60 protein-coding genes, 1 tRNA gene, 1 pseudogene and 1 riboswitch (2 of these 63 only partly in view) are annotated in these 55,620 nt (G+C 43.4%); of the genes and pseudogenes, 27 read left to right on the forward strand and 35 right to left on the reverse strand.

Annotated elements, in window-relative coordinates:
• Positions 1–359 carry the 5' portion of a DMT family transporter gene (locus LG330_RS13095; RefSeq protein ID WP_404404496.1) on the reverse strand. Its footprint begins 526 nt before the window's first position, so 359 of the gene's 885 nt are visible here — the first part of the coding sequence; its start codon is at positions 357–359; its stop codon lies off the left edge, out of view.
• Between the two features lie 96 nt (positions 360–455).
• Here LG330_RS13095 and LG330_RS13100 point away from each other — a divergent pair, with 96 nt between their 5' ends.
• A complete protein-coding gene (locus LG330_RS13100; RefSeq protein WP_404404498.1) occupies positions 456–1,142 on the forward strand; it encodes an MgtC/SapB family protein in 687 nt (228 codons plus the stop codon).
• Between the two features lie 65 nt (positions 1,143–1,207).
• Here the strand turns inward: LG330_RS13100 and LG330_RS13105 are convergent.
• Positions 1,208–1,278: transfer RNA gene (locus LG330_RS13105), tRNA-Ala, on the reverse strand.
• Between the two features lie 100 nt (positions 1,279–1,378).
• Here LG330_RS13105 and LG330_RS13110 point away from each other — a divergent pair.
• Positions 1,379–2,119 carry an ion channel gene (locus LG330_RS13110; RefSeq protein WP_404404500.1) on the forward strand — a complete coding sequence of 247 codons (741 nt, stop codon included), beginning with the start codon at positions 1,379–1,381 and terminating at the stop codon, positions 2,117–2,119.
• On the opposite strand, the gene LG330_RS13115 is transcribed toward LG330_RS13110, so the two are convergent.
• From LG330_RS13115 to LG330_RS13125, 3 genes are all read right to left on the reverse strand, one after another.
• Positions 2,112–2,513, reverse strand: a complete 402-nt coding sequence (locus LG330_RS13115) for a YugN family protein (protein WP_404404502.1) — start codon at positions 2,511–2,513, stop codon at positions 2,112–2,114. The two genes, LG330_RS13110 and LG330_RS13115, sit on opposite strands and share 8 nt — an antisense overlap.
• 84 nt (positions 2,514–2,597) lie before the next feature.
• A complete protein-coding gene (locus LG330_RS13120; RefSeq protein WP_404404504.1) occupies positions 2,598–3,947 on the reverse strand; it encodes a glucose-6-phosphate isomerase in 1,350 nt (449 codons plus the stop codon).
• Positions 3,948–4,524: 577 nt separating this feature from the next.
• Entirely contained in the window at positions 4,525–5,688 is a 1,164-nt protein-coding gene (locus tag LG330_RS13125; RefSeq protein WP_404404506.1) for an iron-containing alcohol dehydrogenase, read from the reverse strand.
• A gap of 139 nt (positions 5,689–5,827) precedes the next feature.
• Between LG330_RS13125 and LG330_RS13130 the strand changes: the two genes are divergently transcribed.
• Entirely contained in the window at positions 5,828–6,061 is a 234-nt protein-coding gene (locus tag LG330_RS13130; protein ID WP_404404508.1) for a DUF378 domain-containing protein, read from the forward strand.
• An 83-nt stretch (positions 6,062–6,144) separates the two neighbouring features.
• On the opposite strand, the gene LG330_RS13135 is transcribed toward LG330_RS13130, so the two are convergent.
• From LG330_RS13135 to pruA, 3 genes are all read right to left on the reverse strand, one after another.
• Positions 6,145–7,389: a Glu/Leu/Phe/Val dehydrogenase gene (locus tag LG330_RS13135; protein ID WP_404404510.1), complete on the reverse strand. Its 1,245-nt coding sequence runs from the start codon at positions 7,387–7,389 to the stop codon at positions 6,145–6,147.
• A gap of 92 nt (positions 7,390–7,481) precedes the next feature.
• Positions 7,482–8,672 (reverse strand): ornithine--oxo-acid transaminase, encoded by a 1,191-nt coding sequence (locus LG330_RS13140; RefSeq protein ID WP_404404512.1) that lies wholly within the window; start codon positions 8,670–8,672, stop codon positions 7,482–7,484.
• A gap of 104 nt (positions 8,673–8,776) precedes the next feature.
• Positions 8,777–10,324: an L-glutamate gamma-semialdehyde dehydrogenase gene (gene pruA, locus LG330_RS13145; RefSeq protein ID WP_404409601.1), complete on the reverse strand. Its 1,548-nt coding sequence runs from the start codon at positions 10,322–10,324 to the stop codon at positions 8,777–8,779.
• 176 nt (positions 10,325–10,500) lie between these two features.
• On the opposite strand from pruA, the gene LG330_RS13150 reads away from it, so the two are divergent.
• The gene (locus LG330_RS13150; protein ID WP_404404514.1) at positions 10,501–11,823 is read left to right on the forward strand and encodes a helix-turn-helix domain-containing protein; all 1,323 of its coding nucleotides are present in this window, start codon (positions 10,501–10,503) and stop codon (positions 11,821–11,823) included.
• Positions 11,824–12,126: 303 nt separating this feature from the next.
• On the opposite strand, the gene yugI is transcribed toward LG330_RS13150, so the two are convergent.
• From yugI to LG330_RS13165, 3 genes are all read right to left on the reverse strand, one after another.
• The gene (gene yugI, locus LG330_RS13155; RefSeq protein WP_404404516.1) at positions 12,127–12,507 is read right to left on the reverse strand and encodes a S1 domain-containing post-transcriptional regulator GSP13; all 381 of its coding nucleotides are present in this window, start codon (positions 12,505–12,507) and stop codon (positions 12,127–12,129) included.
• A 77-nt stretch (positions 12,508–12,584) separates the two neighbouring features.
• Positions 12,585–14,522, reverse strand: coding sequence for a hypothetical protein (locus tag LG330_RS13160; protein WP_404404518.1), 1,938 nt, complete (start codon positions 14,520–14,522; stop codon positions 12,585–12,587).
• Positions 14,509–16,635 carry a hypothetical protein gene (locus LG330_RS13165; RefSeq protein ID WP_404404520.1) on the reverse strand — a complete coding sequence of 709 codons (2,127 nt, stop codon included), beginning with the start codon at positions 16,633–16,635 and terminating at the stop codon, positions 14,509–14,511. Before LG330_RS13165 ends, LG330_RS13160 begins: the two co-directional genes overlap by 14 nt.
• A gap of 156 nt (positions 16,636–16,791) precedes the next feature.
• On the opposite strand from LG330_RS13165, the gene LG330_RS13170 reads away from it, so the two are divergent.
• On the forward strand, positions 16,792–18,141 hold the full coding sequence (locus LG330_RS13170) for a sodium-dependent transporter (RefSeq protein ID WP_404409603.1): 1,350 nt from the start codon (positions 16,792–16,794) through the stop codon (positions 18,139–18,141).
• 217 nt (positions 18,142–18,358) lie between these two features.
• On the opposite strand, the gene LG330_RS13175 is transcribed toward LG330_RS13170, so the two are convergent.
• Positions 18,359–18,622 carry a DUF1871 family protein gene (locus tag LG330_RS13175; RefSeq protein ID WP_404404523.1) on the reverse strand — a complete coding sequence of 88 codons (264 nt, stop codon included), beginning with the start codon at positions 18,620–18,622 and terminating at the stop codon, positions 18,359–18,361.
• 68 nt (positions 18,623–18,690) lie between these two features.
• On the opposite strand from LG330_RS13175, the gene LG330_RS13180 reads away from it, so the two are divergent.
• Positions 18,691–19,854: a MalY/PatB family protein gene (locus LG330_RS13180; protein ID WP_404404525.1), complete on the forward strand. Its 1,164-nt coding sequence runs from the start codon at positions 18,691–18,693 to the stop codon at positions 19,852–19,854.
• Between the two features lie 243 nt (positions 19,855–20,097).
• On the opposite strand, the gene LG330_RS13185 is transcribed toward LG330_RS13180, so the two are convergent.
• Both LG330_RS13185 and LG330_RS13190 read right to left on the reverse strand, forming a co-directional pair.
• Positions 20,098–20,304, reverse strand: coding sequence for a hypothetical protein (locus LG330_RS13185; protein ID WP_404404527.1), 207 nt, complete (start codon positions 20,302–20,304; stop codon positions 20,098–20,100).
• A gap of 80 nt (positions 20,305–20,384) precedes the next feature.
• On the reverse strand, positions 20,385–21,089 hold the full coding sequence (locus LG330_RS13190) for a peptidylprolyl isomerase (protein ID WP_404404529.1): 705 nt from the start codon (positions 21,087–21,089) through the stop codon (positions 20,385–20,387).
• An 88-nt stretch (positions 21,090–21,177) separates the two neighbouring features.
• Here LG330_RS13190 and LG330_RS13195 point away from each other — a divergent pair, with 88 nt between their 5' ends.
• On the forward strand, positions 21,178–21,558 hold the full coding sequence (locus LG330_RS13195) for a kinase-associated lipoprotein B (RefSeq protein WP_404404531.1): 381 nt from the start codon (positions 21,178–21,180) through the stop codon (positions 21,556–21,558).
• Positions 21,559–21,590: 32 nt separating this feature from the next.
• On the opposite strand, the gene kapD is transcribed toward LG330_RS13195, so the two are convergent.
• Entirely contained in the window at positions 21,591–22,202 is a 612-nt protein-coding gene (gene kapD, locus LG330_RS13200) for a 3'-5' exonuclease KapD (protein ID WP_404404533.1), read from the reverse strand.
• Between the two features lie 197 nt (positions 22,203–22,399).
• Here kapD and LG330_RS13205 point away from each other — a divergent pair, with 197 nt between their 5' ends.
• Both LG330_RS13205 and LG330_RS13210 read left to right on the forward strand, forming a co-directional pair.
• The gene (locus LG330_RS13205) at positions 22,400–23,599 is read left to right on the forward strand and encodes an MFS transporter (RefSeq protein ID WP_404409605.1); all 1,200 of its coding nucleotides are present in this window, start codon (positions 22,400–22,402) and stop codon (positions 23,597–23,599) included.
• 21 nt (positions 23,600–23,620) lie between these two features.
• Positions 23,621–25,471, forward strand: coding sequence for a transglycosylase domain-containing protein (locus LG330_RS13210; protein ID WP_404404535.1), 1,851 nt, complete (start codon positions 23,621–23,623; stop codon positions 25,469–25,471).
• 242 nt (positions 25,472–25,713) lie between these two features.
• On the opposite strand, the gene LG330_RS13215 is transcribed toward LG330_RS13210, so the two are convergent.
• Entirely contained in the window at positions 25,714–26,289 is a 576-nt protein-coding gene (locus LG330_RS13215; RefSeq protein ID WP_404404537.1) for a DUF5366 family protein, read from the reverse strand.
• A 319-nt stretch (positions 26,290–26,608) separates the two neighbouring features.
• Between LG330_RS13215 and LG330_RS13220 the strand changes: the two genes are divergently transcribed.
• From LG330_RS13220 to mnhG, 7 genes are read left to right on the forward strand one after another with little or no spacing between them, the layout of a single operon-like run.
• The gene (locus LG330_RS13220) at positions 26,609–29,011 is read left to right on the forward strand and encodes a Na+/H+ antiporter subunit A (protein WP_404404539.1); all 2,403 of its coding nucleotides are present in this window, start codon (positions 26,609–26,611) and stop codon (positions 29,009–29,011) included.
• Positions 29,011–29,439 (forward strand): Na(+)/H(+) antiporter subunit B, encoded by a 429-nt coding sequence (locus tag LG330_RS13225; RefSeq protein WP_404409607.1) that lies wholly within the window; start codon positions 29,011–29,013, stop codon positions 29,437–29,439. Before LG330_RS13220 ends, LG330_RS13225 begins: the two co-directional genes overlap by 1 nt.
• Positions 29,439–29,780, forward strand: a complete 342-nt coding sequence (locus tag LG330_RS13230) for a Na(+)/H(+) antiporter subunit C (protein ID WP_404404541.1) — start codon at positions 29,439–29,441, stop codon at positions 29,778–29,780. Before LG330_RS13225 ends, LG330_RS13230 begins: the two co-directional genes overlap by 1 nt.
• Positions 29,773–31,254 carry a Na+/H+ antiporter subunit D gene (locus LG330_RS13235; RefSeq protein WP_404404543.1) on the forward strand — a complete coding sequence of 494 codons (1,482 nt, stop codon included), beginning with the start codon at positions 29,773–29,775 and terminating at the stop codon, positions 31,252–31,254. The genes LG330_RS13230 and LG330_RS13235 overlap by 8 nt, the downstream gene beginning before the upstream one ends.
• Before the next feature lie 6 nt (positions 31,255–31,260).
• A complete protein-coding gene (locus tag LG330_RS13240) occupies positions 31,261–31,737 on the forward strand; it encodes a Na+/H+ antiporter subunit E (protein WP_404404545.1) in 477 nt (158 codons plus the stop codon).
• Positions 31,737–32,021 carry a Na(+)/H(+) antiporter subunit F1 gene (locus LG330_RS13245; protein ID WP_404404547.1) on the forward strand — a complete coding sequence of 95 codons (285 nt, stop codon included), beginning with the start codon at positions 31,737–31,739 and terminating at the stop codon, positions 32,019–32,021. The genes LG330_RS13240 and LG330_RS13245 overlap by 1 nt, the downstream gene beginning before the upstream one ends.
• Positions 32,005–32,376 (forward strand): monovalent cation/H(+) antiporter subunit G, encoded by a 372-nt coding sequence (gene mnhG / locus LG330_RS13250; RefSeq protein WP_404404549.1) that lies wholly within the window; start codon positions 32,005–32,007, stop codon positions 32,374–32,376. Before LG330_RS13245 ends, mnhG begins: the two co-directional genes overlap by 17 nt.
• Here mnhG and LG330_RS13255 read toward each other — a convergent pair.
• From LG330_RS13255 to LG330_RS13270, 4 genes are all read right to left on the reverse strand, one after another.
• Positions 32,373–32,756, reverse strand: coding sequence for a hypothetical protein (locus tag LG330_RS13255; protein WP_404404551.1), 384 nt, complete (start codon positions 32,754–32,756; stop codon positions 32,373–32,375). The genes mnhG and LG330_RS13255 overlap by 4 nt on opposite strands.
• 60 nt (positions 32,757–32,816) lie before the next feature.
• Positions 32,817–33,206: a hotdog fold thioesterase gene (locus LG330_RS13260; RefSeq protein WP_404404553.1), complete on the reverse strand. Its 390-nt coding sequence runs from the start codon at positions 33,204–33,206 to the stop codon at positions 32,817–32,819.
• Between the two features lie 275 nt (positions 33,207–33,481).
• Positions 33,482–34,801 carry a Na+/H+ antiporter family protein gene (locus LG330_RS13265; RefSeq protein WP_404404555.1) on the reverse strand — a complete coding sequence of 440 codons (1,320 nt, stop codon included), beginning with the start codon at positions 34,799–34,801 and terminating at the stop codon, positions 33,482–33,484.
• 416 nt (positions 34,802–35,217) lie between these two features.
• Positions 35,218–36,732, reverse strand: coding sequence for a leucyl aminopeptidase (locus LG330_RS13270; RefSeq protein WP_404404557.1), 1,515 nt, complete (start codon positions 36,730–36,732; stop codon positions 35,218–35,220).
• A 129-nt stretch (positions 36,733–36,861) separates the two neighbouring features.
• Here LG330_RS13270 and LG330_RS13275 point away from each other — a divergent pair, with 129 nt between their 5' ends.
• Positions 36,862–37,341, forward strand: coding sequence for a divergent PAP2 family protein (locus LG330_RS13275; protein ID WP_404404559.1), 480 nt, complete (start codon positions 36,862–36,864; stop codon positions 37,339–37,341).
• A gap of 14 nt (positions 37,342–37,355) precedes the next feature.
• On the forward strand, positions 37,356–38,165 hold the full coding sequence (locus LG330_RS13280) for a cobalamin-binding protein (protein WP_404404561.1): 810 nt from the start codon (positions 37,356–37,358) through the stop codon (positions 38,163–38,165).
• A gap of 36 nt (positions 38,166–38,201) precedes the next feature.
• On the opposite strand, the gene LG330_RS13285 is transcribed toward LG330_RS13280, so the two are convergent.
• The 5 genes from LG330_RS13285 to LG330_RS13305 all read right to left on the reverse strand — a co-directional run bounded on the left by LG330_RS13285 (position 38,202) and on the right by LG330_RS13305 (position 41,721).
• The gene (locus LG330_RS13285; protein WP_404404563.1) at positions 38,202–38,840 is read right to left on the reverse strand and encodes a 3D domain-containing protein; all 639 of its coding nucleotides are present in this window, start codon (positions 38,838–38,840) and stop codon (positions 38,202–38,204) included.
• A gap of 121 nt (positions 38,841–38,961) precedes the next feature.
• Positions 38,962–39,252 carry a YuiB family protein gene (locus LG330_RS13290; RefSeq protein WP_236953624.1) on the reverse strand — a complete coding sequence of 97 codons (291 nt, stop codon included), beginning with the start codon at positions 39,250–39,252 and terminating at the stop codon, positions 38,962–38,964.
• 345 nt (positions 39,253–39,597) lie between these two features.
• Entirely contained in the window at positions 39,598–39,705 is a 108-nt protein-coding gene (locus LG330_RS13295; protein ID WP_162182134.1) for a YuiA family protein, read from the reverse strand.
• Positions 39,706–39,970: 265 nt separating this feature from the next.
• The gene (locus tag LG330_RS13300) at positions 39,971–40,453 is read right to left on the reverse strand and encodes an NUDIX domain-containing protein (protein ID WP_404404565.1); all 483 of its coding nucleotides are present in this window, start codon (positions 40,451–40,453) and stop codon (positions 39,971–39,973) included.
• A gap of 53 nt (positions 40,454–40,506) precedes the next feature.
• On the reverse strand, positions 40,507–41,721 hold the full coding sequence (locus LG330_RS13305; RefSeq protein WP_404404567.1) for an NAD(P)/FAD-dependent oxidoreductase: 1,215 nt from the start codon (positions 41,719–41,721) through the stop codon (positions 40,507–40,509).
• A 299-nt stretch (positions 41,722–42,020) separates the two neighbouring features.
• Between LG330_RS13305 and LG330_RS13310 the strand changes: the two genes are divergently transcribed.
• Together LG330_RS13310 and LG330_RS13315 are read left to right on the forward strand one after the other, a co-directional pair.
• A complete protein-coding gene (locus LG330_RS13310) occupies positions 42,021–43,016 on the forward strand; it encodes an NAD(P)/FAD-dependent oxidoreductase (protein ID WP_404404569.1) in 996 nt (331 codons plus the stop codon).
• Positions 43,017–43,083: 67 nt separating this feature from the next.
• A complete protein-coding gene (locus LG330_RS13315; protein WP_404404571.1) occupies positions 43,084–43,731 on the forward strand; it encodes an SDR family oxidoreductase in 648 nt (215 codons plus the stop codon).
• A 35-nt stretch (positions 43,732–43,766) separates the two neighbouring features.
• Here LG330_RS13315 and LG330_RS13320 read toward each other — a convergent pair whose 3' ends face one another.
• On the reverse strand, positions 43,767–44,129 hold the full coding sequence (locus LG330_RS13320; RefSeq protein WP_039810705.1) for an iron-sulfur cluster assembly accessory protein: 363 nt from the start codon (positions 44,127–44,129) through the stop codon (positions 43,767–43,769).
• Positions 44,130–44,353: 224 nt separating this feature from the next.
• Between LG330_RS13320 and LG330_RS13325 the strand changes: the two genes are divergently transcribed.
• Entirely contained in the window at positions 44,354–45,043 is a 690-nt protein-coding gene (locus tag LG330_RS13325) for a DUF2225 domain-containing protein (protein ID WP_404404573.1), read from the forward strand.
• A gap of 24 nt (positions 45,044–45,067) precedes the next feature.
• Here the strand turns inward: LG330_RS13325 and LG330_RS13330 are convergent, their stop codons facing one another.
• Positions 45,068–45,304 carry a YuzB family protein gene (locus LG330_RS13330; RefSeq protein ID WP_404404575.1) on the reverse strand — a complete coding sequence of 79 codons (237 nt, stop codon included), beginning with the start codon at positions 45,302–45,304 and terminating at the stop codon, positions 45,068–45,070.
• Positions 45,305–45,538: 234 nt separating this feature from the next.
• Between LG330_RS13330 and LG330_RS13335 the strand changes: the two genes are divergently transcribed.
• Both LG330_RS13335 and LG330_RS13340 read left to right on the forward strand, forming a co-directional pair.
• On the forward strand, positions 45,539–46,606 hold the full coding sequence (locus tag LG330_RS13335; protein WP_404404577.1) for an NAD(P)/FAD-dependent oxidoreductase: 1,068 nt from the start codon (positions 45,539–45,541) through the stop codon (positions 46,604–46,606).
• A gap of 117 nt (positions 46,607–46,723) precedes the next feature.
• On the forward strand, positions 46,724–46,879 hold the full coding sequence (locus LG330_RS13340) for a hypothetical protein (protein WP_404404579.1): 156 nt from the start codon (positions 46,724–46,726) through the stop codon (positions 46,877–46,879).
• On the opposite strand, the gene LG330_RS13345 is transcribed toward LG330_RS13340, so the two are convergent.
• Complete coding sequence (locus tag LG330_RS13345; protein WP_404404581.1) at positions 46,864–47,193, reverse strand: YuzD family protein; 330 nt, start codon at positions 47,191–47,193, stop codon at positions 46,864–46,866. The two genes, LG330_RS13340 and LG330_RS13345, sit on opposite strands and share 16 nt — an antisense overlap.
• Positions 47,194–47,608: 415 nt before the next feature.
• On the opposite strand from LG330_RS13345, the pseudogene LG330_RS13350 reads away from it, so the two are divergent.
• Positions 47,609–47,901 (forward strand): annotated as a pseudogene (locus tag LG330_RS13350) (NifU family protein).
• Positions 47,902–47,970: 69 nt separating this feature from the next.
• Here LG330_RS13350 and LG330_RS13355 read toward each other — a convergent pair.
• The 3 genes from LG330_RS13355 to LG330_RS13365 all read right to left on the reverse strand — a co-directional run bounded on the left by LG330_RS13355 (position 47,971) and on the right by LG330_RS13365 (position 50,333).
• Positions 47,971–48,933, reverse strand: a complete 963-nt coding sequence (locus LG330_RS13355; RefSeq protein ID WP_404404583.1) for a 2-hydroxyacid dehydrogenase — start codon at positions 48,931–48,933, stop codon at positions 47,971–47,973.
• A 176-nt stretch (positions 48,934–49,109) separates the two neighbouring features.
• Positions 49,110–49,874, reverse strand: coding sequence for a TIGR01457 family HAD-type hydrolase (locus LG330_RS13360; protein ID WP_404404585.1), 765 nt, complete (start codon positions 49,872–49,874; stop codon positions 49,110–49,112).
• Positions 49,875–49,895: 21 nt separating this feature from the next.
• Positions 49,896–50,333: a DUF86 domain-containing protein gene (locus LG330_RS13365; RefSeq protein ID WP_404404587.1), complete on the reverse strand. Its 438-nt coding sequence runs from the start codon at positions 50,331–50,333 to the stop codon at positions 49,896–49,898.
• Positions 50,334–50,445: 112 nt separating this feature from the next.
• Here LG330_RS13365 and LG330_RS13370 point away from each other — a divergent pair, with 112 nt between their 5' ends.
• Positions 50,446–50,715 (forward strand): DUF3055 domain-containing protein, encoded by a 270-nt coding sequence (locus tag LG330_RS13370; RefSeq protein ID WP_404404589.1) that lies wholly within the window; start codon positions 50,446–50,448, stop codon positions 50,713–50,715.
• A gap of 48 nt (positions 50,716–50,763) precedes the next feature.
• Positions 50,764–50,991 (forward strand): cytosolic protein, encoded by a 228-nt coding sequence (locus LG330_RS13375; RefSeq protein ID WP_404404591.1) that lies wholly within the window; start codon positions 50,764–50,766, stop codon positions 50,989–50,991.
• A 258-nt stretch (positions 50,992–51,249) separates the two neighbouring features.
• Here LG330_RS13375 and LG330_RS13380 read toward each other — a convergent pair whose 3' ends face one another.
• Positions 51,250–51,534 (reverse strand): YutD family protein, encoded by a 285-nt coding sequence (locus tag LG330_RS13380; protein WP_404404593.1) that lies wholly within the window; start codon positions 51,532–51,534, stop codon positions 51,250–51,252.
• Between the two features lie 115 nt (positions 51,535–51,649).
• On the opposite strand from LG330_RS13380, the gene LG330_RS13385 reads away from it, so the two are divergent.
• Positions 51,650–51,811: a hypothetical protein gene (locus tag LG330_RS13385; protein ID WP_404404595.1), complete on the forward strand. Its 162-nt coding sequence runs from the start codon at positions 51,650–51,652 to the stop codon at positions 51,809–51,811.
• Between the two features lie 18 nt (positions 51,812–51,829).
• Here the strand turns inward: LG330_RS13385 and LG330_RS13390 are convergent, their stop codons facing one another.
• The 3 genes from LG330_RS13390 to LG330_RS13400 form a co-directional block, all read right to left on the reverse strand.
• The gene (locus LG330_RS13390; RefSeq protein WP_404404597.1) at positions 51,830–51,940 is read right to left on the reverse strand and encodes a methionine/alanine import family NSS transporter small subunit; all 111 of its coding nucleotides are present in this window, start codon (positions 51,938–51,940) and stop codon (positions 51,830–51,832) included.
• A 14-nt stretch (positions 51,941–51,954) separates the two neighbouring features.
• On the reverse strand, positions 51,955–53,478 hold the full coding sequence (locus LG330_RS13395) for a sodium-dependent transporter (protein ID WP_404404599.1): 1,524 nt from the start codon (positions 53,476–53,478) through the stop codon (positions 51,955–51,957).
• A gap of 300 nt (positions 53,479–53,778) precedes the next feature.
• Positions 53,779–55,398, reverse strand: coding sequence for a Na+/H+ antiporter NhaC family protein (locus LG330_RS13400; RefSeq protein ID WP_404404601.1), 1,620 nt, complete (start codon positions 55,396–55,398; stop codon positions 53,779–53,781).
• 120 nt (positions 55,399–55,518) lie between these two features.
• Positions 55,519–55,620, reverse strand: a riboswitch (Lysine riboswitch); it runs 83 nt beyond the window's last position.

The raw sequence follows: 55,620 nt of genomic DNA on the forward strand, positions 1-55,620 counted from the left end.
ATTTTCTCGTTAAATAAAAAGTATGCGCCTGCAAAAGCAAATAATGGCTGCATCGTGACCAAAACTGTTGAACTTGCAACAGAAGTATACTGAAGTGATTCAAACCATAATATAAAATGGAAAGCTAAAAGTGCACCAGCTGCAGAAGTAATCAGCCAGTCTTTTCTCTTTAACATTTTTAATTCCTTCAAATGACCTTTTAAAAAGAATGGTAACAAAATGAGTGCACTAAAGAACATTCTGTAAAAAGCGATAACGCCCGGCTCACCTGATGAGAGCTTTACGAGAATCGCTGAAAATGAAACTGTTATCACACCAACCACGATTGCCAGTGGTGCTAGCTTCTCTCCAAATTGCATAGTTTAATCACCTCTGCCGCTGTATAATAAAATTAAGCACTGCCATATCCTTACTTTGATCGATTGATTCAATTAATTCAAGGGGGTGTGCTACAAATGATTAATGAAGAACTTTTAATAAAACTGGGGATCACTGCTGTTCTCGGTCTCGTAATCGGTATAGAGCGTGAACTGAAAAAGAAGCCTGTTGGCCTTAAAACGAGCTTAGTGATATCGATCGCAAGCTGCTTATTAACAATTGTATCAATTGAGTCCGCTTATTCATTTAGTGGAGATAATGAAGTAAATATCACGATGGACCCCCTCAGACTTGCAGCTCAAATTGTATCTGGAATCGGATTTCTTGGTGCAGGCGTTATTTTACACAGAGGGAATGATACCATATCCGGTCTGACGACTGCAGCAATTATCTGGGGAGCTGCCGGTGTGGGAATTGCTGTGGGTGCAGGATTTTATATCGAAGCGACGATGGGTGTCATTTTAATTATTGTCAGCGTGGAGCTTCTACCTTTCATATTAAAATGGACAGGACCTTCTCATTTCAGACAAAAGGAGATCTATATTAAGGTAATCCTGGCCACGCCAGCTACCGGTAAAAAACTGCTTGATGACCTGAAGGCTGAAGGTGTGATCATTGAGCAGATGAGATTGAAGGATACAAAAGAAAAGCTTCATATGGTAGAGCTGACAGCCTCCATTCCAATCAAACAAAGTGTAACTGACTTATACAGTTTGTTATCAGTGATGGAGAGTGTTGAAGGTGTGGAGATTGAATCAAGGTAATTGAATAGGTACGCAAACACATTTAAAAACCCTTGAAGCAATATTGCCTCAAGGGTTTTCTTTTATGGAGCTAAGGGGAATCGAACCCCTGACTCCGCACTGCCAGTGCGACGTATTCCCGCTATACTATAGCCCCGCGCAAAAACTATTATACCTCTAATTCACATTTGCGCAATAGATGTCAGAATATTTTTTCTTGCATAAAGGCAATAATGAGTTTGAGGTGAATAAGAATGATGTTTCAGCAATTAAGCAGGCTGCCGAAATGGATGTTTATAGCTTTAGCTGTAGTTGCGTTAATTTTTTGTGGTGGAATTTTGGCTTTCTTAATAGAGCCCGATACTTTTCAAACAGTGGGCGATGGCTGGTGGTGGGCACTCGTGACGATCTCAACACTTGGGTATGGAGATCTTGTTCCTGTAACGACTGAAGGAAGACTGCTCGCAGCCTGTCTGCTGGTAATTGGTGCCGGATTACTTTCGAGTTACTTTTTTATGTTTGCAGCTTTTGTTCTCCAATCTCATCAATCCTTTAGGGAAGGTGCAGCGACCATTTCAAAAAAGAATCATGTGATTGTTGTTGGGTGGAATGCGAGAGCAAGCTATATTCTTTCCCGCATAAATGATGACGCAATTATTATTGATCACACATTGACGACTCATCCACTGTATGACCAGAGGCGGGTTGATTTTATCAAAGGAGTTGCCTATCAGTCATCTGTGTTGCATAAGGCCTGTGTTGAAACAGCAAAAGAGCTGATTATTACAGCTGATCAACATCTTAATGAAGAAGCTGCTGATACCCATACGGTTTTAACGATCCTGACAGCAAAACAGATGAACCCTTCTATCCATTGTGTAGCAGAACTGATCTCAACTCAGTTAAAAGAACAGGCAATATCAGCCGGGGCTGATGCAATTATCCAGACAAAGCGGGTGATTGGAGAAGCACTTCTCAGTAAACACCGGACTAACTGAGAAGTCTCTCCGCTCTATCAAGCGCAGCCTGTCCCTGATCAATTTGTTCAGAAGAAACCTCAGCGTCCTTATCTTCAGGGGATTGAAATTGGTTGAATGCAGCTGATACTGCACCCGAGGAAGAATCCTGGTCCCGGTCCGGATCGTATTGATGACATAATAAGAAAGGCTGCAGCATTCTCACTGTACTATCATTCTTATCAAGTTCTCCCCCTTCTGCTTCAAAAGGCAGTCTGAGATAAAGGTATTCTCCTTCCTGACTCAGGAGCAAATCGAAATATCCATGATCATATTCCCAGCCACCACCTATTACATAGCCCTCTTTTTTCAAACGATCCTCAAGCAGTACAAGCGGAAACTCTTTTCCTTCTAAAGATGATTGAAACGTATACATCTCCCACACTCCTTTTAGCGTAGGATATCCACCGAGAAGAGTTTGTATGCAAAAGGCTGCCCATAGCAGGCAGCCTTTCAACGATTATTTTAAACGCTTCTCAAGCTCAGCTTTCTTTTCTTCAAAGCCGGGCTTTCCAAGTAATGCGAACATATTTACTTTGTATGCTTCAACACCAGGCTGGTCAAATGGATTTACGCCGAGGAGGTAGCCGCTCACTGCGCATGCCTTCTCGAAGAAGTACACCATATAACCGAATGTGTAAGCATCCATTGCAGGAATTTCAAGAATTAGGTTTGGTACACCACCGTCAGTGTGCGCGAGCAGTGTGCCTTCAAATGCTTTGTTATTAACAAAGTCTACTGTTTCTCCAGCCAGGTAGTTCAGTCCGTCAAGATCGCTTTCTGCTTCTTCGATCGTCAGTTCGTGACGCGGGTTTTTCACCTTCACGACTGTTTCAAAGATATCGCGGCGACCTTCCTGAACATACTGACCCAGTGAGTGAAGATCTGTAGAGAAGTTTGCTGATGCAGGGAAAATACCTTTTAAATCCTTGCCTTCACTTTCACCAAACAGCTGCTTCCACCATTCATTGAAATACTGAAGACCCGGCTCATAGTTGATCAGCATCTCAACTGTTTTTCCTTTGTTATAAAGGATGTTGCGGATTGCTGCATACTGATAAGCGCCGTTCTCTGAAAGCTCAGAAGAACTGTATGCTTCACGCGCATCAGCAGCACCTTTCATCATTGCTTCGATATCGATACCTGCTGCAGCGATTGGCAGAAGTCCAACTGCTGTCAGCACAGAGTAACGGCCTCCAACATCGTCAGGTACAACGAACGTTTCGAAGCCTTCTTCTGATGCAAGTGTTTTTAAAGCACCTTTTTCTTTATCAGTAGTTGCATAAATACGTGATTTTGCTTCTTCTTTACCATACTTTTCTTCAAGCATCTTTCTAAAGATACGGAAAGCAATCGCAGGTTCTGTTGTTGTGCCAGACTTGGAAATGACGTTGATTGAGAAATCTTTCCCTTCAAGCAGATCCATCAGGTCTCTCATATATGTAGAGCTGATGTTGTTGCCGACGAATAGAATCTGTGGTGATTTTCTCTGATCTTTAGATAATGCATTGTAAAAGCTGTGGTTCAGCATTTCAAGCGCAGCACGTGCACCCAGATATGAACCGCCGATTCCAATGACTAATAACACGTCAGAATCTTTACGGATCTTTTCTGCTGACTGCTGAATACGTGAGAATTCTTCTTTATCGTAGTTAACCGGAAGATCTACCCATCCTAAAAAGTCGCTTCCTGCACCTGTTCCTTCGTGAAGTGCATCATGAGCCTGTGAAACTGCACCCTGAAGATACGTCAGTTCATGTTCACCAAAAAATTCAAGTGCATTTGAATAATCAAAACGAATTGATGTCATATCGTTTTATCCTCCTTAGTTTTCTCTTTCTTCACTTTATATGATGTCTATTAGAGAATCAAGAAAGGTCCTGATTGTAAACGGATTCATTTAGAAAAAAGTTATTTTTACTTTTAAAATTTGGAACGTGACAGTAGAACGGCTGATTTCCGCTTCAGGCGGAGGCTTTCCGGGCGGCGGGCGCCAAGCCTCCTCAGACTTCGCCTTCCGGGGTCTCGGCTACCCCGCTTTATCGCCCCGGAGTCCCCGCCTTCCGCTCCAATCAACCTGAGTTTATATTTATAAAAAACGAGTAACATGCATTTTAAAACAAAATGATATTCATCAAAATTAAAAAAGATGGAATATTGACACACCTATTCGATAAATTTAACAATATTTTGTTCTATATCTAAGTGCAGCGAAGCGTAAGGCGGCGACTCCGGGACGATTAGTTGGAAGCTGAGACCCCGCAAGCCGCAGGCTGAGGAGGCTCAGCAACAACCGTCCGGAAAGCGTCCGCCTGAAGCGCAGCGAAACGAGTAAAGGGATGAGACAAATTATGTCCCATCCCTTTATTAAATACGTTCATCATCATTTACAGTGACGCAGTCAGAATCTTCACGACATCGTCTTTATTTAACTTCTTAAAGTTACCGAACTCACCGTTGATCATTGCTTTATCTGCCATGAGGTCAACTTTTTCATCAGTGATGTCGTAGTCGGCAAGTGTTGATGGTGCGCCGATTTCTGTCCAGAATTCGCGCAGACGCTGAATGCCTTCTTCACCGATTTCACGGTCAGATTTACCTTCAGGGTCTACATCAAATACGCGGACTGCCATTTGTGCAAAGCGCGCTTCGTTGACTTCAAGGTTGTGCTTCATCCAGTTCGGGAACAGGATAGCAAGTCCGCCGGCATGTGGAATATCGTATACAGCAGATACTGCGTGTTCGATATTGTGGGATGCCCAGTCGCCTCTGTAACCCATTTGAAGCATTCCGTTCAGTGCAAGTGTTCCACTGTAGAGAATTGTTTCACGCAATTCATAGTTTTCAAGGTCAGTGACAAGCTTTGGTGCTGTTTCAATTACAGTACGAAGTACACTTTCAATCAAGCGGTCCTGCACCGGTGTATTTGATACATTGTGATAGTACTGCTCAAATAAGTGACTCATCATATCAACAATACCGTAAATCGTCTGATCTTTTGGTACTGTAAATGTATTTTGCGGGTCAAGAATTGAGAACTGCGGAAATGTTGCAGGGCTCCCCCAGCCGTACTTTTCCTGCGTTTCTTCGTTTGTAATAACAGATCCTGCATTCATCTCAGAGCCTGTCGCTGCAAGTGTCAGTACTGTACCAAATGGGAGTGCTTCGCTTGCGAATGCTTTCTTTGTCACAAGATCCCATGCAGCGCCGTCATACTTGGCACCGGCTGCGATCAGCTTCGTGCAGTCAATGACACTTCCGCCGCCAACAGCAAGGATGAAGTCTATATTTTCTTTCTTTGCAATGTCAATTCCCTTTTCAGCAGTAGTTAGACGCGGGTTAGGCTCAACACCTGAAAGCTCAAAAACTTCAGCATCGATTTCTTTCAACAGGCCTTTAATCTGATCGTAGAGGCCATTCTTTTTTATACTGCCCCCGCCATATACCATTAATACTTTATTTCCGTATTTTGGAACTTCTTCTTTTAATTGTTCTACCTGGTCTTTTCCGAAAATCAATTTCACTGGATTATAAAAAGTAAATGTATCCATTAAAAAGCCTCCTCTTGGTATGCTGTCCACTATTCATTATCTTTGATGAATGGATTGAATGCAATTGAGATGCTTAGGTGGAATAGAGAGGTGCCGGATCGCAAATAATAAAACGATTCCACAGTAAAGGAGGGATATCATGCATACGGTCCAGAGAATCGCATTAGTGCTAACAGTCATTGGCGCACTGAACTGGGGATTGGTCGGATTTTTTGAATTTGATGCAGTAGCCGCACTATTTGGAGGAGTTGAATCATCAGGCGCACGTCTGGTTTATGGATTGGTCGGGATCGCAGGGTTGATTAACCTGGGATTATTATTTAAATCATGGGAGCCTGAGACAATCGAAGAAAGAGATCCTGCGACGGTTTAAAATGTCTTCATAAAATGGAATCATTCCATGACATACACAAAGGGTTGCCCTCATAGAAGGCAACCCTTTGTAAAATCACGATGTTATACCCAGCCTCTGAAACGGCTTGCTTCTGCAGATTTACGCACGCCGACCATGTAAGCTGCAAGACGCATATTTACACGTCTGCTCTGTGATAAGTCGTATACCTGATTAAATGCATCAACAAGCTTCTTTTCGAGCTTTTCATTCACTTCATCCTCTGTCCAGTAGTACCCCTGGTTGTTTTGTACCCACTCAAAGTAAGATACTGTCACACCACCGGCACTTGCCAGAACGTCCGGCACAAGCAAAACGCCGCGTTCATTCAGTCGATTTGTTGCTTCAAGTGTTGTCGGACCGTTAGCCGCTTCAACAACAATAGAAGCTTTAATGTTATCTACATTTTTAGCAGTAATCTGGTTGGAAACAGCAGCTGGAACGAGAATGTCGCACTCGATCTCAAGCAGCTCTTCATTTGATAGTGTATTTTCAAATAGCGTCGTTACGGTACCAAAGCTGTCTCTGCGGTCAAGAAGATAATCAATATCAAGCCCGTCCGGATCATGGATCGCACCATGCGCATCAGAGATCGCAATCACTTTTGCGCCAGCATCGTGCATGAATTTAGCAAGGAAGCTTCCCGCATTACCAAATCCCTGAATAACGACACGTGCGCCTTTAATATCAATGCCGCGTTTTTTCGCAGCCTGGTCAATACAAATTGTTACCCCTTGTGCAGTTGCTTTTTCACGTCCCTGCGAACCACCAAGTACGATTGGCTTCCCAGTGATAAAACCAGGGTTGTTGAATTCATCAATTCGGCTATACTCATCCATCATCCACGCCATAATCTGAGAGTTTGTATACACATCAGGTGCGGGAATATCCTTAGTAGGTCCCACGATCTGACTGATGGCACGTACATATGCACGGCTCAATCTTTCAAGCTCTCCCATTGACATTGTTCTAGGATCACAAATGATTCCGCCTTTTCCTCCGCCGTATGGAAGATCTACAATTCCACATTTCAGCGTCATCCACATCGAAAGTGCCTTTACTTCTTCTTCATCCACATCCGGGTGGAAGCGAACGCCGCCTTTTGTCGGACCAACAGAATCGTTGTGCTGTGCGCGGTATCCTGTGAATACGCGCGTGCTGCCATCATCCATGCGGACAGGCATACGCACAGTCAGAAGGCGCATTGGTTCTTTCATCAGTTCAAAAACTGCATCATCGTACCCCATTTTTGTCAGTGCTTCGTGAATAACCTCTTGTGTAGACGTAAAGAGATTCAAATTTTCTGCCATGATTATTGTTCGCCTCTTTTATTTCAATAGTATGAATCGGCATTATTGTAACACAACCAGCGTATGAAGACGACGGTTTTGTTAACAAAACTTTAAGAAAGAACACGTGTGATTTTTTCGATTGCCCAGTCCAGTTCCTCTTTGGAAATCACGAGTGGTGGTGCGAAACGGATCACTGTTTCATGCGTTTCTTTACAAAGCAGTCCTTCATGCTTCAGGTCTTCACAATACTTTCTCGCCGGCTCTGTCAGTTCCATTCCGATGAACAGTCCGCTCCCGCGGATTTCCTTAATGATCGGGTTATCGATTTTCTTTAAAGCATCCATAAAGTATTGACCCATTTCAAGTGACCGCTCTGCAAGCTTTTCTTCTTTCAGCACTTCAAGAGATGCGATTGAGACCGCACAAGCCATCGGATTGCCTCCGAATGTTGAGCCGTGTGAACCTGGGTTGAATACGCCAAGCACATCCTTATCAGCAACGACGCAGGAAATCGGGAACACGCCACCGCCTAGTGCTTTACCTAAAATGTACATATCAGGATTTACATTTTCCCATTCACACGCAAACATTTTACCTGAGCGGCAAAGTCCGGCCTGAATTTCGTCAGCGATAAACAGGACATTGTGCTTTTCACACAGTTCCTTAGCAGCCTTCAAAAATCCTTTAGGCGGGAACACGATACCAGCTTCTCCCTGGATCGGTTCAATCAGAAATGCAGCTGTGTTTTTCGTAATTGCCTGCTCAAGCGCTTCAAGGTCACCATATGGAATCAGCTTGATGCCTGGCAGCATTGGTCCGAATCCGCGCTGGTATTCTTCTTCAGACGAAAGAGAAACAGCCGTCATGGTACGCCCGTGGAAATTCCCGTGACATGCAATGATCTCAGCCTGATCCTTTTCAACACCTTTTACTTCATAAGCCCAGCGGCGTGCTGTTTTCACTGCTGTTTCCACTGCTTCAGCTCCCGTGTTCATAGGAAGTGCCATTTCCTTGCCTGACAATTCACAGATTAATTCATACCACGGTGCCAGCTGATCGTTGTGGAAAGCACGTGAAGTAAGCGTGACACGATCTGCCTGATCCTTAAGTGCCTGGATGATTTTCGGGTGACGGTGCCCCTGGTTCACCGCAGAGTATGCACTTAGCATATCCATATATTTATTGCCCTCAGGGTCTTTTACCCATACCCCTTCTGCTTCTGAAATGACGATTGGCAGTGGATGATAGTTGTTCGCACCGTAGCGCTCTGTTTTTTCGATAATTGATGTAGAGTTAACCATTTTAAATTCCTCCTAATAAAAAAGGCAGGTAGAGAATGGCAAATACTGCCCTCATTACAGACGCATCTGTTCAATCTCTTACCTGCCGGCTTAGTGTGTAAAGCTTAAAGCATTTCTGAAGTTGTTTTGGCCTGCATGTGAAGAGTCAGGTAATCCGGTCCGCCAGCTTTTGAATCTGTACCGGACATGTCGAATCCGCCAAACGGCTGGTATCCTACGATCGCGCCAGTACAGCCGCGGTTGAAGTAAAGGTTACCAACATGGAAATCTTCACGTGCCTGCTCCTGGTGCATGCGGTTATTTGTAATCACAGCACCTGTCAGACCGTATTCAGTGTCGTTCGCAATATCAATTGCTTCATCAAACGTTTTAGCTTTTGTCATCGCAACAACCGGTCCGAATATTTCTTCCTGCATGATACGCGCTTTCGGATCAACGTCAGCGAATACCGTTGGCTTAATGAAGAAGCCTTTGCTGCTGTCGCCTTCGCCACCTGCAACAAGACGGCCTTCTTCCTTACCAATATCAATATACCCCATAATCTTATCAAATGCAGCCTGATCAATGACAGGTCCCATGAAAGTATCTGGAGATTTTGTTTCACCAAGTGATAGTTCTTTCGTTAATTCAACAACGCGGTCAAGCACCTGATCATAGACATCTTCAAGGACTACTGCTCTTGAACATGCAGAACATTTCTGACCACTGAAGCCGAATGCTGACTTGACAATGGACTGTGCAGCCAGTTCAAGGTCCGCTTCACTGTCAACAACAATTGTATCTTTACCGCCCATTTCTACGATGACACGCTTCAGCCAAACCTGGCCATCCTGCACTTTTGCAGCTCTTTCATAAATGCGTGTACCTACGTCACGTGATCCAGTGAAAGAGATGAAACGTGTTCTCGGGTGGTCTACAAGGTAGTCGCCCACTTCTTTACCGCTGCCCGGGATATAGTTAACGACCCCTTTAGGCATACCTGCTTCTTCAAGCACTTCTACGAATTTCGCTGCGACAACAGGTGTTGTTGATGCAGGCTTCAGAAGAACAGTGTTCCCTGTTACCATTGCTGCAACTGCAGTTCCTGCCATAATGGCAAATGCGAAGTTCCATGGTGAAATGACTACGCCCACACCAAGTGGAATGTAGTGATACTGATTGAATTCACCAGGACGGCTTTCTACTTTCTTACCTTCTTTCATCGCGCGCATTTCGCGGCCATAATACTCCATGAAATCTATTGCTTCAGCTGTATCAGCGTCAGCTTCATTCCAAGGTTTACCAGCTTCCTTTACAAGCAGTGCAGAGAACTCATGCTTGCGGCGTCTTACGATCGCTGCTGCGCGGAAAAGAATATCAGCACGCACTTCAGGCTTCACTTTTCTCCACGTTTTGAACGCTTCATCTGCAGCCTGCATCGCTTTTTCTGCAAGCTCCTGGTTCGCTTTAGATACACGGCCTACAACTTCATCCTTCTTTGCAGGGTTATAAGATACAATTTTGTCTTCTGTCACAACACGCTGCCCATCAATGATCAGCGGATAATCCTGCCCTAAATATCCTTCAACGGTCTTCATACCGTCTTCGAATGCTTTTTTGTTTTCTTTTACTGAAAAGTCAGTAAACGGCTCATGCTTGTAAGGAATCATAATAAACCTCCTAATTGATTAAGTATTTGGGTCTAACGCAAAAAATATTTGCAGTTAGAAAACCCTTACATATATAATAATGCAAAAGATGATTGCATTTTTCAAGTATTTTCTCTTTTCAAATAATTAAAAAGCCAATCCATGTTGCAGAGCTGCATCATGAAAGGAGCGAAAAGACCTTGCACTCAATTCAGCATTCAGCTTTTATTTCATCCATGATTGATGTAATTGATCGCGGTATCCACGTTGTGGATGCGAACGGCAGAACTATTTTTTATAATCAGAAAATGCGCGAAATGGAAGGCACAGGTGACATTGACTTGCTTGATAAACGTCTGCTCGACGTCTTTCAGTTTCATCCTGATGAGCAAAGTACCCTACTCCAGGCGCTGACATTAAAAGAACCGATCCTAAATATCCAGCAGTCTTATTTCAATGTGAAAGGGCATGAAATCACTGCGATTAATGATACGTATCCAATCATTATAGATGGCGCTGTTCTCGGCGCAATCGAAATTGCGAGAGAAGTAACAGCTGTCGAGCACGAGATTACTCCGCATAAAAAACTCTCATCATTTGATCACTGGGCAGGCACTTCCCCTCTTATTCAACAAATGATCGCTGAAGGCAAACGCGCTGCAGAGAGCGATGACTTTTTACTTTTATGCGGTGAAGCAGGGACAGGAAAAGAACTGCTTGCACAAAGTATTCATTTAGAGCGGGGACTGCATGAGAGCAGCTTTATCGGGATTGACTTCAGAAGTTCTTCTGAAGAAAGAAGCGAGCGGTTTATTGAAGAGCTTAAAAGCAACAGTAAAAAAACATTTTTTATGGGGCATGCAGAATATTTACCGCTTCACCTTCAAAAAAGCCTTGCTGAAAGATTACTCGTTGAAAAGCGCAAGCCACGTGAGGAACGGGAACATGTGATTCTGACGCTCAGTGAGGATCCGATCGATGCCATTCAGTCAGGAAAGTTATTAAAAGAACTTTATTATGTCATCAGCGAACGGACTGTTTTTGTCCCGGCTTTACGGGAGCGGAAGGAAGATATCAGCGAGCTCGTTCAATATTTTATTGAACAGTTCAATATCCGTTTTCAAACGGCGGTTTCAGGAACCGCAGGTGAAGTGCTGAAGCTTTTTAGAGAGTATGACTGGCCCGGAAATGTCAGAGAGCTTGAGCATGTGATGGAAGCGTCGATGCTTGCGCTCGGGACCGAAAATCAGGTTTCTTACTCCCACCTCCCCCACTATTTCAGGCTGAAATTCGATGATCCGGCAAGCAGTATGCCTGCACTGGATGGATCAGCTTTTATGGTGAAGGAAGGAAAAGCTTCGCAGACACTCGACAGCTTTTTACATGAGGCGGAATCCTATTATATTCAGAAGTCGCTTCAGTACCATGAGTTTAATATTACGAAAACTGCAGATGCGCTCGGAATGAGCAGGCAGAATCTGCAGTACCGGATGAAGAAGCATGGGCTGAAGGTGAAGGGGTAGGTTGGAAAATTTCGGATCAACGATAGGGTTAAGAGTGATCTGCGGACGTGCCGAATCTTTGCTAAAGGTGATTGAATAAATTGATTGCTGATCGAATAATCTGCATTGCTGATAGATTTCATGACGCCCGCAGTGCCGGACGTCGAAAACAGATAAAAGGTGATTGAAATAACTTTCAAAGGTTAAGCAATTATAGAAAAGGTGATTGAATTATCGCCATCTCCACGCACAAGAACCACCTGCGATCCATACAATTAAAAAAGACTCACGCGGCAACCCCGCATGAGTCTTTTTAACATTCTATTATCGCTTCATGTCAGACTGATCAATCCACTCCTGAAGCTTGTCCTTCAGGCTGTTGAAACCTGTAGTGTCTTCAGTGTGAGATACAGACTTAGAAGGCTGAGCACGGCGCTCTTTGCGCTGTGGCTTTTCAGGTGCTTCTTCAGTCGCACGGATTGAAAGGCTGTATTTACCAGCATTTTCATCAACAGAAAGAACTTTTACGTTAACTTCCTGACCTACTGTAAGGTGGTCGTTAATATCGTTAACGAAACCGTGTGTTACTTCTGAAATGTGTACTAGACCTTGTGTATTTTCATCAAGTGCAACGAACGCACCGTATGGCTGAATTCCTGTAACTTTACCTTTTAGTTCTTGACCTGCTTCGAATTTTGTAGACATAGAAATCTCTCCTATAAACGGTTATTTTTTTATCGTTTTCACGCAATTATTGATTATATCACAAGTCGAATACAAAATCAAAACCACGTTAAATGGTCAGGGTCAAATTCAGCCTTCCACACACCGTTAATTTCCTGCATCACAATCTGGCGTTCTGTGAAATTGTCACCGGATAGTGTGACGATCGCTTTTCCATTTTCATAACTTGTCTGTATGCTTGTAATGTCATTTGCCTGCATCGTAATACCGCTCCACGTTCCTTCATCTGCGTTTTCAAATGTTTCAGGAACGGTCATCATCGCTGCGACCTCCTGATTGTAAAGGACGAGGGAATTAATATAAAGCTGCACAGCTTCTCTCGGAAGGAAAAAGCTGATGTCCTGATCTTCTCCAAATGCATTCAGCATGTTATATCTTTCCCGGAGTGTGTCGTTTAGGGGGAAATAGGTGTCTGCTTTTCTGATCCGGTATGAGACAGGAACAATTGTATATTGATCCCTTACTGCCGTAACTTCATCAGAAATCATAAAATCATTTTGATCAAAAGCCTCATACACACTTGCAACGTAGCGGGCTACAGTATAGTTTTCCTGATTTTCAAATGTGATCATCTGCTGCCAGACATCCTTTACTTCTGATCTCAGCTGACCGGATTCATCTGTAATATCTCTCAAAAAATATTGAAACAGCTGCGTGTGATGAAACAGCAGCTCACTTGATAATGTTTCAGTTCCTGCCGACCGCGCCAGCAGCCTTTCTGTCTGGAGTAGCTTATCTGCAACCTGTGCATACGTATAAGCCGTCTCATTATCTTCAACATAGGGTTGCGCCTTCTGCTCCTGGATCATATCAAGGTATTCATCTGTCAGCAGCCCGTTCATTACACGTTTGATTGCTTCTTCCCCGTAATTCACGTCAAAAGACTGCTGATCAGACAGAACAGTGACTTCGAATCCATTCTGGTTGATTTTATCTATCAGCGTCTGTGCCTCAGTTGAAAATTTAAAATCTGAAAGCTTTGTATCCAGGTCACTCAACTCATCTTCATAGGCTGACAATGCATTTTCATAAAGCTCAATCAACCCTTCAGCATCATAGGTAAATCTTGATAACAGGCAGTCATTTACTTCAAGGATGCCATACGATGTATTGGCTGAAACCCAGGAAGCCGCATCATCCAGCCGACTGATCGGTGTCATCATCCGAGAGGAAATAAGCTGTTCTGTTCTTCTAATTTCACTGAGTGCTGAAGTCCTTTCTTCTTCTGATTCAGCATAGTCTATATATTCCTGAATACTATTTACCTGACCTAACACATTACTGACAAATTCAAGCTGCCACACAGCTTCTGTACTCAGTCCAAGCTCCTCTGAAAGCGACTGCACTTCATCATCAACTGTCTGATTCAGCGCCTCAATCTCTTCTTCGAGCAGCCCTTCAGTCTCCTCCGGTGCAAAAGTCGTCTCTCCTACTTGCTGGTCCGGATTTTGAAAAAGCAACACGCCTGATACTAATACAAAAATCCCTGTTGTAACTAAAAGCCATTTATTAACAGGCGTTCGTTTCGGATCAGGCTCATCTTTCGTTTCCGGCTCAGGTTTTGAAACCGGTAAGACCTCAGGAGGACGTTTCTTCACTTCACCTACCATGATTTGAACCATCCGTTTCAGCTGAGCAGTGGTGAGCTCATAGCCAACCTGCTCTTCCATATTAATCCGGAGCTTTTCCAGCGCCAATTCAGAACTCGAATACTCCGCACTGAAATAAGGAAGAAGTAAAGCTGCCCGGTCGTCAAAATCCAGCTTCTTTACTTCACCCAAGAGCTCTTCATCTTCTTCGTGCTGAAAATATTCACTGTGAGCTGCCGTTTCAGCGTCGCCTGCTTTTCCAATTAAAAAGCTCAGCCGGTCTTCTTCACTCACTAATAGTGCTGCCTGAATGAGATCAGCTCTCTTTTCTTTTGTAATCCCTGCCGCAAATAAAAAATCATTGAATTCCTTTTCAGTCCTGAGCATCTCCCTCATCCTTCTTGTCAATCATATTAAACATTCCGTCACTCGTATATTTCACTTTATATATTTCATCTTCGACAATCATGCTGACATCAATCTGATAGCCATGCATCTGGATGCTGAAGTTGGCTTCTGATACCTCATTGTTTTGGGTTCCACCCGTATAAGACAAGTTGTTAACTGGTTCAAACTCAAAAGTATGTTCACTAATAATTTCTTTAAAACGGGCATTTTCAGGAAGGTCCTCCCCTCCCATTAACGAATAGGCAATCTCGTAATCACCCTGTTGAAGTGCATTGAAATAAAACAGGATTAAGTGCTTCGGGTGCAGAATTTTAAGTGCTTCGACATCCCCTTCAGACACGTACGTGTCGTAAATATCCTTCAGGTAACCTTCAAGCGGCATTTCAACTGCGCTAAAAATCCCTGAATCATGCACCGCTCCCTGCATTTGATAAAACGGTGAAAAATCAATTTCTGACCAGCCATCTGGCATGACAAATCCATATTGTTCACCTATCGTATAGTGAAACGCTGTCATTTCCCGGAGATAAGAATTTTCAAATGTACGATCCTCAAGGATATTTTCCCAGGCTGTCAGCTGATCTTCATTTAACTCAACGTTCATTCTGTTACCGCCTATGTCTGCGCCTCCAATCAGCCTTTTAACTAATTCACTATATTGAAAGCCCAGCCTGTCAGGCAGTCCCTGATACAAATGACCGTTTTCTTCGTCAGATCTGATTTCTTCGCCAAGCTCATAAAGCTCTTTCATCTGCTCCTCGAGATTAAGTGCTTCAGCTGCGTAAAATTCATAATCAGGATCTGTTTGAATTGTATTGTGCTGAAACAGACTTTCGTAAGATAAAGGCATATTTTTCAGGAACTCCTGATGGACAGGATGTATAAATGCCGTTTTTTCTTCAAACACATCTCCACCCATCGTCACTGTAAATTCTGCATTTTCAGCATCATAGTCATAGGTAAATCCATTTGCTTTGATTTTTTCTCTTAACACACGTTCCTTTTCTGGCAGTTCATCATCCTTGTAATAGGATCTGTTCCACGGTGCGATCGAATCGATATTTTCATTAAGCTTTTGTTCGTAAACACTGATCAGGTTCTGCCCTGTATCCATAAACATATCAACTGCCAGATCTGACCGCATGATTTCATGATTCATTTCATACTCTTTTGCCAACTCATAGCCTGCCTCGAGCATCTCCATCGGCGGAAGCATCGTAGTCTCAATTTCCTGTGTCAGCATCGTGAGCATCCGTTCATGATCACTGTGGGTATTTTCATAAAATCCCTTATTGACATCTCTTAGGTATTGCAGCTGACTCTCTATGTTCTGAACAACCATCAGCCTATTCACTTCATCCTCACTAAGTCCCAGCGATTCCGAAAGCTCAATTTTGCGTGTGTTAATCAGTTCATCAAGCTCAGCTAATTTACTCTCTTCATATACAAGCTCTTCATCCTGTTCCTCAGCACTCCCGGAGACTTCTTCTGCAACTTCAGGAATCGGATCATTCAGTAAAAAGATGACGCCTGCTGCAGCTGCGAGAATTCCACCTGCTGCAAAGGCAGGCCATTTGGAGCTTTTCTTCCGCTGTTCAGTTATTTCATCTACATGTTCTACTGGTTCTGGCAATTGCTCAAGGTCGGGTTCCTGTTTTTTATAGGCTTCATCCAATAGCCTTAAAAATTGGCTGATTCGCCCTCTGTCCGTCTGCCAACTTTCAGCCAGTGTATTGATAGCAGCCTGTTCGTGTTTTAAAAATTCCTGATATGAAAGAGAGGTGATGTACTCTGTTTCACTCTCTGAAATTGTATGGTAATGAAATAAAGAAAGACTTGATTTTTGAGTAAATGGAAGTGTTTGTATCGCTTCATGGAGTTCCTGATCATCAGCGTGGGGTGAAACTTTCTCGATTTCATCATGTTCTGATGATCGTGCGAAATGGACTGCTGCTTTTAAAACTGCAGTTCTTGAGTCAAATTGGTCCTGATTTAATGTAGCGAGGTAGGTCTGACGGTGTTCAGACGTGACGCCTAGCTGAAGTAACAGCTGATCGGCTTCAATCAGCCACTGTTTCTTTAACTGATCCATCTTTATCCCCCTGTTCTTCCTACTATTATACAGAAAATTCCGGGACGTTTTAGGTGTTTGAAGGAATTTACAGAACATTTTAAATCATATTTTTGAAAAAAGTCTTTTCAGCTCTTGTATACTTGTAGTAGCATATACAAATCAATGAAAGAAGAGGTGGAACTGATGAAGTCACAGCAATGGTCGTCAAAGATCGGTTTTATACTGGCTGCTGCCGGTTCAGCAATTGGTCTGGGTGCGATCTGGAAGTTTCCGTATATGGCGGGATCAAATGGCGGGAGTATTTTTCTGCTGTTTTTTATATTATTTACAGTATTAATTGCAGGGCCGATCCTGCTGGCTGAATTTGTGATCGGGAGACGCGGGAAGTCTGATGCAATCTCCACTTACAGAAAGCTTGCTCCTTCAAGCGCATGGCCGTTTGTCGGATATTTAGGTACAGTAGTCGCAATTATTATCCTTTCATTTTACAGCGTTGCGGGTGGATGGATACTTTCGTATCTGTTCCGAAGTGTAACCGGAAGTCTGATGGGGCTTTCTCAGGAGGAGTACGGCGGATTATTTGAAACAATTATCTCCAATCCGGTTGAAGTGCTGCTCGCTCAGGCAATCTTTATGATCATGACAATCGCAGTCGTGCAGACCGGGATTCAAAATGGGATTGAACGCGCAAGTAAAATCATGATGCCTGCATTATTAATTATGTTTATTATTCTTGCGATCAGATCACTGACGCTTGATGGTGCTTCTGAAGGACTGGCTTACTTATTCATTCCTGACTGGAGCTATATGACGAGTGAAACGATGCTCCTTGCACTCGGGCAATCATTTTTCGCACTGAGTGTCGGGGTTTCTGTTATGGTTACTTACGCTTCTTATCTGAAGGATGATGAAAATCTCGGGAGATCAATGGGGTCAGTTGCGATTTTAAATATCGTCATTTCACTTCTTGCTGGTATCGTGATCTTCCCTGCAGTATTCGCTTTCGGTTTTGAGCCTGGTGAAGGTCCTGGACTTGTGTTTGTTGTACTGCCGGCAGTCTTTAATGAATTGGCATTCGGCGGACTGTTTATGTTCGTGTTCCTGGTCCTGCTGCTGTTTGCGACATTAACATCAGCATTCTCGATTCTCGAAATCGTTACAGCCTCCCTTTCAAGAGGCCGTCCTGAAAAACGTAAAAAGTACGCCTGGATCTCAGGTACGCTGATTTTCATTGTCGGACTTCCAAGTGCATTATCATTCGGTGTTCTGACGGATGTGACGATTAACGGGCTGTTGATATTTGATTTTGCAGACTATGTAGCCAACAACTTCGGGCTGCCACTCGGTGCATTATTAATCAGCTTGTTTGTCGGTTTCAGACTGAAAAAAGAAGATGTATTTGCAGAACTTGAAAAGGGTGCAAACGGTCATGCGAAATGGATGCATGTCTGGTACTTCCTTATTAAAATCCTTGCACCACTCGCGATTATCGCAATCTTTTTGCAGTCGCTTGAGATTATTTAACAGGTAATAGAAGTTGTGAAGAGACAAGCTAAACAATCTGTTGATTAAACTATAAGTGTAGCGGAGCGTAAGGCGGCGACTCCGGGACGATTAGCGGGATAGCTGAGACCCTCTTGGCGGAGCCGAAGGGGCTCAGCGACCGCCGTCCGGAAAGCGTTCGCCTGAAGCGCAGCGAAACGACGAAGAGGATGAGACATTTATTTGTCCCATCCTCTTTTTATGCTTCACCCGTATTCATTTTCACTGCAAGCAGCTTGTATGAAACTTTCGTGCACTCCTGAAGCGGAATCCACTTTTCAAAAGTACGCTCATAAATGGCCTGTATCTTTTTCGCAAGGTCACTCGGATGATGAAGTTCATGCACAGCATCCATTACTTCTGCAATTTCCACATCATAGCCTTCTTCCCCCACTTCAAAAGGGTCCCACTCCTGCAGGATCATGACCAGCTTTAAATTCATTTCACTCAATTCTAAATTCATATGCCCCACCTAATTATTATGAAAAATGCTTAATCTATCATACCATAGAATAGAGATATAGAAAGGATGTGTTTCTGTTGAATATTTTTGATACTGAATTAAAACGAAAAGGAACGTATTCTGTTAAGTGGGATATGATGAAGGATGTATTCGGGACAGATGATCTGCTGCCAATGTGGGTAGCTGATATGGATTTTCTGCCACCAGATGCAGTCGTAAAAGCAATGAAAAAGCGAATGGAAGAACCGCCATTCGGCTATACATTTGTACCGCCTGAAACAGCAAGAATCATTTCAAAGTGGCTTGAGAAACGACATGCCTGGAAGACAAGCGCTGCCTGGTATATGTATTCACCCGGCGTTGTTCCTTCGATCGCAACCGCAGTCAGAGCGCTGACTGAAAAAGGTGATCAGGTGCTGACCATGACACCTGCCTATCCGCCATTTTTCAGCATGGTTGAACAGAATGAACGGGAGCTCGTACTGACGCAGCTGGTTGAGAAAAATACCCGCTATGAAATTGACTGGGATGACCTGGCACGTAAGCTGAAAGACGTCAAAATGTTTTTGCTGTGCAGTCCGCATAATCCGTCAGGCAGAATCTGGACTGAAGAGGAATTGAAGAAAATCTCTGATATGTGCAAGCAGGAAAATGTTTATCTTGTTTCTGATGAAATTCACTCAGATCTCGTGTACCGCCACGCAAAGCATGTACCTGCAGCACTTGCAGCTGAGGACGACGCACACATCATCACATTCGTCGCACCGTCAAAAACATTTAACCTGGCAGGCATGCAGGCTTCTGCCGTGATTGCTTCTGATGAGGAAGTCCGTAAAAAAATGCAGGAGGACCAGGGTAAACAGGGATTCTTTACGCTTTCCACATTTGGCATAACTGCAATGGAATCGGCATACTCTGAAGGCGAAGAATGGCTCGAACAGCTCATTGATTATCTCGAAGGAAACCTTGAAATTGTGAGAAAAGGTATTCAGGAAATTGACGGCCTGTATCTGATGGAGCCTGACAGTACTTACTTGTTATGGATTGATGCACGTGAAAAAGGGTTGAGTGAGGATGAAATGAAAGAATTACTTTACCAGAAAGCAAAGCTCGGCGTTGATACGGGTGAAAAATACGGCAAAGGCGGAGAAGGCTTTATCCGTATGAATATTGCTTCGCCACGCGCGATGGTGGAGGAAGGTATGGAGAGATTGAAGAAGGCTTTTGAATAAGCTTTGGGCTGAGAACGAATGTGTCGAAGTAGGTATTTTTTCAACTGAGGTAGATGGATGTGCTGTTTGAGTACTGTATTCGCGGGTTTGAGTGCGCGATACAACCGGGTTGACTACTCTATCACCGCATTTGAGTGCACTATACTCCATCTCGACTGACATAAACGCAGCTTCGATTACTCTTTTATAAACAAAAAAGGCTGGATCTCAACATCACATTCTTGAGATCCGGCCTTTTTATATTTAAGAATGAGTATCCTTACGATTCATCATTTTTTCTTCAAGCTTTCTCGCTTCATCTGCCTGACGTTTTGATACGCGCACAATCCACTTATACGTCACGTATGTCAAGATTACGAATAACAGCAGCCATAACCCAGCCGGCAGGTATTCGGATTTATCCTCAGGGAAGTATAGGAAAAGCTGTAAGACAAACCATTCAGCAACCATTGGCCGCCCTCCTCACATCTGTCTGATACACTCATTATAACAGCCGATAAATCAGACTTCACGTGAACAATTCGTGTACGCTACTCTTCAATTGTAATGGATTCAATCACAATGTCTTCTTCAGGGGCCTCATTGACTGTTTCAGTTGCAGCAATCTGATCCACAACGTCCATTCCTTCAATCACCTGTCCGAACACTGTGTGACGGTTATCAAGCCATGGTGTACCGCCGCGTTCTGCGTATATATCAATGATCTCCTGCGGGAATTCAGCCTCTTCCATCTGACCGATCATATCTTCAGCAACAGTGTCTGCCTGTACGATGAAAAATTGGCTGCCGTTTGTATTCGGTCCTGAGTTGGCCATCGACAGTGCACCTTTCATGTTGATCAGTGACTCATCAAACTCATCTTCAAATGGCTCTCCGTAAATGCTCTCTCCGCCTGCACCAGTTCCATCAGGGTCTCCCCCCTGAATCATAAAGTCCTGGATCACACGGTGAAAAGTCAGTCCATCATAATAGCCGTTTTCAGCATGTGTCATAAAGTTTTCTACTGCTTTTGGCGCCTGATCAGGGAACAGCTTCAGTGTAATGGTTCCTTCTGACGTCTCCATCGTTGCTACCGGCTCATTTTCAGCAGGTTCAGGATTTGTCTGAGGATATCCTTCTACAACTGCATATTCCGGTTCAGTGCTTTCAGTTTCAGTCGCGCTTTCTTGTTCTTCCCCGCCGCATGCTGACAGAATAAATAATAAAGATATTGGTAATAGTGCTTTTATTTTCATGATTATCGCCTCCATTTAATACTTTAGACGAACGAAAAGAAAAAATCATCATTTTAAGGTAAACTTATGTTAAAGGAGTGGAGATTTTATGAACCTGGTTAAAGCATTTTATAAAACCGGTGCTTATATTGGTGAGGTTGACCAAGTACATAATGAGCATCAGGTGATCCGGATTAAAAGTGTGATCAAGCATCCTGAGCAGGGAGATCTGCATAATCCCAAACAGGTGGATGTAGCTTTTTTTCATGAGCGTAAGGCGCTTGCCTTCAATGAGCGGGCAAATATCCCATCATCTATGATAAAACCATTTGACGGGGAGCTGACAGACTACAATGAAAGTCTGATCCAGTCAGTCATAAGCCTTGAGGAAAAGCTGGAGGCTGAAGATTCTCCTTATCACAATAAAAGCCTTGAAGCGCTGCAGGGTGTTAAGCGTGAATATGAATTGATGTATAATCTGAAATTCTGACAATAAAAAAGAACCCATGCACGGGTTCTTTTTTATTGGGCGAGAAACTGCCTCAGCGCAGAAAAATCCACACGGTCTCCAATGGTTGTTGATTCTGACCGGTTCAGATATTTTTTGTCTTTTTCTACAAGCTGGTAAATATGATAGGTGGTCATGGCGTCATCAAGGGCTTTATGATGCTTTCCGGTCCCATCTTTGCCATATTCCTGAACTGCCTTCCACAATCCGGTTTGATTCCGGTCACCAAAAAATCGTTTATATTCCATAGACAGGTCTACAAATTCTCCTGTGAAAGGAAAATGCAGCTTGGCAATCTGACAGTTCTGTTTTAATACTTTCATATCCATGTTGCCCCATGTAACGACTTTGCATGGACCTGCCTGATTGTATTCAGCCAGTTTTTCCACGAGACTGTGAAGTGTGATCCCTTGATCCACTTGCTGCTGGCTGATATTTAAAAAGTTTTTGCACCTGCGGGATAGCCGCTTAAAAACACGGGGTTTCACATAGCTTGAAAACTGTTCCTGCTTCCCACCCTGCACTGCCAGCAGACCGACTTCAATAATTTCAGGAAAAAAACCTTTATGTCCTCTTCCCTCCGGCATGGAGAATTCAAAATCAATAAAAATGGTTACTTCATTCATACTACCCCCCCTTATGCTGTGGAATGATCCACAAAAATGTTGGGTTTATTATACCACGGGACAGATAAATGTTTATATAAATGTCTGAATTTTCATACGACAATTTCCGTGATGCTTTGTTGCACGATGTATTCAAAGGTGTATAATTACTACGGTACACGAAATAACGAATGAAATGAATACAAGAGGTGTTTGCAATTACTTTTGAAAAGAAGAATTTGACGATTATGTGGGTAGCGAACTTTTTAGTCGCTGCCAGTGCTACAATGATTTTACCGTTTTTATCTCTCTATATAGAAACAATGGGAAATTTCTCTCCTGAATATGTTCAGAAGTGGTCCGGTCTGGTTTTCGGGATTACTTTTCTGACCGCATTTTTCGTATCGCCAATCTGGGGCAGATTTGGTGACCGCTTCGGATACAAACCTATTTTGATGATCACAGGTTACGGGATTGCCTTCAGTATTTTTATGATGGGCTTTATTGATTCAGTCCTCGGTTTGTTCATTTTAAGAATGTTTATGGGTGTTGTAACCGGCTTTATTCCGACCTCTCTTGCTTTAATTTCCTCACAGACACCAAAGCATATTGCAGGCAGAACGCTTGGCACCCTTCAGATGGGTACAGTGACCGGTGGATTATTCGGACCGATCCTTGGAGGATTAATGGCTGATGCTTTCGGATTCAGCTATACCTTTATCATTAATGCCATTGTGATTTCAATTGCTGCCACTGTTGTGCTGTTTGGGATTACAGAAAAGAAGAAATCTGCCGATAAAAAGAATGAGAAAACTTATACGAGAAAAGAAGTTTTTAAACATATTATAACTCAGCGCATGCTTTTGACAGTGATGGTGCTGTCATTTCTTGTTCAGATGGCAAACTTCAGCATTCAGCCGCTGCTTGCACTATATGTAGACGGGCTGACGAGTGCTGCAAATATTGCTTTTCTCTCAGGACTCGCCTTTTCTGCCACAGGATTTGGGAACCTGATTGCAACAAGGGGCTGGGGAAGGCTTGGTGATGCGATCGGGTACACGAAAGTACTGACGATTCTGCTCGTCCTGTCTGCCGCATTTATTATTCCTCAGGCACTCGTCACAGAGCTGTGGCAGCTGATTATTCTAAGATTTTTATTCGGGATTGCAATTGGCGGCATCATTCCGAGTGTGACCGCATTTATCAGGCACGCCGCTCCTGTATCCATGCAGGGTGAGGTGCTTGGTTACAATCAGAGTTTCAGATTCCTGGGTAACGTTGCCGGTCCTGCATTTGGGGGATTACTATCCGGTTATATCGGAATCTCATCTGTATTTTATGTGACAGGATTTTTATTCTTGAGTGCATTCGGTCTGCTTTGGTGGAGCAGACAGCAGGTAACAATTGAAGATCATTAAGTTGAAATGGAGAATTGCTCTATGCGCATGACAATAGGTTTTACGGGTGTATTATTACTGGTCCCGCTATGCATCTTTCTATGGGTTGAAATGGATAAAGAAATGAAAACGCAGGCTGCTTTTCAGCAGGCGGTATCTGAAAAAGTTGACGTGGATCAGATTCAATCTAATGAGACAAGCTTCCTTCTCGATAAAGATGGAAACCGTTTTGCTCAAGGCAGTTCAGGCGTGAGGCTTTATGCCACGGATGAAGAAATTCCACAGTTTTTAAAGGATGTAACTGTGTATTCAGAAGATCAGAATTTTTATGATCATATTGGCTTTGATGCAGGAGCAATTATCCGGGCTGTTGTAAAAAACCTGGTCTTTACCCATATTCAGCAGGGCGGAAGTACGATCACACAGCAGCTTGCGAGAAATCTATATTTAACACAGGATAAAACCTACAATCGTAAAATGACTGAACTGTTTTATGCAAATGAACTGGAGAAGAAGCTGTCTAAAGATGAAATTCTATCAGCCTATTTAAATATCATTTATTACAGTAACGGGGTTTATGGAATTAAGGGTGCATCGATGTACTATTTTGATAAAGACCTGCATGAGCTGTCAAAAGCTGAAATGGCTTTTTTAGCAGCAATTCCTAATAATCCTTCAAAATATGATCCAATCAACAATTTCGATCAGGCAAAGGTACGTCAGGAAAGATTGCTCGATGTTATGGTGCTTGAAGAGATGATGGACAGGGAAGAAGCTGAAGCACTGAAAGCAGAACCTATCACCCTTCAGCAATATGAAAACACGGATCTTTATCCTGATTATGCAGTCTATGTAGAATATGAATTAAAGCAGCTGATCGCTGAACAGGAAGGCTTTAAAGATCGCCTGAATCGCGCAGAAAAGTCTTCTGTCAGAGAACAGATCAGCCAAGAGCTTAGCCAGCGGACAAATGAGGTACTCGGTTCAGGTATTATGATTCACACCGCACTCGATCCGGCTCTTCAGCAGAAAACGGTCGCTGCTGTTAATGAAAACCTTCCATATAAAGGTGTAGAAGGAGCCGCTGTTCTGATCAATAATGTTTCCCGGGAAATAGTAGGGATCGCCGGCGGTAAAAACTATCAGAAGTATAATTTCAACCGTGCGTACCAGGCCGTTCGCCAGCCTGGTTCAGCCATTAAGCCGCTCATTGTCTACGGGCCCTATATCGATACATTCCAGCCATTTTTAAGTCAGATGGTAAATGCCAACAGCTTTTGTATCGATAATTACTGCCCTGAGAATTATGGCGGAGTTGAGTATGGGGATGTATCCTTATCCAGAGCATTTCTTTTATCTCTTAATACACCAGCAGCCAGATTAATGAATGAAACAGGGATTGATTTGTCATTCAATTATTTAAATGCATTCGATTTTGATTCAGTCCAGCCCGGTGACCGGACACTCGCAGCTGCATCCGGCGGCTTCACTTACGGCATGTCACCGCTTGAACTGACAGACGCCTATACGAGTTTCATAGACGGAAGCTATACACCTGCTCATGCCATACGCATGGTAACAGATACTGCCGGGAACGTACTCTATGAATGGGAAGATAAAAAGATCCCGGTTTGGTCCGCTCAGACTACCTCTAAAATGAGGGAACTGCTGAACACTGCAGCGGTATCCGGGACAGGAAGCCCGGCCTACCTGAATAAGCCGTATATCGGGATTAAAACTGGAACAACAAATGAATGGGCTGACTACTGGACAGTCGGCTTAACAGACCAGTATACAGGGGGCGTATGGGTTGGATATGACCTGCCTGAAAACATGAGAAGCATAGAAACTGACCGACCTGCTCATATGATCTGGAAAGATATGATCAGGTAAATCGTTTCTTCAATTAAAAAAGAACAATGGTGTATTTTATACGCACCATTGTTCTTTTTGTTATTAAAGTTATGTTATAGATGATGATTGTTTCTGCACAGCTGGTGATTCTCGCTGCAAGGGGCGGCTCGCAGGAATGGACGTATGAGGCCATGGCGAAGCCTGCTGGCTCACCGCCCGGCCGCGGAAAGCATCCCCCCTCTCGCTACAATCATCAGCCAACTTTAACACAGCTATTTCACTTAAGCAGGCAGCTGCTCCAAAATCGGAAGGCTTGCAAGCAGTCCATTATATAGTCTGATTACAACATACAACACAGCCGAAATCATCGCAGACCAAACCGTAATCTCAAACAAAATCACTCCGACAGTTCCACCTGCAGACAGCGTCGTACTTACTTTCATCACAAAATAAATAAAGTAAATAAACGATGTCACAGCAAATATAATCAGCAGTCCCCTGATAGAAGAAAGACTCATAATCGTTACAAGTGAGCCGAAGAAATAAATGAGCGATCCCGAGCGTACACGGGTCAATGCCTCTCCCTCTTTATCTCTTGAGAAAAAGAGCAGTGCCACTTCATTCACAGTTTCAGCAATCAACTTTAACGCTGCAAAAATCATAAAGCAAACTATCATGAGTACAATCAAAATAAAGATTTTTAATTCGAGATCAGACAAAAACTCTCTCATTCCTGCGTAAATGCCAATTCCCCTGAATAATTCAGTCAGCACTCCTGTTCCATATACTGAAAACGATAAGCTGAACATTAAAATTGAAAATAAAGGAATATACCCTGTTAAATATGTATTCTTCATCTATGACGCTCCCGGTAATTCATCTACTCACATGATAATCGTTTCTGCCGTTTTTTAAAAGGAAATTCCAAAAGATTCTAGCATTCGCCGTCATTTTTCGACACGAAGATGTAAAAATTTTATGTCCTCTGATCTATTTCTTCCTATATATAAGCACAGAATAAAGCCTGTTATACAAGTGATTCCATTATGCATATACACATCTTTTACGTTATACTTACTTTTATACGAGATATAAAAGATCACATCACTAAGGACTTCCGTGTAAGACGAGAGTCCTTATTTAAATGTGTGACAGAATTTTAAGGAGGGATCTTCATTGTCGCTGCTTCACTTAGCCATCTTACTGCCATTTATTGCGGCGGTATTTGTCCCTTTTTTATTTAAGGGCTTCCGTTCGATTCATACGGGATGGTTCGTCTTGCTCGTTCCGCTGGCACTGTTTATTTATTTTATCCAGTACATGCCGGTAACAAGCAGCGGACAGACAGTTTCACAAACATTTGAATGGATTCCGTCACTGGGCATTAATTTCACTGCCTATGTTGATGGACTCGGGCTGTTATTTGCCCTTCTGATTACAGGTATTGGATCACTTGTCGTGCTTTATTCGATCTATTATCTGGCTAAAGAAAAAGAAGCACTTCATAACTTTTATGTTTACTTACTGATGTTTATGGGTGCAATGCTTGGAGTCGTGCTTTCAGATAACATGATTGTGTTATATATGTTCTGGGAGTTTACTTCGATTTCATCATTCCTGTTAATTGGTTACTGGTATGACAAAGAGCGCTCACGTTATGGTGCTCAAAAATCAATGCTGATCACCGTATTCGGTGGTTTATCAATGCTTGGCGGTATTGTACTCCTGTACATTATGGGTGGTACCTTCAGTATTCGCGAACTGATCGGAATGTCAGGAGATCTGATGGCAGAGCCATTATTCCTGTTTGCGATGATTCTGATCTTACTTGGTGCATTCACGAAATCTGCACAGTTTCCTTTCCACGTCTGGCTTCCGGATGCAATGGAAGCTCCGACGCCGGTATCAGCTTACCTTCACTCAGCAACAATGGTAAAAGCAGGTATCTATCTTGTGGCCCGTATGAGTCCTGTGTTTGCTGAATCAGGTGTCTGGTTATGGCTCGTTGCAGGCTTTGGTATCTTCACTTTATTCTGGGGATCCTTTAATGCAGTAAAACAGACTGACCTGAAGGGAATACTCGCCTTTTCAACGATCAGTCAGCTCGGTCTGATTATGTCATTACTCGGACTTGGTGCAGCTGCACTGCATTTTGACACACTTGATGAAAATATGTATATGACAGCAACAATTGCAGCAGTCTTCCATCTGATTAACCACGCAACCTTTAAGGGAGCGCTGTTTATGATGGCCGGTATCGTGGATCATGAAACCGGGACACGGGATATCAGGAAGCTTGGCGGCCTTGTTAATCTGATGCCGATTACATTTACGATTGCCATTATCGGTTCATTTTCAATGGCAGGTCTGCCACCTTTTAACGGATTCCTGAGTAAGGAAATGTTCCTGACAGGTATGATTTCTGTATTTGAGCTGGATCTGTTCAATTTAAATACTTGGGGTATTTTATTCCCTGTCATTGCATGGATCGCAAGTGTATTCACATTTATCTACAGTATTATGCTTGTTTTTAAAACGTTCCTTGGGAAGCCTCAGTTTGACAAGCTTCCGAAAAAGCCGCATGAAGCACCTATCGGGATGTTAATCTCCCCTCTTGTGCTTGTTACACTGGTTGTTATTTTCGGATTCTTCCCGAACCTGCTGTCTAACAGTATGATCAAGCCGGCAGTTGAATCGATTCTGCCGAGCCTGACTGATGCAGGACAGGAAGTGTATGTAAATATTTATTTCTGGCACGGGTTTACACCTGAGCTGTTTATGACACTCGGTATTATTCTGGTAGGTACGCTAATGTATGCCACGCTTGCGAAATGGCAGGGCATTTACAACCGCATTCCTGAAAGATTCACAATCAATGGTATTTATGACCGCAGCCTGGATCGAAGTGAATCTGGAAGCTTTAAGCTGAACGAATTTGTCATCACAGGCTATATGAGATCCTACCTGATCTATATTTTCGCATTCTTTGTAGTGATTCTCCTGTCTACACTCGGTAGCCGTGATGCATTTGCAGTAGATACTTCAAATCTGGCAGAGATCAGAATTTATGAAGTTGCGCTTGCACTAGTCCTTATTGCCGGTGCGATCACAATTCTATTTGCTAAATCAAGACTGACTTCGATTGTTTTGCTTGGTGTAGTCGGTTATTCAGTTGCCCTGTTCTTCGTATTCTTCAGAGCGCCTGACCTGGCACTGACTCAACTTGTGATTGAGACAGTATCTGTAGCGTTGTTCCTGCTGTGCTTCTATCACCTGCCTGAGATCAGCAGAAAAGAAGAGCGTATGAAATTTAAGCTTGGTAATGCGGTCGTTTCGATTTTAGTTGGTGTGACAGTCACACTGATTGGGATTGCTTCATTCAGCAATCAGTCATTTGAATCGATCTCTCAATACCATATTGATAATGTATATGAGTTGGCAGCGGGCGGTAACATGGTGAACGTTATTCTTGTTGACTTCCGTGGCTTTGATACATTCTTCGAAATTTGCGTACTTGCCATTGCAGCATTGGGAATTTATGCGATGGTCAACTTCCGCGGAGTTAGGAGGCAAAAATGATGAAGAAACAACCGAATGATTTGATCCTTCAGACTGTAACAACAGTCATCTCTTTTATCATTCTTTTATTCTCCATCCATTTATTCTTTGCCGGCCACTATACTCCCGGCGGAGGATTCATCGGAGGATTGATGACTGCAGCTGCGCTTGTGTTGCTGCTGCTTGCTTATGATATAAAAACGCTGAATACAATTTTGCCATTTGATTACCGGCTGATGACAGCTCTCGGTCTGATGATCGCCCTTTTAACAGGGGCTGGGGCACTATTGTTTGATGTACCTTTTCTTACACACGCATACGACTATTTTGATTTGCCGCTTTTAGGTGAGACATCGCTTCATACAGCTGTGTTATTTGATATCGGCGTGTATATGGTCGTAATCGGAGTAACGATGACCATTATTCAAACGATTGGGGAGAGTGAATAATGGAGATTTTAATGTCAATTGTTGTAGGTATTCTGTTCACATCTGCCGTGTATCTAATGCTTTCAAAGAGCCTGCTGCGCGTGATCATTGGAACAGCATTACTCAGTCACGGTGCCCACTTGCTTCTTTTAACAATGAGCGGTCTTAAAAGAGGTGATGCGCCTGTTCTGATGGATGGCGTTACATCTTACGCTGACCCATTACCTCAGGCACTTGTTCTGACAGCCATTGTAATCAGTTTCGGGGTAACGGCTTTCTTCCTGGTACTTGCCTACCGGGCATATCAGGAACTTGGAACAGATAATATGGAAGAAATGAAAGGGAATGAGTCAAATGATTAACTTACCATTATTACCGATACTCGTTCCGCTTTTCGCTGCTGTCACTTTAATGTTCTTCCCGAAACACATTAAAGCACAGCGGATCATTTCATTAATTGGAATTGCCGGAACAATCATTGTTACGATTGTGCTGGCAGCAGAAGTAAAAGCGAATGGTATCCAGACTGTTAACCTTGGAAGCTGGCCTGCACCTTATGGAATTCCACTGGTGTCAGATATGCTTTCAGTACTATTAGTCCTGACATCTAGTATCCTGACATTCTTTGTTGTCTGGTATGCGATGATCTACATGGATGAATCTTATGAAAGATACTTTTTCTATATTGGCGTCATGTTCCTTTTAACAGGAATCAATGGTGCCTTTACAACAGGTGATATTTTTAACCTGTTCGTATTCTTTGAAGTTTTTCTGATCGCATCTTATATGCTGATCGCATTAGGCGGTAAAAGCGGACAGCTGCGTGAATCTATTAAATACGTGCTGATTAATGTCATATCGTCTGCACTGTTTGTAGCAGGTGTTGCCTATCTGTATTCAGTTGTCGGCACCTTAAATATGGCGAACATCTCCCAGCGAATTGATGAACTGGGCAGCCCGGGGATCATTACAGTCATTGCAATCTTTTTCCTGATTGTCTTTGGATTAAAAGGTGCAATCTTTCCGCTGTACTTCTGGTTACCCGGCTCATACAGCGCACCACCGATTCCGATTCTTGCACTGTTTGGTGCATTGCTGACTAAAGTTGGTGTCTACTCAATCATGAGAACGTACACACTGTTTTTCTATCATGATCAGGGCTTTACGCATCAGCTGCTGGCCATCCTTGCACTGCTTAGTATCGTGGTTGGTGTGATTGGCGCAATTGCTTACAGAGATGTGAAAACAATCATTATTTATAATATTGTAATTGCTGTCGGTGTTATTCTTTACGGTGTTTCTGCAATGACGCCTGCAGCTCTTGAAGGAGCAGTCTTCTATCTTCTTCATGACATGATCATTAAAGCAGCGCTATTCCTGCTCGTTGGCATTATGATGGCCATTGCAGGCGCTAGTCACCTGAACCAGATGGGCGGCATGATTAGGGATTATCCGCGTATTGGCTGGACTTACCTGATTGCAGCGTTCGCGCTTGCCGGGATTCCGCCACTCAGCGGATTTATCGGAAAGCTGCTGATCGTTCAGGGTGGCTTTGAGACAGGTGATATGGTCGGACCATTGCTCATCCTGCTATCAAGCTTACTCGTTTTGTATTCAGCAATGAAGATCTTTATGAATGGCTTCTGGGGAACGCCAAAAGAGTATCACGGAGCAAAAGCTCACCTTGCAAACCGCCTGTGGGTACCAGCTGCAGGATTAGTGCTGATTGCCGTTGCATATGGCGTTGGCTCTGAAGCAGTATATCCATTTATTCAAATGGCGGTAGAACCACTCATCGATCCTGCAATCTATATAGAAGCAGTGTTAAAGGAGTAATGTGATATGCCATTTCAAATTTTATTAAATTTCTTTTTAGCGTTCCTGTGGATGTTTTTAACCGGGTCATTCAGTCTTTCAAGCTTTATCATCGGGTATTTGCTTGGTCTTCTTGTGATCTTTGCTATGAGACGCTTCTTTCAGACCAGACTCTATATCTTCAGAGTCTGGGCCATTATCAGGCTGACGGTTCTGTTTACTTATGAGCTGATTAAAGCCAATGTTGAAGTACTGGTGATTGTTTTACGACCGAAAATGGATTTAAAGCCTGGTATTTTTAAGTATGATACAAAGCTTGAGCACGGCTGGGAAGTTACGCTGCTGTCTCTTCTGATTACACTGACACCAGGAACACTTGTAGTAGATGTAAGCGATGATAACAAAACGCTTTATATTCACGCACTGAACGCTTCTGATATTAAAGCGAATGTTTCATCGATTCGTGACGGCTTTGAAAAAGCAATTATGGAGGTGAGCCGCTAATGCTGGATATCACTGTATATATCGCACTTGTCGCATTTGCGCTTGCCATGATCGGCATCGTCTTCCGTGCGATTAAAGGCCCTTCTGTTGCAGACCGCGTGATTGCGCTCGATTCACTCGGCATCAGCCTGATTGCAGTCACAGCACTGTTTTCCATCCTGCTGCGTACGAGCGTATTTCTTGAGGTTATCTTATTGCTTGGGATTCTGGCCTTTATCGGTACAGTTGCCTTCTCAAAATATATCGAGAAAGGAGCGATTGTAGACCGTGATCGACGTAAGTGAGTATTTCGTAGTCGCATTTATCCTAATCGGTGCCTTCTTTGGCGTCGTTACTGCGATCGGGCTGATCCGTTTACCCGATCTCTACACCAGAACGCATGCTGCTTCTAAGAGTGCTACGCTTGGTGTGATGAGTGTCTTAATTGGTGCGCTCCTCTTCTTTATCACAGAAGAAGGCATGTTTAATTCCCGGATTGTGCTCGGTATCTTCTTTGTACTGATCACAGCTCCTGTAGGCGGACACCTGATCGCCCGTGCCGCATATAATACAGGTGTCAAACTTGCACCCGAAACAGTCCAGGACGATCTGGCAAAGAAAGAAGAACTTGAGTCAAAGAAAAACTCATCCGGGGATTAATTCCCGGATGAGTTTTTTGATTCATATAAAGTCTGATCAAATGAACCATCTTCCTGATAAACTTCAAGCTGACCTCCATGATCTGTTACATAGGATTTTGCTTTGCCTTCAAGATCCCCTTTTGTTTCTTCCACATAGATTGCTTTGTCAGAGCCTTTTTTTACAAGCTGCCAGCCATCATTATGCTTTTTCAGCTGATATGTGTCCTGGTCATCTTTTTGAACCGCCTGCTTTGCTTTGTCTGTCGCAATCGCAATGACTCTGCTTTCATCGTAATTCTGTTCGCGTAAAAGTGCATTCCCGATTTCTATCGCCTTATTTCTGACATCAGGGTCAAGGTTATTCCATGAATCAGGATAATCGTTTTTACTCCAGGGCATCAATAATCTCCTCCTCATTCTCATTGTTCATTCTTTTCCACGCGAGAAGGAAATTAAACCCTATTTACGCTTCGGTACGACTGCGACTGTGCAGCGTGAAATACAAAGCAGCTCCTTTTCTTCATCCACAATTTTAATTTCCCATACCATTGTGGTCTTTCCTTTATGTATAATCTCAGCAATCCCTGTTACAGTACCTTCTTTTTTAGCCTTAATATGATTTGCGTTTATCTCAAGACCAAAGCAGCTGTATTCATTTAAATCAACCATTGCAGCTGATCCCACACTTGCCACTGTCTCAGCGAGTGCGACTGATGCACCGCCGTGCAGAAAACCAAACGGCTGATGCGTCCGCCCATCTACAGGCATTTCAGCAACTGCTTTCCCCTTTTCAACGCTGATCATTTTGATCCCCAGTGCATCCATCAGTGTATCTCTATTCCACTCCATCTTGACTCCCCCTTTTTTCTATCATCTCTCAGCGGGGATTGGTTGGCAAGGGTTTTGGATTTGGCGGGGTTCGACGCTCGCGGGTGGATGTTCGGTGTAAAACCTAATGTGTTCGGCGTTTGACATTATATGTTCGACGTAATACATCAATTGTTCGACGCTTATCATTAATCGTTCGACGCTTATCATTAATCGTTCGACACTTAGTGACTTTAGACTCATAATGAAATTCATCTAAAAAGGACCCTGACCACTTAGTCAGAGTCCTCACCTTTTTATAGTACGAGCGCAGCAATCCAGCCGAATAAAATCAGTGGAATATTGTAGTGCAGGAATGTCGGCACACATGTATCCCATATGTGGTTATGCTGTCCATCTGCATTCAGACCGGCTGTTGGGCCAAGTGTACTGTCTGATGCAGGAGAACCGGCGTCACCAAGCGCACCTGCAGTACCAATCAGCGTAACTGTTGCCAGTGGACTGAATCCAAGCTCAAGCGCTAACGGCACAAACAGCACGGCAATGATTGGAATCGTCGCAAATGAAGAGCCGATTCCCATTGTAACAACCAGACCGACGACCAGCATGAGCAATGCACCGACTGCTTTGTTATCCCCAACCAGGTTTGCCGCTCCATTCACAAGGCTTTCAACAGCCCCTGTCTCAGTCATTACAGCTGCAAAACCATTAGCTGAAATCATCACAAAACCGATAAACGCCATCATTTTCATTCCATCAGTCATCAGTTGATCCTGATCACGTAGCTTTACTGTTCCGCTGACAAATAAGACAGCAAGACCAATGACCGCACTAAAGACCATCGATTGGAATACGGACTGAATCACAAGCGCAGCAATGATTGCTGCAATCGTTACAATCAGATCTTTTGTTGTAATAGCTTTGGCATCCCCATCCTGAAGTGATACCTTTCTGTTCTGATACTCTCTCGGCTTGCGGTAGCTGATGAAAATCGCCACCAGCAGTCCAAGAATCATACCGGCAGTCGGAATCAGCATCGCTGTTGGAATGACATCCATATTTATTTCAAGCCCGCTCAGTTCCATATTAGTCGCAATCGTATCATGGAAAATCTGACCGAAGCCGTATGGCAGTAATATATACGGGGCGGTTAAACCGAATGTGATCACTGTCGCAATCAGTCTTCTGTCAATTCCAAGCTCATTCATGACCAGCAGTAAAGGCGGGATTAAAAGAGGAATAAACGCAATGTGCACAGGTACAACATTTTGAGACATGATTGAAATAGATAAAATAGCAAGAATGACAAGTACCTTAGGAAGTGCCTTCGTTCTCGGTTCCCCTTCCTTGCTGACAGCTGCTACAATTTTATCCACCATCAGCTTTGGCAGCCCTGTATATGAGATCGCAACTGCAAATCCACCTAACAATGCATAACTGAGCGCAATATTCGCTCCACCGCCTACACCATCAGAAAACACACTCACTGTTTCTTCTACAGACAGACCACCAGTCAGCCCACCCACTGCAGCACCAATAATCAGCGCCGCCACAACATTTACTCTGATCAGACTTAAGACCAGCATAATTAAAACCGCAATGACAACAGCATTCATCTATATGAACTCCTTTTTAGAAAATTCTTTACTCTGCTAAACAGGTAACGTATTAAAACACCTTTCATACATTAACAGAGTAAAAGCGAGGTTGTCAATGGGTTAGGATTTAGCGGCGGAGCGGGGGTGGAGCGAGAATTATTTGGAATGATTACAATAATGGCACGGGCGGGGACGGAGTTAAGTGATTCACTTTTAGAATCATTCCAAAAATGAATCAGTCAACTCCGTCCCCGGTGAACCGCACACCATCGAAATGCGGAAGGCGCTTGCCCAGCTCCGAAAGGCATAAGACGCGGAGCGGAAAACGGGTGACCTTTCCCGTTTACCGATGCGTGCCTTATGACCCGAGGAGCTAGCGCCTGCAGCTGGACACAAAAAAGGAAACGCCCACAAAAGGACATTCCCCCGAAACCTTACTTCTCTGCTCTCTCAAGCACAAACTGCTCTGTCAGCAGCGCAAGGGTTCTGGCCATTGCGCCTGTTCCGCCTGCAGGACCTAACAGGTTAGCTGACTTCGTTGTTGCTGTTCCTGCGATATCAAGGTGAACCCATGGTGTGCCTTCTGTAAATTCTCCAATGAATGCACCGGCAAATAAAGCATGCCCGTCGCGTCCAGGTGAGTTATTCAGATCGGCTACCGGGCTGTTGCGTACACGCTTCCTGTCGCCTTCTGTATAAGGCAGCTGCCAGATAAACTCTCCCGCTTCGACTGAAGCCTCCAGGACCTTTTCAAATAATGGTTCATTATTCGTCAGTGCACCTGTTTTATCAAGACCAAGCGCGACAATAACCCCGCCTGTGAGCGTAGCAACATCTACAAGGTAGTTGGCTCCGTGCTGCTTTGCATACGTCACAGCATCAGCCAGTACGAGTCTGCCTTCTGCGTCTGTATTTAAGATTTCAATTGTTTTACCGCTCATCGAGGTGATCACATCATCCGGTTTAAATGCCGTATGGCTGATCATATTGTCCGTTGCTGCAATAACCGCCATTACGTTCTGCTCAGGCTTCAGACGGCCGATGATCTCCATTGCACCGAGTACAGCAGCTGCGCCGCCCATATCAGCTTTCATGCCAACGATGCCGTCTTTCGGCTTAATTGAATAACCGCCTGTATCAAATGTGATGCCCTTGCCGACAAGTGCAAGCACGTCTTCCCACTTTTCAGTCGCCTGATGCTTCATGACAATCATGCGGGGCGGGATTTCTGAACCCTGGTTGACTGCAAGAAGTGCACCCATCCCCATTTCTTCGATTTCTTCTTTTCCAAGAATCTCGATCTCAAAGTCATGTCGCTCAGCCATTTCTTTTGCATAGTCAGCCATTTTCACTGAAGTCAGCAGATTTGATGGCATATTTACAAGCGTTCTCGCTTCGTTTGTTCCTTCTGCGAGGGCAAGTCCAACTTCAAGTGCTGCCTCAATTTCCTGCGTGTCATGGGCTGTGTAGATATGCAATTCTTCAAGCGCTACATCAGGTACGTTTGATTTCTTTTTGTACCCTTCAAATTCATACATTGAAAGCGTCATCCCTTCAATCAGCGCCTGCGCTATGTCTGTTGCTTCAAAGTCATTTCCTTTAAATGAATCAAGTGCAACTGCAAGTGACGACACTTTCTTCTTTTTTAGTACCTTCCCAAGTGCACCAAAGCTCTCTCTCAAGTCCTCAAATGTGAGATCCGCCTCTTTGCCGAGCCCTGAAAAGATCACTCTTTTCGTAGCCAGCGCCCCAAGCGTCGGTAGAACCGTTACCTGCTTCGATTTCGTTTCGATGTCACCTTCTTTGATCAGATCGGTCAGACCGCCATTCATCTGGTCATCAATTTCTTTTGAAAAGCCCGAGACGACCGACTGGTTCCAGACCCCTGCTGCTAAATTGTCGTGATGTTCTTTCAGTACGTTTTCATTACTATGTATTGTCCATTTCATATCAAACACCTCCAATTGTTAAGTATACTTTAAATGTTATGATAATTCGATTACCGTACATTCGAACCGGCATTGATATGTGGTATACTTGCTTAAAACTCCTGCCATTTGAAAGGATGACAAACGTCTATGGAACTCTTCAGCAATTTTCCTCTATGGGCTTCATTATTCGCTATTTTATTTGCCCAGGTTGTAAAAGTACCGATCCAATATGCTGCAACACGGAAAGTGGACTGGTCACTCGTCACATCCACCGGTGGTATGCCAAGCTCTCACTCTGCCGCTGTCACTGCGCTCGCAACAGGGATCGCACTCGACTTTGGAGTGGGATCATCTGTCTTTGCGCTGGCAACTGTTTTTGCCATTATTACGATGTTCGATGCGACAGGCGTACGCTTTCAGGCTGGTGAACAGGCTGCTGTGATCAATCAGCTGATGCGCGATTTTAATAAATTCGTCTCTGAAGCGAAGGGCTGGCAGGATAAAGATGAGGAAGAAAAGCGGAAAGAGCTGAAAACACTTCTTGGTCATAAACCAATTGAAGTATTTTTTGGCGGACTGACGGGAATCTTTTTGACATTACTTGTTCATTATCTGATTACACTGTAACTGGAGGGTAAATAATGAGAATCGTGTCGCTTTGTCCCAGCAACACAGAACTGGCTGCTTATCTAGGGCTGACAGAATCGATCGTCGGGGTTGATGATTTTTCAGACTGGCCTGGAGAAGTAAAAGAGCTTGAACAGCTTGGGCCGGACCTGTCGATCGATATAGATAAAGTGGAAGCATTAAAACCGGACCTGATCCTGTCTTCACTAAGCGTGCCCGGTATGGAGAAGAATATTGAAAAACTCGATATAAGAGGCCTTCATCACATATGCTTTAATCCGCAGTCACTTGATGATATTGCCCAGGATCTGCACACGCTCGGTCACGCAGCAGCGATTCCTGACCGTGCTGAGAAAGTAGCAAAGGCATTCAAAGCTGTGATTAATGATTGTAAAAAAGCTGCTTCAAAAATCGAAACTCCTCCATCACTTTACTGGGAATGGTGGCCAAAACCGGTCTTTACTCCAGGCGGCGTGAACTGGCTGACAGAAATCAGCCGTCTTGCAGGCGGGGTGAACCTGTACGAATCAGTGGAGCTGGCAAGTATCCAGACCGACTGGGCAGATGTCTATAAAAGAAATCCGGACGTGATCTGTATGGCCTGGGTTGGTGTTCAGCCGAGAAAAGTAAACCCTGCTATCTTACATAAACGGCCGTACTGGACTGAAATGGATGCCATTAAAAATGGACATGTACATGTGCTTGAAGAAGCACTCTACTGCCGTCCATCTCCACGGCTGCTCGAGGGTTTAATTAAACTGGGGAAGATTTTGCATCCGGAGCTGTATAAAGGGATCGATTTGCCGGAGGAATTAAGAATTTAAAAAGTGTCACGCTGCATTGAGCGTGACACTTTTTTGTTATTGGTTATTCATTGCAGCAAACTCTTCTTCAGTCAGTGTTCCGTCGCCTTCTTTCAGCACGTAAACTTCAACCTTTTGCTTGCCCCATTCGTTAAATACTTCATCTACTGTATCAAAGTACAGATCAATGATATTTCCTTTAATTGCACTTCCCGTATCAGCTACTACTCCATAACCATAACCAGGGATAAACATCACTGTGCCGATTGGAAATACTTTTGGGTCGGCTGCGATCGTTGAGTAAAGGTCTCTTTTTACCTCAATACCTGAAAATGTAATCCCATAAAGCTCATCACCAGGCTCTTTACCGGTTGATTCGATTCCGGCAGTATAGCCTGTTGCAGTAACGGTTTTGGATGGGTTGTCTACTACGTGTCTCGGTACAGCTTTCTCTTTATTCCCCTTCACTTTCGAAGCAATTAGCTTAAAAGCTGTATCCTCACTTGATAAGGTTTTGGATGTTAAAGACAGCTCCCTGTCCTGTAACATTCTCATATCTTCAACAACCGGCACCATTTCTTCAGATGGCAGTGCAATCGACCATCCTTCTACTGCTGCTTTGTTTTCCTGCGTGAAAAATAACGAAGCAAGCCCTGCAAGAATAATCCCTGCAGATACTTTTACTAATTTAGACATTACATCTACTCCTTCCAAAATTACATATTCCCTATATCACAAAGAATAATCATTTAAGACGATAGACCTAATCCTTTGAATTGCCTGACAACTAAAAAAGCTCCACGTTATCCGGGGAGCTTTAGAACATTCGGTAACCCTGCTTACGGAGCCATATCATTACAAGTCCTGCAATGATCGCGCCTGCCATACCGCTTGATAAAATTAAGATATCCGCTGGTGCCAGCGAAACAAATCGGGTTCCGAGTGCTGAAAAAGATTCTCCCGGTTCACGAAAATATTCGATGAATCTGACCTCATCGACAATCAAAATCGTAATGACCGGATAAATTACTGCCATGATCCATGTCATACGTAAAAGCATATTTAATAGAAAGCCGATTCCAAAAAATAAGATCAGAAACAGCATCATCGAAATTAAAAGTTCAGCCAATCCAAACGAAGCCAAATGATACACCTCCATGTTCACTAGAACAGTGTACATCACTTGAGAATCCAGTGCAATGCTCCTGTATGAACGTTCATTTTGATGACACAAAGTTGAGGTTTTGGCTATGTGTGGGGTGCTTGACGCTGTTTCTGGCTGGCATGTAGTAATCTAACCTAAACTTGTAGCGGTACACGCGGGAACTTGTAGCAATTACTGCGTATGAGGCAGCTTTTCGCCGTTTAGTTGTCTTACTTCCCCCGTTAATCATGCATGTCAAAATCCAAAAATAAAAAAACCGGATGCATCTGCTGCACCCGGTTGTATCATTTATTTTTTACCTTCCCCTCCACAATTAGGGCAAGTTTCTGATCCACCTAGTCTTAATTGAAAATATCCTTTACCAGCACAATAGCTGCAATTTGTTTGTTTCTTCATGTGAAGCACCCTCTCTTCTGATGTATTGAGAGTACTATAGCACGGACGCTTTAAAGCTGAAAAGCGGCATATTTGGTGAAAAAAAGGCATGAAAGCGAATACATAAGCCCATTTCTTCCGTTTTCTTTAATTATCAGAAAATTTAGAACTGTGGGTAAATTTTGCAATTTGTTCACAATTGGCTTTTGTATCCCCGATCTCTTTTCGAGGGGGACCCGCTGAAGGTGGGTTAATTAACTATCTCATCTAAAGAACACAGTTACAATCAAAAAAACAAATGATACTTTGTATAACCAAACTGATCACCCGGATTTGCATGACGATTAATCTCCAGAGTCGCTGCTTCTTCATGATCAATCATCACTGGAATCATAGAAGATACATCCGGATGGTCCCTCAGTTCTCTTTTGTCAATCCAGGCCGCCTCTTCAATTTCATCTTCCGGGATCTGCAGCGCTTCAGATTCATCCATTGCCTTCATCACAAAAATAATCATATTATCGCTAATCGTATCTTTGAGCACGCCGCTCCTAAATCCTGCTACTCTGATCACTTCTGCTGTCATGCCCGTTTCTTCTTTTACTTCTCTCACTGCTGCCTGGTCTGCAGTTTCCCCTTCTTCCACAAATCCGGCAGGGATGGACCATTTTCCTTTTAAGCCGCCGTACTTTTTCTTGACGACGAGCCATTCGCCTTTACTGTTTTCAATGACACCTGCAGCGCCTAGCCAGACTTTTCCCCTTTTCATGTTGACACCCCTTATATATGTAGAAAAAAGAGCAGCCGCAGCCGCTCTTTTTATTAAAACATGTTCAGCTTACCTTTTTTGAATACAAGTCCAGGACCACCGAGGATATATAGTGCACGGTTATCGATGACTTTTTTCATCATTGCAGCTTTTTTACCTGTAATCTTGCGACCGAATACTTCACCGATTGCTTCGTTTTCACCAAGTGAGCAGACGGTACCTTTAAGATCAGGTGTGAATGGCTCAAGCTCTTCACCCTTGAACAGTGCTACCAGGTTGTGTGCAGTGTGTGCACCTTGCTGCATTGCGATCTGTGCAGTTGGCGGGTATGGACGTTCTGTCTGAGCATTGATCATTAATGCGCAGTCTCCAACGATGAATACGTTGTTGTGTCCAGGTGCGCGAAGGTCCGGATCAACTTTGATACGGGCACGCATGTTGTCAAAGCCTGCTTTTTCGATGATTGAGTTACCGCGAACGCCGGCAGCCCATACAACAGTTTTAGCAGGAATTTCTTCGAATACATCTTCACCTTTTTTAATCTTAACGCCCTCTGGTGTTGCTTCTGTCAGAGGTGTTCCGATTGAGAATTCGATTCCTTTACTCTTAAGGTAGTTTACTGCGTATTCAACAAGCTCTTCATCAAATCCTGGAAGAACCATTGGTGCAGCTTCAACACAAAGAATACGAACTGCTTTAGGATCTACATCATATTCCTCGCAAAGTTCAGGAAGTCGGTCAGCAAGTTCTCCAAGGAATTCGATTCCTGTGAAGCCTGCGCCACCAACGATAATTGTCAGTCTTGAAGGATCTTTCACTTCTTCAAGGCTGTATGTTGCGAATTGATATTCGATGTGGTCACGGATCTGGCGTGCAGCTTTTACGTTAGCAATTGAGAAAGCGTGCTCTTTTAAGCCAGGGATTCCGAATGTTTCACCTTCGAAACCAAGTCCGACTACCAGGTAGTCATAGCTGATTTCAGAACGATCTGTAATCACCTTCTGCGCTGTAGTATCAATATTTTCAACTGTTGCCTGTACGAAGTTTACTTTTCCTTTGTCAATAACGCCGCCGATATCAAAGCGCACTGCGTCAGGAGACATTGTACCTGCTGCTGCTTCATGAAGCCATGTTGATTCATAATGGTAATCATTCTTGTTCACAAGAATAATATCTGCATCATCTGCGTTCACAAGCTTCTGAAGTTTCGTAATTACGGATAATCCACCGTACCCTGCACCTAAAACAACCACTGTTGGTCTTTTCAATTGGATCACTTCCACCTTTTTAATATGAGATTACGCTGCTTTTAAGGCAGCAACGCCAGCCATCATAAAAGATTGTGAAATTGTTCACGTGAATGAACATCATACTTCTTCTATTGATTCTTTATCTTAAACCATCATATTCTTTTTTTCTTCTTATTTCAAGGTTTTATGCTAAAATCTGAAAAATCGGTTTCATCCTAAAGTCTGAAAAATGTACTTGTGGAACCTCAGAAAAGGTTACAGAGCCCCGTCGTGTGTTACACTACATGCAAATCAGGTTTTTGTGGAGGGATTGCAGGATGAAAGAAGATACTTCAATTTATGATATTACAGTGATAGGCGGCGGTCCAGTCGGGTTATTCACAGCTTTTTACGGTGGTATGCGCCAGGGAAGTGTAAAGCTGATTGAAAGCCTGCCCCATCTTGGCGGACAGCTGACTGCTTTATATCCTGACAAATATATATATGACGTAGCAGGTTTTCCGAAAGTAAAAGCACAGGAGCTGGTTGATAATTTAACCGCTCAAATGTCACGATTTGATACTGAAATCCGTCTCGGTCAGGAAGTCACACACGTTGAAAAGCGTGAGGATGGCGTTTTCGTACTGACTACACCGGAGGAAGTTCATTATACTAGAACAATCATCATCACTGCAGGAAACGGAGCATTCCAGCCGAGAAAGTTGAATCTTGATGGACTGAATGATTTTGAAGAGAAAAATCTTCACTACTTTATAGAAGATCTTTCAAACTTTAAGGATCAGGATGTTGTGCTGTTAGGCGGCGGAGATTCAGCGGTTGACTGGGCACTGATGCTTGAACCGGTTGCCAAATCAGTCACACTTGTGCATAGACGCGATACTTTCCGCGCACATGAAGCAAGTGTTGAACAGCTGAAGCAGTCATCAGTAAATGTGATGACACCTTACGTACCTGTTGCCTACCAGACAATGAACGATAATATTCAATCACTGACGCTTCAAAAGGCAAAGTCAGAGGAAACAACAGGATTGAACTTTGATCATTTAATTGTGAATTACGGTTTTGTCTCATCTCTTGGCCCGATTAAAGAATGGACGCTTGATATTGAGAAAAACTCGATCGTTGTGAATTCACGGATGGAAACGAATATTCCAGGTATATATGCAGCTGGTGATGTGTGTACGTACGATGGAAAAGTAAAGCTGATCGCTTCAGGGTTCGGTGAAGCACCGACTGCTGTGAATAATGCGAAAGCTTCAATCGATCCAAAAGCACGTGTGCAGCCAATGCACAGTACGTCAATGTTCAGCTGATCATTCGTTTAGCAAAAGTCAGCCCGGGTATGATAAGAGTATCAACTAATTTTTGGAGAGTGATACCATGCATGTACTCGTAATTGGCGCAAATGGAACGACGGGACGAATGACAGTGAAAAAGCTTGCTGATAATGAGCAGCACATTGTCAGAGCAATGATCCGGAAATCCGAGCAGTCCAAGGAAATGGAGGATCTCGGGGCAAGACCAATTATTGCTGACCTTGAACAGGCATTTAAATACGCATTTGAAGATGTAAATGCAGTTATTTTTGCTGCAGGCTCAGGCCCTGACACAGGAATGGATAAGACAACATCTGTAGACCGGGATGGAGCCATTAAAGCAATTGATTTTGCGAAGGAAAAAGGCATTGAACGGTTTATTATGCTGAGCTCAATGGGTGCTGATGACCCGTCAATTGCCGGGGACAGTGAAACATTCCACCACTACCTCCAGGCGAAGCACGATGCAGACGTTCATTTAAAACAAAGCGGACTGAACTATACAATCGTGCGTCCAGGCGCGTTAACAGATGAAGAAGCCACAGGTAAGATTGATGTATCTGAGGAAATGAAGCATCGCGAAGGTGAAATTACCCGTGAGGATGTTGCAATGGTGCTTGTTGAATCAATTCTCTGTACGAACCTTCATTATAAAACAATTGAAATGATTAATGGAGATCAGCCAATTAAAGACGCGTTAAAAAGCATTTAAAAAATCGCCGGCGATGATGCCGGCGATTTTTAGTATTAACAATTTTCAGGTGTACCAGCTTTTGTAGCTGTTCTGAATGAAGATCCACATCCACATGATGCGATTGCATTCGGATTTTCAATTGTAAAACCGCCACCCATTAGTGACTGCTTATAATCAATTTCAGTTCCATTCAAAATATCAGCGTCTTCTTTCTTCAGTAGCACCTGAATCCCGTGGTGTTCTTCGATCTGATCAGTCTCGCCAAGTTCGTGCTCAAAGCCCATCCCGTAAGATAGACCACTGCATCCGCCGCCTTTAATTGCAACGCGAAGATATGCATTTTCTTCTTCAGCCTGCTTCATCATATCTTTTACCTGAAGCGCTGCAGCTTCTGATAATTTAATTACATTTGCCATTTCAGCACCTCCAACGTTTTTAACTGATTTTAGTATATCGCTAAATCCCGCTGCACTCAACCAATTGAAATCGAGTTATTTCATTATAAAGTCTCCATCTCCTGTATGATCACCATCAGATCAGATATTTTAAATAATATGTTCTAAAAGACCTATTTTTAGGGTATAGTATAAGCATGAACAATGATTTTTAGAGTATATTGAACTATTTGGAGGCGTTTCAAATGGAATTGACCCCTCTCTATCAGAAAAACATGACCTGCAGTCTCTGCAATCATTCATTTAAAACAACAAAAATCAGAGGACGTTTTGTCCGTGCAAAAGAACATAGCACAGATTTGATGCCTATTTATGAAGATGCTTCTTTAAACCCGAACCTGTACCATGTACATGTCTGTCTGGATTGCGGCTATTCTTTCACTGATGATTTCGTCCCTTATTTTCCACCGGGTGGAAAGGAAGAAATCGAAGAAAAAATATCTAAGCATTGGCAGCACCTTGATTTTTCCGGTGAGCGGTCCATTGACGACGCAATTAAAGCATATAAGCTTGCCATTTATATTGCTGTGATGAAGCGTGAAAAGAGTATTACACTCGCAGGGCTTTATCTAAGGCTTTCCTGGCTGTTTCGTGGACAGGATGCTGAGCAGGAGCAGCGATTTCAGCGACTTGCAGTGGAAGCTTATAAAGAGGCCTATTCGAAAGAAGATTATCAAGGCTCCCAAATCACGACAGAGCGCGTACTATATCTGATTGCAGAGCTTTCGCTGCGTCTTGGCGAGGATGACGAGGCAACAAGGCATTTCTCAAAAATCATCGAAAGACAGCACAGCTCGACTGACAGGAAAATGGTTCATATGGCAAAAGAAAGATGGCAGATGTTCAGGGAAGAACGCACATTAAAAAGAAGCTGATCCAGGTCAGCTTCTTTTCTGGGTTTAGAACATTGGATTTTCTTCAAGAAACTCATAGACAGCTTCCACAAGCTCTTTTGGCGTATCTGCCTCTACAAGCTCCCCGTTCACAATTGCAAACATCGCTGCTGCACAAATCCCGCAGTGGCTCGTACATCCGTATTCAATCACATCAAGGTTCGGGTCGCGCTCAAGCGTTTCAAATGCCTCCTGTGATCCACTTGCTATATTACTAATACAAAACTCTATAATTGGTTTCATTTTTATCACCTCATACTAACTTCAAATGTAACGTCTTCCAGAAAGTTCGTCAATGATCCTGCTCTTATTCATGACAAGTTTGTGAAAGAAATCTCTTAATATGATTGTACTAAGACCTTTATTCCGATATACTTTTTAATGAATGTAAACGTAATGATCAAACACATTGTGTATGTATGATCATATTGAAAGTGCTTACCTACCAATATGCTTACTGTAAAGAGAGGGCTATCCATGAAACACTTAGTATTATTAGGTGGAGGCTACGGCAATATGCGCGTCTTACTGCGACTGCTGCCGGATAAGCTGCCTGAAGACGTAAAAATTACATTAATCGACCGTACTCCTTATCACTGTCTGAAAACAGAATATTATGCGCTTGCAGCAGGTACAGCTTCTGATCAGGAAGTCCGTGTAAGCTTTCCTGAACATGAGCGTCTGGAAGTGAAGTACGGCTCAGTCGCAAAAATTGATACTGAACAGAGCCGTGTCATTCTTGAAGATAACACTGAAGTTCCTTACGATGACCTGGTTGTCGGTCTCGGCTGTGAGGATAAATATCATAACGTTCCCGGTGCTGATGAGCACACTTACAGCATCCAGTCGATTCAGCGCTCAAGAGCGACCTATGAACGCTTGTCAAACCTTCCATCCGGATCAGTTGTCGGGGTAGTTGGAGCCGGTCTGAGCGGGATTGAGCTTGCAAGTGAACTGCGTGAAAGCCGTGAAGACCTTAAGATTAAGCTTTTTGATCGCGGTGAGCGTATTCTTCCTGCCTTCCCTCAGCGCCTGAGTAACTACGTACAAAAGTGGTTTGATGCCAACAATGTTGAAGTTGTCAGCAATTCGAACATCACTAAAGTCGAACCTACGATGCTGTATAACCATGAAGAAAAGATTCCGGTTGACGTATGCGTATGGACAGCAGGCATTCAGCCCGTCAAAGTCGTACGTGACCTGCCTGGTGAAAAGGATTCTTCAAACCGCGTTGTCATCTCACAGTATCATAACCTGCCGGATAACGAGCACGTCTACGTGGTCGGTGACTGCGCAAGTCTGCCATTCGCACCAAGCGCCCAGCTTGCAGAGGAACAGGCCGAGCAGATCGTGAAAGTACTCTTAGCACGCTGGAAAAACGAAGAATTGCCGGAGCAGATGCCTAAAATTAAACTGAAAGGCTTTATGGGCTCACTCGGTAAAAAGCAGGGCTTCGCCTACCTTGCAGACCGTACCGTAACAGGCAGAATTGCACGACTGATGAAGTCAGGTGTACTTTGGATGTATAAGTACCATAATGGTTAAACAAAAAGTGCTGAGCGAATCAGCACTTTTTTTAACACATTTAAAAATTTCTAAAATATAGATTTTTAACAACATCGTTTATACTGAAGAAAATCTTTTTCAGGCGGTGAAACAGCTATGTCATTACTTCCATTTCAAGAGCGCTATAATCTTGTAGAAGTCCCTGAAGATTACGATTATCATAACCCTGATTTCGTTGTGATGAAAGATATGAAAAAGCGTCCGGAAGCGAGTAATCACTCCAGGACGCTTTTAATTTATTTTGCAGTCTGAAAACCGTACTTTTCAAGCTCTTTATATACAGCTTTTAAACGCGGGTTGCCTTCCCCGACGATCTCATCTTCTACCAGCACAACCGGATAAAATAGATCCTCTTCCCACACACGTTCCACAAACGCAGCCTTTTTAGGATCTTCCTGTTTAGTATTAATATCCACATAATCCATTACAAACGTACGATCCGGAAACTTACGGCCAATCGCCGCTTCCAGCCATTCATACGTCTCCTTTGAAGAAGGCGCCCCCACACAACTCGCACAAATCGTCTCCGCCCCATACACCGTAATCGTCACAGCTTCATTTGACATATTAAACAACCCCCTTCAATATTAAATCTTTTTTAGGTTGGCTGAGGATCTCCACTTCAGGGGGACGCTTTCCGGACGGTTGTTGCTAAGCCTCCTCGGCTGCGCCTGTGGGGTCTCAGCTTCCAACTAATCGTCCCGGAGTCGCCCCCTTCCGCTACAATCCTCAGCTGTGCATAACACATTATGCATCTTAATAAAATGAGATACCCCATCAATTATTCTACATAGAGCTGGCACTTGGAGGGGAGGGCGGAGACTCCCGCCCCGGGGAAGGGCTGGTGAGATCCCGCAAGGCGCAGCCTGAGGAAGCTCACCGCCCGGGGGCAGGAAAGCGCAGCCCTCCACGGAAAGTGACAGCGGTTACTGAAGACTCATTCAGAAAATGAGTAAACAATAATAATTTCAAATAACATGGATGGATTTTTTTCGCTATACTCATTATAATAGAACACAGGAAGGGAGTCGATTCGAATGACAGAAGTAGAAATGAAAGATTCAGTTCAGGAAGTACTTGATAAACTTCGTCCATTCCTTCTTCGTGACGGCGGAGACTGCGAACTCGTTGACGTTGAAGATGGAATCGTAAAATTAAGACTTCTTGGCGCATGCGGTACATGCCCAAGTTCAACGATTACACTTAAAGCAGGTATCGAACGCGCACTGCTTGAAGAAGTACCAGGCGTAGTGGAAGTTGAACAGGTATTTTAATTTACATCATCCTCTTGCTGAAGACAGCAAGAGGATTTTTTATTGAGAAATTTTTTAATTAAATGAGAATCATACTGATACTTTCGTTAATGGCTTTTCACCATTCAATACTGCTTTGATATTATCAGCAGCCAGCTTCATCATAATAAATCGGGTCTCCGTTGAGGCACTGCCAATGTGCGGTACTGCCACAACATTTTTCATCGAAAGCAGTGGATGGTCTTTTGAGATCGGTTCCTTTTCAAATACATCAAGACCTGCTCCTGCGATCTCACCATTTTTAAGCGCATCAATCAGCGCTTTCTCATCTACTACAGGACCTCTTCCGACATTAATGAAAATCGCTGAGTCCTTCATTGAACGGAGCTGCTCAGCTCCGATCATTCCACGCGTTTCTTCAGTTAATGGTGCAAGCACTAACACAAAATCAGATTTTTCAAGAAGGTCGCTTAAGCTTTTATATTGCGCGCCGAACTGCTCTTCAGCTTCAGTTTTTCTGCTTCTTGTATGATACAGGATATTCATATCAAACCCGGCTGCACGTTTTGCGACAGCCTGTCCGATTTTCCCCATGCCAATAATGCCAAGCGTTTTATGATGAACATCACGACCGGCAAGTAAATACGGAGACCATGACGTCCAGTTTCCTTCTTTAATATAACCTGCCGCCTCAGGAATTCTTCTTGCTGTTGCAAGTATCAGTGAAAAGGCAAGATCAGCCGTTGTATCCGTTAAAACATCCGGCGTATTGGTCACAATAATTCCAGCCTTTTCTGCAGCCTGAACATCAATGTTGTCATACCCAACAGCCATATTCGCAACCACTTTCAAATGAGGTGCGTCAGATAACAGTTCTTTATCAATCTGATCAGACAGCATTGTAAACAGTGCATGACTTTCCTTTGCCTGCTTTAATAATACGTCTCTCGGTACCGCCTGATCCTCAGAATCCCACACTTCCACATCAAAACTCTTTCTAAGTTCATCAATTACAGCATCATCTATTTTACGTGTAATGAATATTTTAGACATGACTAACAACCCCTTTTGAAAGTGATAAAAACTTAATATGTACGTCTCAGCTGTCCCTTATAGTGGAGGACGAAGACTCCCGTCCCAGGAAAGAACAGGTGAGACCCCGACCCCACCGTCAGGCGGCAGGAAAGCGTAGTCCTCCACGGAAAGGGACAGCGTTCTAAGAGCTAACTTTAAATCTCCCACTCAGCCAAAGAATTAATTGAATAAGTCGGCTGCAGCTCTTTTTCAGCAAGCAGGCTCTTTGGTGACACACCAGTATGCACCATTAACGTATCCATTCCTGTGTTAAACCCTGCCTTGATATCTGTATCGTAGTTATCCCCAACCATCACAACGTCCTCTTTCGACAGTCCAAGCACGTTTAATGCCTGCTCCATAATGACTGCTTCAGGTTTGCCGATAAACAGCGGCTGTGTCTGTGTGGAGACGGTAATAACTGACGTCAGGGAACCATTTCCCGGCAGCAGTCCACGCTCAGTTGGAATCGCAATATCACCGTTTGTGGAAATGAATTTCGCTCCGTTTCTGACAGCCAAGCAGCCAAGTGCAAGTTTTTCATATGTAATCTCACGGTCAAGACCGACAATCACATAATCCGGGTTTTCATCTTTAATCGTAATTCCTTTTTCAGTCAGAGCCTGATGGATTCCGTCGCCTCCAATCACATATGCAGAAGCTTCAGGCATTTCGCGGGAAATCACTGCTGCTGTTGCAAGAGATGTCGTAAATACCTGCTCTGGTTCTGCAGGGACATCAAAGTTTTTCAGGTGTGCAGCTACCTGCTCCTGCGTTTTTGAGGAATTGTTTGTCACAAATAAATACGGAATACCTTTTGCCTTCAGCTTTTTAACAAACTCAACCGCTTCAGGAATCGGCTCAGTTCCTCGATACATCGTTCCATCTAAATCAATTAAATAACCTTTATAAGCTTTCATACTGTACGTCCTCTCTATTCCTTACCGTCTGAATGCTGAGACCGGGCCCAGCTCATCTTCAAGATAGGTTCTTACTGCAGGTGCAAATGCTTTCAGCGCACCTTCTGCTGATGAAAAGGTATCAATGCACATCTGGTGATTGACCTCAGTAAACTCCTGCACAAGGTGCTTTCTGAGTTTTACAACTTGAACCAGATCAGCATGCATCTCTTTCCCGATCACTTTTTCATCCTCTAAAATGTCTATAATATCTTCATAACTGCCGGGATCACGCATAATAAAACCATCAATCATTGAATTACCTACATCAATAATTGATTCTATAATGGTATGCAGGCTGCGTTCAAGCGCCAGCTGTTCGATTTTAGATTGCCATGTGCCATGTTCATTTAAAAAGCTCAGCTGCTCCTCCATAAACATTAATGTCTTTTCAATTGTTTCTCTGTCCACGAAGTACATCTCTTCACACTCCATCAAAATGTCTGCTTTTAGTGTACCATAAGCCTTCAGATTTTTTGGCATGACGTGTGTTAATCGTTATAATTGTGATAGCGTAAGGAGGATGTTAATGATGAGTGAGAGATTTTTTCTTTATGATGATACAGAGGAAACAAAAACGAGATTTGTCAGCTTTATGGGGGAGCATCAGCGCTTCGACCTGGCGATCATGTATTCTGACCGTTATTTCGGTAAAGCAATGGTGATGGATATTCAGGGAAGCCGATTTGCCATCATCGGGCAGGATGACCTTGAAGAAGAAGGCTACATTGAACATGCATTCAAGCTGTCAAACCAGGATGCCTCAGAACTGAGAGAATTCTTAAACGAAGTCATCTTGTGAATCAACTGAAGTCTGACTGCTCATACTAAATCAAAAAGGAGCAGTCTCATGGAACGCTATAGTGATTTTTCAAACGTTGAAGTACAAAAGGAATACCTGATACCTGAAACTCTCCCTGAAGGTCCATACGGCTCCCCCAGAGGAAAATACACGCTGGTCAGAAACAAGTCAGGCCCATGGCAAGAAGGGCAGCGTTACTACAGCGCGTTTAACTATGAAAACAAAGGTGATCACGAAGACATCCCAAGACTCGATCCCGGGTCACATAAGCCTTAACTAACAACTAAGCAACCGAACTACGAAAAGGAGTATGTCTCTCTGTTAACTGAGACATACTCCTTTTCCTTCAAAACAGATGATGGTGATAAAAAATTTTTTTATTGAACAATTAGTGCAGCGAAGCGAAGGGCGGCGACTCCGGGACGATTAGAGGGAAGCCGAGACCCCGCAACCGAAGGTGAGGAGGCTCAGCAACAACCGTCCGGAAAGCGTCCGCCTGAAGCGCAGCGAAACGGTTAATCACACCATACATTCTTACTTTTTAGCCCCGGCAACCTTCTTCACAATAAAATAAGGGCACCCGAAATTACAGTGCTCATACAAATAATCCTTCACCGTAGAAATTTTTGTATCAAAAGATGCCTTCTGGTTCGTATCCTCAAAAAAACCCTTCAGCCTTAATTGACCATATCCCCAGTCACCTACAATGTAATCATACTTATGCAGAATCTCACTGTATCTTGCCTCAAAAGCTTCTTCATTATAGCCTTCTCTAAATTCTTCTATGATTTCATATTGTTGATTGTGCATTGTAATCATCAGATTCTCACTCCTGCTTTGTGAACTACTTCCTATTATACATGACCACACACTTTTTTCTATGCATGAATACCATTCAAAACGGACAAACTTGCGAAAAGGAGTGTTGTTTTTTATGAAGCTTATTCTCGCTGCCCTTTTGATCTTAGTTGTCAGCGGATGTACAAAAGAACCCGAACCCCCTGAAGTTTCTCCGGCAGTTGACTTGCTTCCGTCTGTCATGAATGAGTATGACCTGGCACCGGAATATACATCAAAAAAGCTGCCTGTACTGTAAGCACAGGCAGCCTTCTTATTAAACTGTTTTATTCTTGGATTTTCTTACTGCGTGCGTAATACTTGCAGCAAGTCCGCCCCATAAAAGAACGATCCCAATTACCATCATCACTATTGCACTGGCTGTCATTGTGAATCCCTCCCTTAGTCCTTATCCGGAAGCTCAACTGGTGTTGAACGGCTCCATTTAATGAACGAAATAATGATACCAATCACAAAAGCTGCACCTGCTGAAGCAAGGAACATTATCAGTGCGAACTCATTTGTATATCCTTCATAGTTCCCGGTATCATTATCGAACTGCTGAAGAATATTTTGTGTGATCAGACCGAACAACATGTAACCAAGTACGATTGGCGTAACAATGCCAAGGCATGCTTTCCACCATCCGCCAAGGTGAATATCTGATGTCAGGTTAGCATGTGTCTGAAGAACACCTGTTTTACGCAGAATCCAGGCGATCATAACGACTTCAACAAGTCCGATTGCCGCTACACCAAACTGGTTAATGTAGTAATCTGCTGCGTCAAGGAAGAACAGTCCGCCCTGAGTAGCAAACAGAATTGAGATTAGTGCCGCAAGTCCGCCTCCGAAAAGAACGGCCTTGTTACGTGAAATACCAAGCTTTTCAGTCAGACCTGCCACATATGTCTCAGTGATAGACATCAGTGAAGTTAGACCTGCAAGCGTCAGCGACAGGAAGAACAATGCGCCAAAAATGCCATTAAGTCCCGGCAGCTGATTAATAATCTGCGGGAACACCACAAAGGCAAGACCTACACCTGCTGATGCTACTTCTGACACAGGTACTTCAAGCTGTGTCGCCATAAATCCAAGCGCTGCGAATACCCCGATACCAGCTAAAAGCTCGAAACCTGAGTTTGCAAAACCTGTGATAAATGCGTTGTTAGTAATATCCGATTTCTTCGGAAGGTAACTTGAATAAGTAATCATGATTGCAAATGCAATTGATAAACTGAAGAAAATATGACCGTAAGCTGCAACCCAGACTGACGGATCCAATATGTTTTCAAAATTCGGCTCGAAGAAAGCAGTTAGTCCAAGTGCTGCACCTTCAAGTGTTACTGCCCGGATTACAATAATCAGGAACAAAATAACAAGTGTCGGGATGAAAATACGGTTTGCATATTCAATCCCTTTCTTAACACCTGCAACAAGAATTCCAAGTGTAATAGCCCATACCAGCACAAGTGGAATAAATACACCCCACACAATGCCACCTGTCTCCCCAGGCGCTACGTCCAGCTGTAAAAATTCTGTGAATAAAAACCCTTCTGTGTCTTCTCCCCACGCCTGCCCGAATGAGAAAATTGTATACCTCATTGCCCAGGCAATAATGACAGCATAATAGGTGGAGATGACAAATGCTACAAACACTGCCCACCAGCCAAGCCACTCTGCTTTTTTACCGCTCATGCGGAAGAATGACAAAGGCGCCGATCCTCTGTACTTATGACCGATGGTGAATTCCATGATAAGAATTGGAATACCTGCTGTTAAGAGTGCAAATAAATATGGAATAAAGAATGCTCCTCCACCGTTTTCATAAGCGACATACGGAAAACGCCAGATGTTCCCGAGTCCGACTGCGGAACCAACTGCTGCAAGAATAAATCCGGCACGCGATCCCCACTGTTGACGATTCATCTAATTACCCCCCTGTAAATTCTTCCTGAATATGTGGAAGTTTTTATATATTCAGATTATTTCACATAATCTAAAATCAGTATAGCACTTGCTTCCTAAATGTAAAAGTACTATTTTGAAAAATTCCAAAACTATATTGATATAATCTATACAAAAAATTAAACCCTTACATATCAGGGTTTAATTTTATAGTGTGCAAGATTTTTCACGCTTTATATAATTCATACATTTTTCCAGTCATACAATAGTCCTTACAAAAAAGCGCCTGAGCAGCAGTTACTACTCAGGCGCTTTTCATCATTATTCCAGTCCTTCTTTAGCTGAAACGGTTCTCGCTTTCTCAGGATTCCTGCCCATGATGACTGCAAATAACACCAGCAGTACAATGACAAGACCGATTGAAAGTAATGTACTTCCTGAGAATCCAAGAAGAATATATCCGGCTGATGCAATTGCAGCTCCTGTTATTGCATAAGGAATCTGCGTTGCTACGTGATCGATATGATTGCTTCCCGCTCCTGTTGAAGAAAGGATCGTTGTATCAGAAATTGGTGAACAGTGGTCACCGAATACTGCTCCTGCGAGTACTGCTGCAAGAGATGGAAGAAGCAGTGAAATATCTGTGCTTGCTGCGATTTCCCCTGCGATTGGAAGCAGGATACCGAATGATCCCCATGACGTTCCTGTAGAAAATGCCATGACGCCTGCTACAAGGAATAACAGAACTGGCAGCCAGCCAAGAGGCAGGTTGGATGATTCCACGATGCCTGCAAGGTATTCTCCAGTCCCAAGATCTCCGATTAATCCAACAATCATCCATGCAAACACAAGAATATAAATTGCCGGAAGCATTGATTTTACACCTTCTTTAAGTGCAAGGAAGAATTCAGCTCCACCGATTTTCTCAGAACGGCCAATCTGTCTGATAAAGAATGCAATGGCAACTGCAAGTCCTACAAGTGCACCATATACAAGTGATTTCGCAACGTCTGTGTATTCAAACATCTGAAGAATCGTTGCAGATTCCCCTGTGTCAGCTGTATAAGCCTGAGCGCCTGTCCACATCATCGAAGCCACTGTACCGATAACAAGCGCGATAATTGGAAAGATCAGATCTCCAACCGTACCATGCTTTGATGTAGGCAGATCATTTTTTAATTCACCCGGAATATCCTTTTTCGGATCATACACTTCCCCGGTTTCAATTGCACGATTTTCATGAATTCTCATTTGACCAAAGTCAACACCGCGCAGTGCAACGATGAAGACAATCCCAAGTGTTGCCCATACATAAAGATTCATCGGTACCATCTGCATAAACGCTGAAAACGCTGTGTATTCAGTAATTGAATGTGTAGCAAGAATTCCACCGATGACTGCGATAATATATGCGCCCCAGCTTGATACCGGTGACACCACACAGATCGGTGCTGCAGTTGAGTCAATCAGATAAGCAAGCTTAGCGCGGGATACGCGGTGGCGGTCAGTCAATGGACGCGCAACCTGTCCGACTGCAAGACTGTTAAAATAGTCATCAATAAAAATAATAATACCAAGGCACGCTGTTACAACCTGGGCACCAGCACGTGTTTTCACACGCCTCATTGCCCATTCACCGAATGCTCTTGCGCCTCCGGATACATTAATGAACGCTGTGATAACGCCAAGAATAATCAGGAATAGCATAATGAAAATATTCCATAAGTTCAGTCCACCAGGCTCTCCATCTGAACCGTACTCCCAGAATACGCCGCTAAATGACATCCAAAGTGTCTCAAGCGTTGCAACCGGTCCAAAGCTTGTAATTAAGAGTGCTGCTGTGACGATACCTGCTCCAAGTGAAAGCAGTACGCGTCTTGTAAGTAAAACCATCGCAATTGCAACGATAGGTGGTAAAAGTGATAACCATGTTCCTTCCATAATATTCCCTCCTTTATTTGTATGATAGGGCAGTGAGGCATAATCGTAAAAAAACGCAAAAAAGGGCAATGATAGAGGACTCTACCATTACCCTTGTCATTAGTAATGTTATGCTCCATCACGATCTGTAGCTCCTCAACCCGCAAAAAATGCTGCGGAAAGAGAGTGTTATCCTTATTAAAGATAACCCCAATGATAAAATCCTGACTGATTATTACCATT

The sequence above is a fragment of the Jeotgalibacillus malaysiensis genome (genome assembly GCF_044789845.1).
In the GTDB taxonomy this organism is placed as follows: Bacteria; Bacillota; Bacilli; order Bacillales; family Jeotgalibacillaceae; genus Jeotgalibacillus; species Jeotgalibacillus malaysiensis_A.

What these genes read in the sequence shown, in the direction of transcription:
- LG330_RS13395 (WP_404404599.1), bottom strand. Translation starts at nt 53,478, where the DNA reads ATGAATCGTCAACAGTGGGGATCGCGTGCCGGATTTATTCTTGCAGCA.
- LG330_RS13380 (WP_404404593.1), bottom strand. Translation starts at nt 51,534, where the DNA reads ATGATTACAATGCACAATCAACAATATGAAATCATAGAAGAATTTAGA.
- LG330_RS13400 (WP_404404601.1), bottom strand. Translation starts at nt 55,398, where the DNA reads ATGGAAGGAACATGGTTATCACTTTTACCACCTATCGTTGCAATTGCG.
- LG330_RS13130 (WP_404404508.1), top strand. Translation starts at nt 5,828, where the DNA reads ATGCATACGGTCCAGAGAATCGCATTAGTGCTAACAGTCATTGGCGCA.
- LG330_RS13100 (WP_404404498.1), top strand. Translation starts at nt 456, where the DNA reads ATGATTAATGAAGAACTTTTAATAAAACTGGGGATCACTGCTGTTCTC.
- LG330_RS13385 (WP_404404595.1), top strand. Translation starts at nt 51,650, where the DNA reads ATGAAGCTTATTCTCGCTGCCCTTTTGATCTTAGTTGTCAGCGGATGT.
- LG330_RS13240 (WP_404404545.1), top strand. Translation starts at nt 31,261, where the DNA reads ATGCCATTTCAAATTTTATTAAATTTCTTTTTAGCGTTCCTGTGGATG.
- LG330_RS13315 (WP_404404571.1), top strand. Translation starts at nt 43,084, where the DNA reads ATGCATGTACTCGTAATTGGCGCAAATGGAACGACGGGACGAATGACA.
- yugI (WP_404404516.1), bottom strand. Translation starts at nt 12,507, where the DNA reads ATGTCTACAAAATTCGAAGCAGGTCAAGAACTAAAAGGTAAAGTTACA.
- LG330_RS13295 (WP_162182134.1), bottom strand. Translation starts at nt 39,705, where the DNA reads ATGAAGAAACAAACAAATTGCAGCTATTGTGCTGGTAAAGGATATTTT.
- LG330_RS13140 (WP_404404512.1), bottom strand. Translation starts at nt 8,672, where the DNA reads ATGGTTAACTCTACATCAATTATCGAAAAAACAGAGCGCTACGGTGCG.
- LG330_RS13320 (WP_039810705.1), bottom strand. Translation starts at nt 44,129, where the DNA reads ATGGCAAATGTAATTAAATTATCAGAAGCTGCAGCGCTTCAGGTAAAA.
- LG330_RS13185 (WP_404404527.1), bottom strand. Translation starts at nt 20,304, where the DNA reads ATGGTTGCTGAATGGTTTGTCTTACAGCTTTTCCTATACTTCCCTGAG.
- LG330_RS13290 (WP_236953624.1), bottom strand. Translation starts at nt 39,252, where the DNA reads ATGATGCTGTTTCTGATCTTATTTTTTGGAATCGGCTTTCTATTAAAT.
- LG330_RS13230 (WP_404404541.1), top strand. Translation starts at nt 29,439, where the DNA reads ATGGAGATTTTAATGTCAATTGTTGTAGGTATTCTGTTCACATCTGCC.
- LG330_RS13115 (WP_404404502.1), bottom strand. Translation starts at nt 2,513, where the DNA reads ATGTATACGTTTCAATCATCTTTAGAAGGAAAAGAGTTTCCGCTTGTA.
- LG330_RS13260 (WP_404404553.1), bottom strand. Translation starts at nt 33,206, where the DNA reads ATGGAGTGGAATAGAGATACACTGATGGATGCACTGGGGATCAAAATG.
- LG330_RS13325 (WP_404404573.1), top strand. Translation starts at nt 44,354, where the DNA reads ATGGAATTGACCCCTCTCTATCAGAAAAACATGACCTGCAGTCTCTGC.
- LG330_RS13355 (WP_404404583.1), bottom strand. Translation starts at nt 48,933, where the DNA reads ATGTCTAAAATATTCATTACACGTAAAATAGATGATGCTGTAATTGAT.
- LG330_RS13390 (WP_404404597.1), bottom strand. Translation starts at nt 51,940, where the DNA reads ATGACAGCCAGTGCAATAGTGATGATGGTAATTGGGATCGTTCTTTTA.
- LG330_RS13360 (WP_404404585.1), bottom strand. Translation starts at nt 49,874, where the DNA reads ATGAAAGCTTATAAAGGTTATTTAATTGATTTAGATGGAACGATGTAT.
- LG330_RS13270 (WP_404404557.1), bottom strand. Translation starts at nt 36,732, where the DNA reads ATGAAATGGACAATACATAGTAATGAAAACGTACTGAAAGAACATCAC.
- LG330_RS13210 (WP_404404535.1), top strand. Translation starts at nt 23,621, where the DNA reads ATGCGCATGACAATAGGTTTTACGGGTGTATTATTACTGGTCCCGCTA.
- LG330_RS13365 (WP_404404587.1), bottom strand. Translation starts at nt 50,333, where the DNA reads ATGTACTTCGTGGACAGAGAAACAATTGAAAAGACATTAATGTTTATG.
- LG330_RS13285 (WP_404404563.1), bottom strand. Translation starts at nt 38,840, where the DNA reads ATGTCTAAATTAGTAAAAGTATCTGCAGGGATTATTCTTGCAGGGCTT.
- LG330_RS13335 (WP_404404577.1), top strand. Translation starts at nt 45,539, where the DNA reads ATGAAACACTTAGTATTATTAGGTGGAGGCTACGGCAATATGCGCGTC.
- LG330_RS13165 (WP_404404520.1), bottom strand. Translation starts at nt 16,635, where the DNA reads ATGGATCAGTTAAAGAAACAGTGGCTGATTGAAGCCGATCAGCTGTTA.
- LG330_RS13370 (WP_404404589.1), top strand. Translation starts at nt 50,446, where the DNA reads ATGAGTGAGAGATTTTTTCTTTATGATGATACAGAGGAAACAAAAACG.
- LG330_RS13160 (WP_404404518.1), bottom strand. Translation starts at nt 14,522, where the DNA reads ATGCTCAGGACTGAAAAGGAATTCAATGATTTTTTATTTGCGGCAGGG.
- LG330_RS13255 (WP_404404551.1), bottom strand. Translation starts at nt 32,756, where the DNA reads ATGCCCTGGAGTAAAAACGATTATCCTGATTCATGGAATAACCTTGAC.
- LG330_RS13245 (WP_404404547.1), top strand. Translation starts at nt 31,737, where the DNA reads ATGCTGGATATCACTGTATATATCGCACTTGTCGCATTTGCGCTTGCC.
- LG330_RS13135 (WP_404404510.1), bottom strand. Translation starts at nt 7,389, where the DNA reads ATGGCAGAAAATTTGAATCTCTTTACGTCTACACAAGAGGTTATTCAC.
- LG330_RS13265 (WP_404404555.1), bottom strand. Translation starts at nt 34,801, where the DNA reads ATGAATGCTGTTGTCATTGCGGTTTTAATTATGCTGGTCTTAAGTCTG.
- LG330_RS13125 (WP_404404506.1), bottom strand. Translation starts at nt 5,688, where the DNA reads ATGGATACATTTACTTTTTATAATCCAGTGAAATTGATTTTCGGAAAA.
- LG330_RS13310 (WP_404404569.1), top strand. Translation starts at nt 42,021, where the DNA reads ATGAAAGAAGATACTTCAATTTATGATATTACAGTGATAGGCGGCGGT.
- LG330_RS13175 (WP_404404523.1), bottom strand. Translation starts at nt 18,622, where the DNA reads ATGAATTTAGAATTGAGTGAAATGAATTTAAAGCTGGTCATGATCCTG.
- LG330_RS13300 (WP_404404565.1), bottom strand. Translation starts at nt 40,453, where the DNA reads ATGAAAAGGGGAAAAGTCTGGCTAGGCGCTGCAGGTGTCATTGAAAAC.
- LG330_RS13330 (WP_404404575.1), bottom strand. Translation starts at nt 45,304, where the DNA reads ATGAAACCAATTATAGAGTTTTGTATTAGTAATATAGCAAGTGGATCA.
- LG330_RS13345 (WP_404404581.1), bottom strand. Translation starts at nt 47,193, where the DNA reads ATGTCAAATGAAGCTGTGACGATTACGGTGTATGGGGCGGAGACGATT.
- LG330_RS13110 (WP_404404500.1), top strand. Translation starts at nt 1,379, where the DNA reads ATGTTTCAGCAATTAAGCAGGCTGCCGAAATGGATGTTTATAGCTTTA.
- kapD (WP_404404533.1), bottom strand. Translation starts at nt 22,202, where the DNA reads ATGAATGAAGTAACCATTTTTATTGATTTTGAATTCTCCATGCCGGAG.
- LG330_RS13120 (WP_404404504.1), bottom strand. Translation starts at nt 3,947, where the DNA reads ATGACATCAATTCGTTTTGATTATTCAAATGCACTTGAATTTTTTGGT.
- LG330_RS13215 (WP_404404537.1), bottom strand. Translation starts at nt 26,289, where the DNA reads ATGAAGAATACATATTTAACAGGGTATATTCCTTTATTTTCAATTTTA.
- LG330_RS13340 (WP_404404579.1), top strand. Translation starts at nt 46,724, where the DNA reads ATGTCATTACTTCCATTTCAAGAGCGCTATAATCTTGTAGAAGTCCCT.
- LG330_RS13375 (WP_404404591.1), top strand. Translation starts at nt 50,764, where the DNA reads ATGGAACGCTATAGTGATTTTTCAAACGTTGAAGTACAAAAGGAATAC.
- LG330_RS13190 (WP_404404529.1), bottom strand. Translation starts at nt 21,089, where the DNA reads ATGAAAATAAAAGCACTATTACCAATATCTTTATTATTTATTCTGTCA.
- LG330_RS13235 (WP_404404543.1), top strand. Translation starts at nt 29,773, where the DNA reads ATGATTAACTTACCATTATTACCGATACTCGTTCCGCTTTTCGCTGCT.
- LG330_RS13225 (WP_404409607.1), top strand. Translation starts at nt 29,011, where the DNA reads ATGAAGAAACAACCGAATGATTTGATCCTTCAGACTGTAACAACAGTC.
- LG330_RS13275 (WP_404404559.1), top strand. Translation starts at nt 36,862, where the DNA reads ATGGAACTCTTCAGCAATTTTCCTCTATGGGCTTCATTATTCGCTATT.
- LG330_RS13195 (WP_404404531.1), top strand. Translation starts at nt 21,178, where the DNA reads ATGAACCTGGTTAAAGCATTTTATAAAACCGGTGCTTATATTGGTGAG.
- LG330_RS13280 (WP_404404561.1), top strand. Translation starts at nt 37,356, where the DNA reads ATGAGAATCGTGTCGCTTTGTCCCAGCAACACAGAACTGGCTGCTTAT.